Annotated in this window: 57 protein-coding genes, 1 pseudogene and 1 riboswitch (1 of these 59 running past the window's edge); of the genes and pseudogenes, 37 read left to right on the forward strand and 21 right to left on the reverse strand. The window is 55.9% G+C overall.

Annotated elements, in window-relative coordinates; genetic code table 11:
* Nucleotides 1–118 (forward strand): annotated as a pseudogene (locus CEE69_RS09610) (IS5/IS1182 family transposase); the annotation flags it as partial.
* On the opposite strand, the gene CEE69_RS09615 reads toward CEE69_RS09610, so the two are convergent.
* From CEE69_RS09615 to CEE69_RS09650, 8 genes are all read right to left on the reverse strand, one after another.
* Complete coding sequence (locus tag CEE69_RS09615; protein ID WP_099260492.1) at nucleotides 82–672, reverse strand: hypothetical protein; 591 nt, start codon at nucleotides 670–672, stop codon at nucleotides 82–84. The pseudogene CEE69_RS09610 and the gene CEE69_RS09615 overlap by 37 nt on opposite strands.
* Before the next feature lie 87 nt (nucleotides 673–759).
* Nucleotides 760–1296 (reverse strand): hypothetical protein, encoded by a 537-nt coding sequence (locus CEE69_RS09620; RefSeq protein ID WP_099260493.1) that lies wholly within the window; start codon nucleotides 1294–1296, stop codon nucleotides 760–762.
* A 451-nt stretch (nucleotides 1297–1747) separates the two neighbouring features.
* On the reverse strand, nucleotides 1748–1999 hold the full coding sequence (locus CEE69_RS09625; RefSeq protein WP_099260494.1) for a hypothetical protein: 252 nt from the start codon (nucleotides 1997–1999) through the stop codon (nucleotides 1748–1750).
* A 7-nt stretch (nucleotides 2000–2006) separates the two neighbouring features.
* The gene (locus tag CEE69_RS09630; RefSeq protein WP_099260495.1) at nucleotides 2007–3551 is read right to left on the reverse strand and encodes a HEAT repeat domain-containing protein; all 1545 of its coding nucleotides are present in this window, start codon (nucleotides 3549–3551) and stop codon (nucleotides 2007–2009) included.
* An 87-nt stretch (nucleotides 3552–3638) separates the two neighbouring features.
* Nucleotides 3639–3968 (reverse strand): hypothetical protein, encoded by a 330-nt coding sequence (locus tag CEE69_RS09635; protein WP_233215087.1) that lies wholly within the window; start codon nucleotides 3966–3968, stop codon nucleotides 3639–3641.
* Nucleotides 3969–4128: 160 nt separating this feature from the next.
* Nucleotides 4129–4935, reverse strand: a complete 807-nt coding sequence (locus CEE69_RS09640; RefSeq protein ID WP_099260496.1) for a hypothetical protein — start codon at nucleotides 4933–4935, stop codon at nucleotides 4129–4131.
* 90 nt (nucleotides 4936–5025) lie between these two features.
* Nucleotides 5026–6396 carry a DUF1501 domain-containing protein gene (locus tag CEE69_RS09645; protein WP_099260715.1) on the reverse strand — a complete coding sequence of 457 codons (1371 nt, stop codon included), beginning with the start codon at nucleotides 6394–6396 and terminating at the stop codon, nucleotides 5026–5028.
* A gap of 10 nt (nucleotides 6397–6406) precedes the next feature.
* Nucleotides 6407–9367 (reverse strand): DUF1553 domain-containing protein, encoded by a 2961-nt coding sequence (locus CEE69_RS09650; protein ID WP_099260497.1) that lies wholly within the window; start codon nucleotides 9365–9367, stop codon nucleotides 6407–6409.
* A 276-nt stretch (nucleotides 9368–9643) separates the two neighbouring features.
* A riboswitch (cyclic di-GMP riboswitch) is annotated at nucleotides 9644–9727 on the forward strand.
* Nucleotides 9728–9807: 80 nt separating this feature from the next.
* Between CEE69_RS09650 and CEE69_RS09655 the strand changes: the two genes are divergently transcribed.
* The 3 genes from CEE69_RS09655 (at nucleotide 9808) to CEE69_RS09665 (ending at nucleotide 12235) form a co-directional block, all read left to right on the forward strand.
* Nucleotides 9808–10458, forward strand: a complete 651-nt coding sequence (locus CEE69_RS09655) for a hypothetical protein (protein WP_099260498.1) — start codon at nucleotides 9808–9810, stop codon at nucleotides 10456–10458.
* Between the two features lie 108 nt (nucleotides 10459–10566).
* Nucleotides 10567–11721 (forward strand): Tad domain-containing protein, encoded by a 1155-nt coding sequence (locus CEE69_RS09660; RefSeq protein WP_099260499.1) that lies wholly within the window; start codon nucleotides 10567–10569, stop codon nucleotides 11719–11721.
* A 4-nt stretch (nucleotides 11722–11725) separates the two neighbouring features.
* Nucleotides 11726–12235 carry a TadE family protein gene (locus CEE69_RS09665; RefSeq protein ID WP_233215088.1) on the forward strand — a complete coding sequence of 170 codons (510 nt, stop codon included), beginning with the start codon at nucleotides 11726–11728 and terminating at the stop codon, nucleotides 12233–12235.
* A gap of 103 nt (nucleotides 12236–12338) precedes the next feature.
* On the opposite strand, the gene CEE69_RS09670 is transcribed toward CEE69_RS09665, so the two are convergent.
* Both CEE69_RS09670 and CEE69_RS09680 read right to left on the reverse strand, forming a co-directional pair.
* Nucleotides 12339–13034 (reverse strand): hypothetical protein, encoded by a 696-nt coding sequence (locus tag CEE69_RS09670; RefSeq protein WP_233215089.1) that lies wholly within the window; start codon nucleotides 13032–13034, stop codon nucleotides 12339–12341.
* Nucleotides 13035–13177: 143 nt separating this feature from the next.
* Nucleotides 13178–14593 (reverse strand): arylsulfatase, encoded by a 1416-nt coding sequence (locus CEE69_RS09680; RefSeq protein ID WP_233215090.1) that lies wholly within the window; start codon nucleotides 14591–14593, stop codon nucleotides 13178–13180.
* Between the two features lie 157 nt (nucleotides 14594–14750).
* Here CEE69_RS09680 and CEE69_RS09685 point away from each other — a divergent pair, with 157 nt between their 5' ends.
* The 3 genes from CEE69_RS09685 to CEE69_RS09695 all read left to right on the forward strand — a co-directional run bounded on the left by CEE69_RS09685 (nucleotide 14751) and on the right by CEE69_RS09695 (nucleotide 21400).
* Nucleotides 14751–16871 carry an arylsulfatase gene (locus CEE69_RS09685; protein ID WP_099260503.1) on the forward strand — a complete coding sequence of 707 codons (2121 nt, stop codon included), beginning with the start codon at nucleotides 14751–14753 and terminating at the stop codon, nucleotides 16869–16871.
* Between the two features lie 178 nt (nucleotides 16872–17049).
* Complete coding sequence (locus tag CEE69_RS09690; protein WP_233215091.1) at nucleotides 17050–19338, forward strand: FAD-dependent oxidoreductase; 2289 nt, start codon at nucleotides 17050–17052, stop codon at nucleotides 19336–19338.
* 367 nt (nucleotides 19339–19705) lie between these two features.
* Entirely contained in the window at nucleotides 19706–21400 is a 1695-nt protein-coding gene (locus tag CEE69_RS09695; protein WP_199169840.1) for an FMN-binding protein, read from the forward strand.
* Here the strand turns inward: CEE69_RS09695 and CEE69_RS09700 are convergent.
* Nucleotides 21390–23360 carry an adenylate/guanylate cyclase domain-containing protein gene (locus tag CEE69_RS09700; protein ID WP_099260505.1) on the reverse strand — a complete coding sequence of 657 codons (1971 nt, stop codon included), beginning with the start codon at nucleotides 23358–23360 and terminating at the stop codon, nucleotides 21390–21392. The genes CEE69_RS09695 and CEE69_RS09700 overlap by 11 nt on opposite strands.
* Nucleotides 23361–23409: 49 nt before the next feature.
* The gene (locus tag CEE69_RS09705) at nucleotides 23410–24561 is read right to left on the reverse strand and encodes a DUF2891 domain-containing protein (protein WP_099260506.1); all 1152 of its coding nucleotides are present in this window, start codon (nucleotides 24559–24561) and stop codon (nucleotides 23410–23412) included.
* Nucleotides 24562–24755: 194 nt separating this feature from the next.
* Between CEE69_RS09705 and CEE69_RS09710 the strand changes: the two genes are divergently transcribed.
* From CEE69_RS09710 to CEE69_RS09720, 3 genes are all read left to right on the forward strand, one after another.
* A complete protein-coding gene (locus CEE69_RS09710; protein WP_099260507.1) occupies nucleotides 24756–26318 on the forward strand; it encodes a TIGR04222 domain-containing membrane protein in 1563 nt (520 codons plus the stop codon).
* A 110-nt stretch (nucleotides 26319–26428) separates the two neighbouring features.
* Nucleotides 26429–27016 carry an RNA polymerase sigma factor gene (locus CEE69_RS09715; protein ID WP_099260508.1) on the forward strand — a complete coding sequence of 196 codons (588 nt, stop codon included), beginning with the start codon at nucleotides 26429–26431 and terminating at the stop codon, nucleotides 27014–27016.
* 70 nt (nucleotides 27017–27086) lie between these two features.
* The gene (locus CEE69_RS09720; protein WP_099260718.1) at nucleotides 27087–29858 is read left to right on the forward strand and encodes a serine/threonine protein kinase; all 2772 of its coding nucleotides are present in this window, start codon (nucleotides 27087–27089) and stop codon (nucleotides 29856–29858) included.
* Between the two features lie 379 nt (nucleotides 29859–30237).
* On the opposite strand, the gene CEE69_RS09725 is transcribed toward CEE69_RS09720, so the two are convergent.
* The 3 genes from CEE69_RS09725 to hemE form a co-directional block, all read right to left on the reverse strand.
* The gene (locus tag CEE69_RS09725) at nucleotides 30238–30630 is read right to left on the reverse strand and encodes a GxxExxY protein (RefSeq protein WP_099260509.1); all 393 of its coding nucleotides are present in this window, start codon (nucleotides 30628–30630) and stop codon (nucleotides 30238–30240) included.
* Between the two features lie 113 nt (nucleotides 30631–30743).
* Complete coding sequence (locus CEE69_RS09730) at nucleotides 30744–31793, reverse strand: hypothetical protein (protein WP_099260510.1); 1050 nt, start codon at nucleotides 31791–31793, stop codon at nucleotides 30744–30746.
* Complete coding sequence (gene hemE / locus CEE69_RS09735) at nucleotides 31790–33802, reverse strand: uroporphyrinogen decarboxylase (protein WP_099260511.1); 2013 nt, start codon at nucleotides 33800–33802, stop codon at nucleotides 31790–31792. The genes CEE69_RS09730 and hemE overlap by 4 nt, the downstream gene beginning before the upstream one ends.
* A gap of 133 nt (nucleotides 33803–33935) precedes the next feature.
* On the opposite strand from hemE, the gene trmB reads away from it, so the two are divergent.
* Complete coding sequence (gene trmB / locus CEE69_RS09740) at nucleotides 33936–34598, forward strand: tRNA (guanosine(46)-N7)-methyltransferase TrmB (protein ID WP_007334207.1); 663 nt, start codon at nucleotides 33936–33938, stop codon at nucleotides 34596–34598.
* Nucleotides 34599–34898: 300 nt separating this feature from the next.
* On the opposite strand, the gene CEE69_RS09750 is transcribed toward trmB, so the two are convergent.
* Both CEE69_RS09750 and CEE69_RS09755 read right to left on the reverse strand, forming a co-directional pair.
* Nucleotides 34899–35687: an enoyl-CoA hydratase/isomerase family protein gene (locus CEE69_RS09750; protein WP_099260513.1), complete on the reverse strand. Its 789-nt coding sequence runs from the start codon at nucleotides 35685–35687 to the stop codon at nucleotides 34899–34901.
* Nucleotides 35688–35738: 51 nt separating this feature from the next.
* Nucleotides 35739–36641, reverse strand: a complete 903-nt coding sequence (locus CEE69_RS09755) for a DUF72 domain-containing protein (RefSeq protein ID WP_233215092.1) — start codon at nucleotides 36639–36641, stop codon at nucleotides 35739–35741.
* A 362-nt stretch (nucleotides 36642–37003) separates the two neighbouring features.
* On the opposite strand from CEE69_RS09755, the gene rpsL reads away from it, so the two are divergent.
* The 3 genes from rpsL to fusA all read left to right on the forward strand — a co-directional run bounded on the left by rpsL (nucleotide 37004) and on the right by fusA (nucleotide 40154).
* Nucleotides 37004–37369 (forward strand): 30S ribosomal protein S12, encoded by a 366-nt coding sequence (gene rpsL / locus CEE69_RS09765; protein ID WP_007326865.1) that lies wholly within the window; start codon nucleotides 37004–37006, stop codon nucleotides 37367–37369.
* A gap of 74 nt (nucleotides 37370–37443) precedes the next feature.
* Entirely contained in the window at nucleotides 37444–37917 is a 474-nt protein-coding gene (gene rpsG, locus CEE69_RS09770; protein WP_007326864.1) for a 30S ribosomal protein S7, read from the forward strand.
* A gap of 62 nt (nucleotides 37918–37979) precedes the next feature.
* Nucleotides 37980–40154 (forward strand): elongation factor G, encoded by a 2175-nt coding sequence (gene fusA / locus CEE69_RS09775; protein WP_099260515.1) that lies wholly within the window; start codon nucleotides 37980–37982, stop codon nucleotides 40152–40154.
* Nucleotides 40155–40186: 32 nt separating this feature from the next.
* On the opposite strand, the gene CEE69_RS09780 is transcribed toward fusA, so the two are convergent.
* The 3 genes from CEE69_RS09780 to CEE69_RS33125 all read right to left on the reverse strand — a co-directional run bounded on the left by CEE69_RS09780 (nucleotide 40187) and on the right by CEE69_RS33125 (nucleotide 42795).
* Complete coding sequence (locus CEE69_RS09780) at nucleotides 40187–40735, reverse strand: DUF2760 domain-containing protein (protein WP_099260516.1); 549 nt, start codon at nucleotides 40733–40735, stop codon at nucleotides 40187–40189.
* Nucleotides 40736–40826: 91 nt separating this feature from the next.
* Nucleotides 40827–42131 carry an aminotransferase class I/II-fold pyridoxal phosphate-dependent enzyme gene (locus tag CEE69_RS09785; protein ID WP_099260719.1) on the reverse strand — a complete coding sequence of 435 codons (1305 nt, stop codon included), beginning with the start codon at nucleotides 42129–42131 and terminating at the stop codon, nucleotides 40827–40829.
* Nucleotides 42132–42261: 130 nt separating this feature from the next.
* Nucleotides 42262–42795, reverse strand: coding sequence for a DUF2752 domain-containing protein (locus tag CEE69_RS33125; protein WP_233215094.1), 534 nt, complete (start codon nucleotides 42793–42795; stop codon nucleotides 42262–42264).
* A gap of 360 nt (nucleotides 42796–43155) precedes the next feature.
* Between CEE69_RS33125 and rpsJ the strand changes: the two genes are divergently transcribed.
* The 22 genes from rpsJ to CEE69_RS09915 all read left to right on the forward strand — a co-directional run bounded on the left by rpsJ (nucleotide 43156) and on the right by CEE69_RS09915 (nucleotide 55939).
* Nucleotides 43156–43482 carry a 30S ribosomal protein S10 gene (rpsJ, locus tag CEE69_RS09800; RefSeq protein ID WP_007326795.1) on the forward strand — a complete coding sequence of 109 codons (327 nt, stop codon included), beginning with the start codon at nucleotides 43156–43158 and terminating at the stop codon, nucleotides 43480–43482.
* A 335-nt stretch (nucleotides 43483–43817) separates the two neighbouring features.
* Complete coding sequence (rplC, locus tag CEE69_RS09805; protein ID WP_099260518.1) at nucleotides 43818–44504, forward strand: 50S ribosomal protein L3; 687 nt, start codon at nucleotides 43818–43820, stop codon at nucleotides 44502–44504.
* 11 nt (nucleotides 44505–44515) lie between these two features.
* The gene (gene rplD / locus CEE69_RS09810; RefSeq protein WP_099260519.1) at nucleotides 44516–45184 is read left to right on the forward strand and encodes a 50S ribosomal protein L4; all 669 of its coding nucleotides are present in this window, start codon (nucleotides 44516–44518) and stop codon (nucleotides 45182–45184) included.
* Nucleotide 45185: 1 nt separating this feature from the next.
* The gene (gene rplW, locus CEE69_RS09815; RefSeq protein ID WP_008661866.1) at nucleotides 45186–45509 is read left to right on the forward strand and encodes a 50S ribosomal protein L23; all 324 of its coding nucleotides are present in this window, start codon (nucleotides 45186–45188) and stop codon (nucleotides 45507–45509) included.
* A gap of 97 nt (nucleotides 45510–45606) precedes the next feature.
* The gene (gene rplB / locus CEE69_RS09820; RefSeq protein WP_099260520.1) at nucleotides 45607–46467 is read left to right on the forward strand and encodes a 50S ribosomal protein L2; all 861 of its coding nucleotides are present in this window, start codon (nucleotides 45607–45609) and stop codon (nucleotides 46465–46467) included.
* A gap of 34 nt (nucleotides 46468–46501) precedes the next feature.
* Entirely contained in the window at nucleotides 46502–46771 is a 270-nt protein-coding gene (gene rpsS, locus CEE69_RS09825; RefSeq protein ID WP_007326800.1) for a 30S ribosomal protein S19, read from the forward strand.
* Nucleotides 46772–46831: 60 nt separating this feature from the next.
* The gene (gene rplV, locus CEE69_RS09830) at nucleotides 46832–47191 is read left to right on the forward strand and encodes a 50S ribosomal protein L22 (RefSeq protein WP_011121604.1); all 360 of its coding nucleotides are present in this window, start codon (nucleotides 46832–46834) and stop codon (nucleotides 47189–47191) included.
* A gap of 95 nt (nucleotides 47192–47286) precedes the next feature.
* Nucleotides 47287–47997, forward strand: coding sequence for a 30S ribosomal protein S3 (gene rpsC / locus CEE69_RS09835; RefSeq protein WP_007326802.1), 711 nt, complete (start codon nucleotides 47287–47289; stop codon nucleotides 47995–47997).
* Nucleotides 47945–48352, forward strand: a complete 408-nt coding sequence (gene rplP / locus CEE69_RS09840) for a 50S ribosomal protein L16 (protein WP_261340135.1) — start codon at nucleotides 47945–47947, stop codon at nucleotides 48350–48352. The genes rpsC and rplP overlap by 53 nt, the downstream gene beginning before the upstream one ends.
* Before the next feature lie 189 nt (nucleotides 48353–48541).
* Entirely contained in the window at nucleotides 48542–48748 is a 207-nt protein-coding gene (gene rpmC / locus CEE69_RS09850) for a 50S ribosomal protein L29 (RefSeq protein ID WP_007326804.1), read from the forward strand.
* Between the two features lie 49 nt (nucleotides 48749–48797).
* Nucleotides 48798–49151, forward strand: coding sequence for a 30S ribosomal protein S17 (gene rpsQ / locus CEE69_RS09855; protein WP_099260522.1), 354 nt, complete (start codon nucleotides 48798–48800; stop codon nucleotides 49149–49151).
* Between the two features lie 54 nt (nucleotides 49152–49205).
* Entirely contained in the window at nucleotides 49206–49574 is a 369-nt protein-coding gene (gene rplN, locus CEE69_RS09860) for a 50S ribosomal protein L14 (RefSeq protein ID WP_007326806.1), read from the forward strand.
* Between the two features lie 77 nt (nucleotides 49575–49651).
* Entirely contained in the window at nucleotides 49652–49999 is a 348-nt protein-coding gene (gene rplX / locus CEE69_RS09865; RefSeq protein ID WP_099260523.1) for a 50S ribosomal protein L24, read from the forward strand.
* A 67-nt stretch (nucleotides 50000–50066) separates the two neighbouring features.
* Complete coding sequence (gene rplE / locus CEE69_RS09870) at nucleotides 50067–50648, forward strand: 50S ribosomal protein L5 (RefSeq protein ID WP_099260524.1); 582 nt, start codon at nucleotides 50067–50069, stop codon at nucleotides 50646–50648.
* Between the two features lie 98 nt (nucleotides 50649–50746).
* Nucleotides 50747–50932, forward strand: a complete 186-nt coding sequence (locus CEE69_RS09875) for a type Z 30S ribosomal protein S14 (protein WP_007326809.1) — start codon at nucleotides 50747–50749, stop codon at nucleotides 50930–50932.
* Nucleotides 50933–50961: 29 nt separating this feature from the next.
* A complete protein-coding gene (rpsH, locus tag CEE69_RS09880) occupies nucleotides 50962–51363 on the forward strand; it encodes a 30S ribosomal protein S8 (RefSeq protein WP_007326810.1) in 402 nt (133 codons plus the stop codon).
* A gap of 65 nt (nucleotides 51364–51428) precedes the next feature.
* Nucleotides 51429–51974, forward strand: a complete 546-nt coding sequence (rplF, locus tag CEE69_RS09885) for a 50S ribosomal protein L6 (RefSeq protein ID WP_099260525.1) — start codon at nucleotides 51429–51431, stop codon at nucleotides 51972–51974.
* An 83-nt stretch (nucleotides 51975–52057) separates the two neighbouring features.
* Nucleotides 52058–52426, forward strand: coding sequence for a 50S ribosomal protein L18 (rplR, locus tag CEE69_RS09890; RefSeq protein WP_099260721.1), 369 nt, complete (start codon nucleotides 52058–52060; stop codon nucleotides 52424–52426).
* Between the two features lie 47 nt (nucleotides 52427–52473).
* Nucleotides 52474–53007 (forward strand): 30S ribosomal protein S5, encoded by a 534-nt coding sequence (gene rpsE, locus CEE69_RS09895; protein ID WP_099260526.1) that lies wholly within the window; start codon nucleotides 52474–52476, stop codon nucleotides 53005–53007.
* A gap of 163 nt (nucleotides 53008–53170) precedes the next feature.
* Nucleotides 53171–53665 carry a 50S ribosomal protein L15 gene (rplO, locus tag CEE69_RS09900; RefSeq protein ID WP_099260527.1) on the forward strand — a complete coding sequence of 165 codons (495 nt, stop codon included), beginning with the start codon at nucleotides 53171–53173 and terminating at the stop codon, nucleotides 53663–53665.
* 278 nt (nucleotides 53666–53943) lie between these two features.
* Nucleotides 53944–55338: a preprotein translocase subunit SecY gene (gene secY, locus CEE69_RS09910; protein WP_099260528.1), complete on the forward strand. Its 1395-nt coding sequence runs from the start codon at nucleotides 53944–53946 to the stop codon at nucleotides 55336–55338.
* A 13-nt stretch (nucleotides 55339–55351) separates the two neighbouring features.
* Nucleotides 55352–55939, forward strand: a complete 588-nt coding sequence (locus tag CEE69_RS09915; RefSeq protein WP_099260722.1) for an adenylate kinase family protein — start codon at nucleotides 55352–55354, stop codon at nucleotides 55937–55939.
* Between the two features lie 43 nt (nucleotides 55940–55982).
* On the opposite strand, the gene CEE69_RS09920 is transcribed toward CEE69_RS09915, so the two are convergent.
* Nucleotides 55983–56723, reverse strand: a complete 741-nt coding sequence (locus CEE69_RS09920; RefSeq protein WP_099260723.1) for a thioredoxin family protein — start codon at nucleotides 56721–56723, stop codon at nucleotides 55983–55985.
* A 280-nt stretch (nucleotides 56724–57003) separates the two neighbouring features.
* On the opposite strand from CEE69_RS09920, the gene CEE69_RS09925 reads away from it, so the two are divergent.
* A protein-coding gene (locus tag CEE69_RS09925) for a hypothetical protein (protein WP_099260529.1) crosses the window boundary here: on the forward strand, nucleotides 57004–57671 show its 5' portion. It continues 775 nt past the right edge of the window; 668 of the gene's 1443 nt are visible here — the first part of the coding sequence; the start codon lies at nucleotides 57004–57006; its stop codon lies off the right edge, out of view.

The following is a 57671-nucleotide window of genomic DNA, read 5'->3' on the forward strand; positions in this document are numbered from 1 at the left end:
GCTCAATCGCTTCCGAGCGATCCTAATACGATGGGATAAGAAAACTCAAAACCATCTTGCTGGGCTACACATCGCTCTGGCCTATTTTGTCCACAGTAGAATCGGGGTTCTCGGATAGGTTCTTAGTGAGGTTCGGTGCTCCATCTCGTTGCCACAATGCGGGCAGTCCGTTGGAATGTTCTGAATCAAATTGCGGATCCAATATATCAGCCATGAAACCGACTGTTCAAAGTCACCGATTGGCCCATCGGAAAAGGAAGCCCTTCGCTCCGGCCTGGCAATGTCGTTTAGCGCGTGCAACTCGCGGGTCCAGCTTAGTATTTGCGGATCACAAAACGTTGCAGCAGTGAGATCGTGTGCAAAACGATTACGAATCTTGCGTACGAAGTGCAGACTTGATTTCGTACCTGATGGAACCAGACCCATCCGGAAGGCGAGTTCGATTTTGGAGCTAAAAGTTCCAAGCGGAGCGTTGCCTCCAGAGAACAGGGGGTCATCCTTCTTTGAGGCCGGTTTAAGCGTCACCGCAAGCAATTGATAGAGCAGTTCGTCGAGGTAACACGCAGATAGAATGACACGTGCCCGCACGCTTTCAGTTTTTATTGAAGCGTCAAAATGATCAGACCATTGCCCCGCAATGTCATCATCCGTTTGGGCGAGTTCGTCAGTCACGGTGCAGGCATAGGATCGTAGGGTATTTGAGTCGGATAACGTTAACGATCACGTGGTCGCCGCGAACGATGCACCACTTCAATAAACTCAGCTCGGCGACTCACGTGCATCGTCTGGTTCGCCGCCTTCACTTCGATTGACGGCGAGGTTCGGTTTCCAGTTGTTGAGGAATTCAGACCGATCAATTGAGAAAGGTCCGTATTCATCAGCCTCCAGTGGGACGATCGATCGTCCGCCAAAGCTGTCCTCATCGCACGTTTCATCGTAGATTAGTAGCTCACCATTGTCGAATCGTTGGATCTGCCGAGCAACCCATCCGTCGGGATGGACCTCGAATAGGAAGTGCGATCCACCCCAACCCGAACAAAGTCCGCCGGAGTCCTCATTCCAATAGCGTCGGTAGTACTGGCATGGCGAAAAGCCAACGATGCAGTCCAATCGTGGTGGCGTAGATCGCTGGATCGCAACAGGATCGCCAGGGCCAATTCGGAAAACGTCGCGAGCGACAGTGTTGGGAACAGACGCGTCGCATTCGACACCGCAGTTCAATGCAACGCGAAATACGTTGTTGTTTTTGTGCTCAATCACATTGCCGTATAGGCCTTCACGTTGTGTTTGAGGCATGATGCAACGAGGGGCTTCGCATTCTCAGGTCGGCGAACTTGTTTCTCACCTGCTGGACAGGTGGGAATTGGTGTGGAGAGTTATTCTACACGGTTGATGTTTGGGAATCAGGCTCGGACTTCGGACTTGTTCTCATCGGTTGGCGCGGACCTCGCCAATGCTTCGCAACGCTGGTTGTAATTGGGTATCAACATCTGTTGGATCAAGCGTGCCTGAGCACTGCGATTCATTGACGACTGGGATTCGCATGCATGTCCGAAATCCGGACGAGGCCAATGGGCTCAGCCGACAGGATCGACTGGTGCAAATGCGGGAATTGGCCGAGGTCGATGCGAGGAGGGCGGAGTGGTGATGGAGAGAATCCCCAGGCGGCAAGCCTAGCCACTATTGAAGCATTGGCTCTCGCGTCAGGTGAGACCTGACCTACATTTAGCACTGCACCCATGCAGAGTCAGACGGACGTTTCCTCGGGATCCTTCAGCACTCGATCGGCTTGATGGATGGCATCGACCAAGGTCTGAAGCGCCGATGAAACTCGATTGAGAGTCGGTGCCAGATCGGCCAAGCACTGTTCTTCGAACTGACGGGCCGGTTCGTCACGCCACACCGATTTGGTCCGCTGCCACTGCTCCGCGAATTCGCTGAACTCGTGCCGCAGTTGATTCTGGGTCTCTTGGATCTGGCCGGTACCAAACGGTTTCATCGTTGATTCACTCCGAGATTCCGTTGGGATTGAAAGTCCGCAGCATCTTACGGCCCTTGTACAAGTGGAACAGATCTTCGGGCTGCGGCGGACGCAACCGTCCACCGGTGGGCAAATCGATCGTTTCCAAACCGTCGGTCACAACCACACATTCTTTCTCGTTTCGAACCGCGGTGAACACACCCGCCGTTTCGTCCAAGAAGAAGCCGAGCCGATCAATCTTCACTTCCTCGTACCCGACGCGTTCCAAGTACGTCTGCAACGGCTCAACGATTCGTCGCTGAGCTTCGTTGAATTCTTTGGAGGGCACCGTGAAAATGTCTTGGTGATCGGCATGCCATCCCGCATAAATCGCGTAGATGTCTTCCGGCGGAAAGTCCGCGACGTCGCATGAGATCGCAAAGATGGTTGGTCCGGTCAAACCAATGTTGCTGTATTGTCGTTCGCCAAAGTTGTATTCAAAGCGGACCAAGAACACGTCGACCGGATCTTCAAAGCTGGGCCACAGCATGCGGCGAGAGTCCACCACTTCGACTCCTGTCGGTGGCACTCCCATCTGCTGAGGCTGAGTCAACCACAATGCCATTTCGGCTTCCGCGATTGCTCGTGGTTCACGATGTTCTTCATCGATCAACTCCTCCAGTCCCAACTCGTCCGCGTAGGCGATCGCTCGCAGTCGAGCGGCTGGTTCGCCCGCCAGTTCGGCCAGGCGTTCTTTACCAGTTTCTTCTCCCAACTTCGCCAGCGCGCCCGCTGCTTCGCATTGAACTCGGCGATGTTTCAAATCCAATGTCTTGTTCAGCTCGCCAATCGAACTTTCTTCGCCGATCAAACCAATCGCATCACAGAGCGACACGGCCAATGCCACCGCTTCACCCAAGACCGCTTGGACCTGTTCCACCTCGGTACCAAAGCTGCGCGGGTCCTCTTCGAACTTCGCCAAACGTCCCGCAACATGACCGAGCAGGGCATTGAGCGAGCCAATGCGACCTTTGGCGGGATGTTCGTTCACCAATCCGGTTCGAGTCACGTGGCCGGCCAAATCCAAGATGGGCGCCGCTAGGGATGGTTCCGAAATCGAATCCAACAAGGACGGGAACACCGCGTCGATGGACCAATCGTTGTGCTGCATCAAAGGGCTGAGAATTTGAGCCGCCGCCATCCAACCCTTGGGTGGTGACTGAGCCAATTGAGTGACCAAGACCCGCAAAGAATCCGGTGTCCGCTGCATCGCCAACAATTGAAGCATCAAGTGCCGATTGGAGACTTCTGGTGAGAGCGATCCGATGATCTTCCCGAGGGTCGCGGGCTCGATCTTCGACAGAGGATCCCCTTCGCCTTTCAGGGTTTTCAGATGAATCAGGCGAAGCAATCCACCGGTGATCGCAGGATCCGCGTCCATCAATCGAGCGGCATCTTCCGCGAGAGCAGCAACCAGCATGGGACCGTCCAAGTTGGGATCGTCCGCCAATTGCTTCAATGCCACGCCAGCTTGAACCGGGTCGGCACCGGCGGCAAGAATTGGGTCAAAGGAGATTTCCGACAAGGTCACGGTTCCAAAGTTTGAAGAGTAAGAATGGGGCAGGGGAGGGCAGGGCAGAGCAGGGTGGTAACGAGCAATGATGATTGCAACACCAGCTCAAGAGTCGTCCGACTCGGGTTCATACGTCAGATCGGGATTCACGGCGTCCGACCAACCCAAGCGATCGATATCTTCCAACGTCGCCCAACGGTTGTTGCCTTGGTAGAGCGGCGACTGATCGATGGGGCACTTCGGTGTTTCAGCATCCGCGTAAATATGCACGCCGTTCAAGTTCGGCTGCAACCAAATGGCTTCGCATTCATCGCAAACCACCAAGCCGTACTTAGGCTTGTTGTCGACCAAACCACAGGCACGGATCGAACACAAACCTTGCTCGCAAATCGGGCAAGAACCGACGCTGTATCGGACACCAGAATTTGAATTCAAGTTGGAACTCGAATTATCGGGAGGGACATCGGAGCTGGAATCAGGGTGAGTCACAGAATTGACTTCCAAACAGAAACGGGATGATTCGGGAGGAGCATCGCTGAAGGTTCAACTTCAAAGCGATGCTTTCGCATATCGAGCAATCAATGCGGAACAGGAACTACAGCGGGAACGCGGTGATCAACCGATTGCCTTCCAATACCAAACGCACTCGGCGAGCCATCGGGTTGCGACTGCGTTGACCATCGCGGCCGCCGACAAAGCCAACTCGTTTTCCCATGTCGACGGTGTAGATGGTTCGTTTCCCGTCGACTTCTTTGGTCGTTCGTTGGTTCGCCTGAGCTTTTTCGTACGCCTTGTCGATCGTCGCGAGGGCTCCCTCCATCTCGCCATCAAAAACCCCGTGTTTGCCTGAACGATTGGGTTGGTCTTTGGTATGACGGCGCAGGTGTTCGAGGCGATGACCTTCGGCACTGCCGGGCGTGTATAGCACGCCCGCCGGTGACATGAACCGGTCGGTGCCAATCTCTCTCAGCAACCCGTACTTCAGATCCGAAGTGTCCTGCGTGGCTTGAGCGGACGCTGAATCAGCACGCGAATCCGGATCTCCGCGGGTCATCTTCGACGCGAGCGGGCCGGGTGATTTGGCGGTCTCGTTCCGCTGCGGCTGCGTTTTGGCCTCACCCCGCGAAGGCGACGATTTCGACGACTCAGCCGGTTTGGGCACCGAACGCGGGTTGGCGGTTTGGTCCGAGACGGGCGAGGGCGAGTTCTCTGCCACCGAGTCTTTGGCGACTTGCTTGCCGGGCAAAGCCGGCAAATTCCAGCCCGTTGCTTCGTTGATCGATGGCCGAAGCAGCGTGTAGCCGCCGATGACGACCGCGATGACGATCCCCGCCACCGTTGTCTGTTTGCCTTTTTTGCCGCCCGGCCGACGGGGCCCGGAGCGAGATTCAGCAGCGTTCATTTCGGTTCAATCAAGCCAGCAAGTTCGAATTCGGTCGTCAATGACCGCCAACTTACCAGCCGATCCCAAAACTGGCCAACCAATGAAGGCTCAGGTCTCCAGGATTTCGCTCACCACTCGCCCGTGGACGTCCGTCAGACGAAAATCGCGACCAGCGTAGGGATACGTCAAACGCTCGTGGTCGATTCCAAGTTGATGCAGCATGGTCGCGTGCAAATCGTGCATGTGAACGCGATCGCGAACCGCGTAGTAGCCATAGTCATCGGTCTCACCGTACGTGATTCCGCCGCGAATCCCGCCACCGCCCAGCACCATTGAGAATCCCTGCGGGTTGTGGTCGCGACCGTTGCTTCCCTGAACAACGGGCGTCCGTCCAAATTCGCCGCCCCATACGACCAATGTGTCTTCCCAGAGCCCGCGTTGCTTCAGATCCGCGAACAATCCTGCGATCGGCAAGTCCGTCTTGGCGGCATTTTTCTGGTGCCCGTTCTTCAAGTTGCCGTGCTGGTCCCACACTTGGCCGCTGCTGACGGTGATGAATCGAACACCGGATTCTGCCAACCGACGCGCCATCAAACAACTGCGTCCAAACGAGTCGGTCGTCTTCTCACCGATCCCGTACAGTTTCTTGGTCGCTTCGGTTTCCTTCGACAAATCCATCACCTCCGGCGCGGTGCCTCGCATCCGATTGGCCAAGTCCACCGCCTCGATCGCACCATCGGTCGCTCGGTCTCGTCCGGCAGATTGAACATGGCCGCGGTTGAGCTGGTTGACCAAGTCAAACTGGTGTCCTTGAGCCGCATCGAGATAGGCAATTTTCCCTTCGCCGATTTGACCGTTCTTGCCGACCACGGTCGCTTGATGCTTGGCCGGCAAGAACGCGGCCCCGTAGTTGCGAGGTCCACCATGGGCCGTCGCGGGTGCGATCGCAACGTGAGCCGGCAAATCCGGATGCCCGGCCCCCAATGCATAACTGATCCATGCACCAACACTGGGGCGAACAAAGTTGTCGCTGCCCGTGTTCACCATCCCGACCGCTTGGCCGTGCGATTGGCCGCGAGTGTGCATGGACCGAACAACGCACAGTGAATCCAGATGCTTGTTCATCTCCGGCAATAAATCGGTTGCCCATAACCCAGCCTCACCGTGTTGCGACCATTTCCAAGGGCTCGCAAGCAATGTCGGTTTGGCACTGATTTGAGGCGGCAACTCGAACGGCAAATCCTTTCCGTTGTCGGCGATCAACCGCGGCTTGTAATCAAACGTGTCGACATGCGACGGTCCGCCATGCATGAACAAGAAGATCACGCGTTTGGCCTTCGCCGGATGATGCTGCACGGGAGTCTGCTCACCCGCACTGTTCGACCAAGCGTTGGAAGCAGGAACCGCAGAAGCAGTTACGGCCAACGCACCAGTCGTCCAAGTCGATTGGACCAAGCAATCTCGACGGTTCAGTTTCATCAGTTTCGCCTCAATCCAAGAATCGAAATTCGGTGCTCGCAAACATCGCCGCGATCCATTCGCGATAACGTTCTTCGTCGCTCGACATGGCCTTCGCCACATCGCTTTCCAACCAAGCGTGCAAGATTTGTACGTCGACCGGTCGAGGGTCACGAGAGAACAACACGGCGCAGGCCCACCGGACACGCTGTGTGTCGTCGGTTGTCTCTTTCATCATTCGCTTCGTCGTTTGCATCGCCCATCGACGTACCTCGGGGCTGCCGATCAACGTCAACGCTTGCGCCGGCACGTTCGTTGTCGGTCGTTTCCCAACCAACAAATCCGGATCCGCGGCGTCCAGGTTCGCCAGCAACGGTGGCACTTCGGATCGAATCAATGGCAAGTAGATTGTTCGCTTCGGATCATCCAGCCCAAACTTGGTGGTCGCTTTGGAGTTGGCGTTGTTTTGACTGACCAAGGTCGCGTAGCTGTCCATCAAGTTTTCACGACCGCTGGGGTCGAGCGTGCCGGCAGCAACCAACATCGCATCGCGAATCGCTTCCGCGGGAATGCGTCTGCGAACGGCCCGACCTCGCCATCTATTTTCAGGATCAAGTGAGACTCGCGGATCGTCATCCGAAACCATCGATCGTGAATACGCGTCGCTGCAAACGATGTTTCGAATCAAACGTTTCTGACGCCAACCGTTGCGTACAAAGTCGATCGTCAACGCATCCAGCAACTCGGGATGAGTCGGTTTCTCGCCCCGAACGCCGAAGTTGTCGACGGTCCGCACCAGTCCTTCGCCCATCAGGTGCATCCAGATTCGGTTGACACTGACCCGCGCGGTCAGCGGGTGATCAGGATCGGTCAACCACTGTGCCAACTCCAACCGACCGCTTCCTTCCAAGGGTTCAAACGCGGTGGTGGATTCGCTGAAGACCTGCGGAATGCCTCTCGGGACGATGTCGCCCAGATTGCTGACCTCACCCCGAATATGAATCGGGCAATCCTCCTGCTCATCGCTCGGTAAATCGGCCAGCGCCATCGCGGTCGGAACGGGGGGCGGAGCATTGGCGACCAAATCGGCTCGTTGTGACTTCAGTTGCTTGAGTGTCTGAGTCAACGTGGTTCGCATCGCGATGGTTTGTTCAATCGCCGCGTCTGATTCACCCGGGTCCTTTTCGCCATCGACCTGAACCCACTGCACGGCATCGGCGATCACATAACCATCCGTCCCACGGTTCGAAAGGGTGACCTGCGACTGAGTTTCCGCCTCGCACTCAAAATCCTTCAGCACGCTGTACGTGCCCGTCGTCGGAGGAACCGTCTGATTCAAAACCAGATCGTGAGTCTCGTCGTTCAACTGCACCGTGACAGGCAGATTCGACGCCCGATTGCCGCTGGAGTTGTAGTGAACCCGAAGCTCATACCGTCCGGCATTGGGCAAGACTGCGGCAAACCGGATCGACGCCTCGCCTTTGTTTCGATTTTCGTCGTGCACATAACCTTTGCCAACAAACCCAGATTTGTACGTCGATTCAACCCAGTGACCTTCACGAACGGCATCGACATCATCGATCGTGATTCCTTCGAGTTCCGTCTTCTCTGCCAGAACCTTCAGTTCCGACTCGACTGCTTTGATCTCTTGATCGAGGTCTTGCAGCGATTTTTCGTGAGCACGAATGGACTCCTTGTGCTTCATTGAAATCGGAAGCGGAGTTTTCTTCCAAGTGCTGACGTATTGCTGCGACTCACCATGCAGTGTTCGCGTGCTGCGAAAGATCCCCGCCATCGCGTAGTAGTCTCGCGTGGTGATGGGATCAAACTTGTGATCGTGACAGCGAGCACAACCAAACGTCATGCCAAGAAAAGCACGTCCGACCGTGTCGAGTTGCTCGTCGACCACATCCATCCGCAACTTGGTTTTGTTGCGTTCACTCAGCATCTTGGTGCCGATCATCAAGAACGTGGTGGCGACCAACTTGTCACGTCGATCTTCATCGGAAGAGGCCGGCATCATATCACCCGCGATCTGTTCGCGAATCATCCGGTCGATCGGCATGTCGTTGGCAAACGCCCGCACCAAGTAATCGCGATACCGCCAAGCGTCGTGATGGGTCGCATTGAAATCGCTGCCGTTGCTGTCGGCATAGCGAGCCACGTCCATCCAGTGCCTCGCCCAATGTTCCGCGAACTGCGTGCTGGCCAGATAGCGATCCACCAATCTCCGCCAATGTGCGTCGCTGGGATCCGCTTGAAATTGCCGAAGCGTTTCAGGATCAGGTGGCAATCCTGTCAGATCAAACGCCAAACGTCGCAGCCGCACACTTGGGCTTGCGATCGGAGTCGCGGTCAAACCTTCCGCGTCCAAGCGTCGTTGCAGGTAGGCATCAATCGCGGAATCAGAATCAAACGCAACCGGCGACTCGCTCGCACGTGGAGGCTGAAACGCCCAAAACTGCCGAGCCTGCTCCCAGTCGAATGACTTTGGCTGAGAACTTGTGAGCTGTTCCTCTTCATCCATCAATCTTGGATCAGCCGCACCATCGCGAATCCATTTTTCAAAATCTCGCACCACGTGGTCGGGCAGCTTTCCCGAGGGTGGCATCTCGGAGGACTCGTACCGAATCGCCGCCATCAGTTCGCTTGCTGCGGGATCGCCAAGTCGGATGGCCGGCCCACTGTCACCGCCAACTTCCCATCCTTCCTTCACATCCAAACGCAACGAACCGCCCAGGTCTTCCGAATCCTCCGCATGGCATTCATAGCAATATTCGATCAGAACCGGACGAATGCGAGCTTCGAAGAAGTCAAAGGATTCTTCGTTCGATTCATCCGCGGAAACCATCGCCGCACAACCGATGGTTAGCCAAACAAAAGCCAGCATCCATCGAGCGGTCGGCCAACGATTGGCGATCGAACAACATCGATCGCGGTTTGATTGAGCGATGTCGTAGTCAAACGAGGGCGGGGCGAACGGACTCTTCATTACAGAACCGTCGATCAAAAGGTGGGGGAGAGGCGGGCCCTATAGGGTACACCATTCCCAACAACCGTGTGCCGCGCGAGTCATCGCACCATCAATCAGTTGGAACCAGAGGTCAAAAGTCGACCATTCCGCTGCAAAATCGTTTCAACCGGCACGAGCGGGCGAACCACTGTCGCAGTCGCACAATTTGCAACCGGGGATGGCTCACAAAAGCCCACCTGCTCATTCGTGACCTAGTGTTTGTGTTAGCGACGTTGTGGGCTTCCGATTCGACATTCAAGAAAACGGCAAACCACGTGTAAACGTGGGACGCAAAGTCATGGATCCATGTTGAAAAACTTGGACTGCCAGACCGCCCTGGATGCTTATCGACATCGCGAGAAGATGTGGTTGTCACATCGAGCGGGGGGGATTTCCTGCTCACACCGAAGGCGCACACCATGCGGAACGAACTTGCCCTTTCAAAGCTACTCCTCGCGAGCCTGCTGGCCTTATGGGGTTCACTCACTCCAAGCGACGTCTCTGCAGACGATCGTAAATCGATCTACTTCATCGAAGAAAACTGGGAACTGACGCTGGGCGATCCTGAGCCTGACATCAATTCGCCACAAGTATCGTTTTTCGTCTTTCCGAACCGAGACGACGAATCTCGCTACTTCGAGTTGCAACTGAACTATGCCGCGGATGCAACCTATTCAAGCGGAGGGTTCCGCGTCACGGCGGCGGTCAACGACAAGGCGGTCGACCACGAACGCGGCGGGAACTTCCAAAACTGGTCCGCAAGCAACGATTGCATCCGATGGACAACCGTCATGGCCGTCAAGAACTCTCGCTATCTCTTTGCGATCAAAAATGGTGAGTCGGCTGATTGGGGAGCCTTTGGAGGCCCCGACTACTTGGTTGAGATGCCGCATGAAAGCGGTGATGGTCTGATGAAATATCACCCCGATACAAGCCTCGCGAATGTCGACATCGGATTCGGAGCCAATCGTGTTCGTTCAATTCGATTGAAAAGTATCCGGGTCGTTTTTGAGGATGGCAGTGATCAAGTCATCACAATCAATCTGACACCGACGTCGATCAATTCGTGATCGAACGATCGGATCAACGTATCGTGCCCATGCACAGTGGACGAATCTTCAGAAGATTATCCGTTCGTCTCCAACCATCGCGTTCTGCCATCATCCAGTTGAAATCAAATGTCATCCAAATCGATCATCCAACTCCGCTATTGCATTCAAGAGCCTGAATCCCGACGCGGCGCCGCGGGAATCTTTGGCCTTATTCTCTGTGTCGCATTGTTCACCGTTCTGGCGGTCGTTTCAGAATTTGCCTACATCAACACCGCAAGAACAGAACTCTCCAGGTCCGCCGATTCTGCTGCACTCGCGGGAGCCTGGGCGTTGTATGACGCTCGCGTCAACGGGGACCACGATGGCGTCAGCCAGGTAAAGTCTTCGGCAGACCTAATCAGCTCAGCCAATCACATCGGACAAGTCCAGGCTCATGTTGGCTCAGTCGATCACGCAGTCGAGATTGGGTCTTACGATCATGCGACTCTAGTCTTTGAGCCAATGAATGATTGGGCGTCGGCCAACGCGGTCCGCGTGAATCTCCATCTGACAAACTCGGCTCATGGCGAACTTCCGTTGCAGCTGGCTGGATTGACTGGACGAAAATCGCAATCTCTTCGTCAAAGCGTGACTGCAGCATTCCAACACAATATCAGCGGGTTCAAGCGTCCACCGAACAATGGAACCAAGATTGACATCTTGCCCATTGCTCTGGATGAGGAAACTTGGCAACTGGTCAGTGACAAACAAACTTCTGACGACTTGATGTACTTCAACGGATCGGTCGTGGAAGGAAGCGACGGCTTCCACGAATGCTCACTCTATCCAACGGGAACCGGTGCTCCTGGTAATCGTGGCACGGTCGACATTGGTTCATCCAACAACAGCACCAGCGATCTTCGCCGCCAGATTCTCTATGGAATCTCGCAAGATGATTTTGATGCTTTGGGACGTGAATTGGTCTTTGATGAACACGGCGAACTGTCCTTGAACGGCGACACGGGAATCAGTGCGGGAATCAAAGCCGAACTCAGCTCCATCATCGGTGAGAAAAGGATCATTCCGATCTTCCGCAAGGTGCATGGCAACGGCAACAACGCCAATTACACGATCGTGCGGTGGGAAGGGGTGAGAATACTCAGCGTGAAGCTAACCGGCCCGATGAAGAAGAAGCACCTAACGATCCAGCCCACCCCGATGATTGCGAGAGGATGCGAATTCGACTTCGCAGGCAATGTCCACAGCGAGTTTTTGTACTCTCCTGCAATGTTGGTGGACTGATCTCATGAAACGTTCATTGAAAGGAAGACCTGCCAGCCGGCGACCCGCCGAGTCTAGATTCTCTTGGGAACGAAGGTCTCGCAAGAAGACGGAATGCAATGCCAGCACATCTCGACGATCGTCTTTGTTGCGTCATGGGGCTGCGGCCGTCGAATTCGCATTCATCGCCCCGTTGATGATCTTCTTGACCTTCGGGCTGATCGAACTTGGAAGACTCAGCATGCTTCGTGACAGTGCGATTCATGCCACCCGCGAGGGCGCTCGAGTTGCAATCAAGCCATCGGCAACGACGAGCGAAATTTCCTCTCGAGTGGAGGAAGAACTTGGTTTGATGGGGATCAGTGGCGGCAGCTCAACCGTCGATTTCACGAGCGACGGTTCCACCGGAGTGGAATTGGTCACAGTCAACGTTTACATCCCAATTGGCGAAAACAGCTGGCTACCAAACACTCTCGCGATGGGACACACCAACATTGAAGGATCCACGACCATGCGGCGTGAGAGCAGCAACTGATATTGAGTTGAATTCCCAGGAGCTCGCTCACACGACTACCGCTTGAATATGAATGTTCGGCGTTGCGTCAACCAACGCCGAACATTCCTTCAAAATCCAAACTTCAATCTTCTGATTTTGCAGCTTCCTCATCCGATGCGTCCGACGGTTCCTCTTCGTCCTTCGCACTCGCTGCAGCTTTCTGTTCTTGCTGGCGACGCTCTTCTTCACGTTGCTTGCGTTCTTCTTCCAAAGCCGCGTTGGCTTTGTCCAAGCTGGCCTTCGCGCTGGTGAGCTGCTGTTGCAATTCACCGGTTTGAGCTTCCATGTCCTTCTTCAACGTTGCGACTTCTTGCTGAAGCTTTTTGCGTTGTTGCTGAGCGATAAGCTGGGCTTGCTCGGCTAGCTCCCGAGCGGCGTCAGACTGTTTCTCAGCCTTCTTGGCTCGCTCAGTTTGGGCTGCGACATCGGCTTTCAAGGCAGCGAGCTGCTCTTCCAATGAAGCGACCTTCTCGTTTGCTTCCGCGATCGCAGCGTCTTTCTCTTCCAACGATTGATTGGCCGCCGCGACTTCATCTCGCAATGCAACCAACTCGGTCGTCAGTGCGACGTTCAACTCGCTGGGATTGTCCATTCCACCCATGTCGTGAGCGGTCATGCCACCGGCGACCGAGGAACATTTCGTCACCTCGGTGGGACACGCGGGAGCGGTCACGCACTTGGGGGCACAGGTGGTTTTGCGAAAAAAATCGCCCGCGAAACTGGGTGCGGCGAATGAAAGGGCCAGCGTGAATGCGGCCGTCGAAGTCTTCTTCATCATGGTGTCGATCTTCTAGGGTGGGTCAAAACAGGTGGGATCGGAGAAGGTCGCTGCTATTCGCGACGTCTCCGATTTCATCCTAGTTACGACCGCCGATCGCACAGCAAAAAATCCGCCGATCTCGGCTCAACGAGGGCATCCCCTCAAAACAGCCCGTCTTCGCGAGCCATTTCGACCATTCGTTTCAGCTCCTCGGGATGGTCTTTCGAAACATCGTTTTTCTCCCCCGGATCAGACGACAAATCAAACAGTTTCCAACCACCCTCGTTGACAACTGGCTTGCCATTTCCGCTACGTCGTTTCTTGGTTCCGCCGGGATAGTTCACCGCTTTCCATTTTTCTGAACGAAGCCCAACCGAGGTCGGGCCTTCGCTGCTGGCCCAGTACAAATAGCGATGCTTGGTTTGCTTCTCAGGTTGATTCAGCAAAGCGGGCAGGTAGGAAATCCCATCGATGTCTGCTGGAGGTTCCGCACCAGCTAACTCGCACGCGGTCGGCAAGAAGTCCCAAAACGCGGAAGGATGATCGCTGATCGAATTCGGTTCGATCGTCCCCTGCCATTTCGCAATGAAAGGCACGCGAATGCCTCCTTCGTGCATCGAACGCTTGCTGCCTTGAAGCGGACCGCTGCTGTTGAAGAACAAATCGCTGTGGCCTCCCTCATGATGCGGCCCATTGTCGGACGTGAAGATTACCAGCGTCTTTTCGGTCAGATTGAGCTCCGCCAACAAAGCCATCATGCGGCCCATGTCTCGATCCATCCGAGTGATCATCGCCGCGAAACCTTTCTCTGGGTTGGGCCATCCTTCATTGGCGTAGATGCCATAGTCAGGCACCTCCATTCCGTCGCCGTTCAATCGACCGCCTTCGTTGTTGGCATGCGGGATTGTCCAGTGAACGTGTAACAGAAACGGATCGGACTGATGCTCGCGAATGAAATCAAACGCTGCATCCGTCATCACATCGTGCGAGTACGTTTCTCGTTTGACCGCAACGCGACCGCGAGCGATTGGATCGGTGCTGATGACGTTGCCGGGATAAAAACGCTGCTCGTAGTTTTGCCACAAGAACGGTGGGTAGTAGTTGTGGGCATTCGATTGATGCATGTAGCCCGTCCAAGCATCGAATCCATTGGCGAGCGGATGGCCCGGGTTCTCGATCTCTTCGGGAACATCCACGTTGCCGAGAGCCCATTTGCCGACTCCTCCAGTCGCGTACCCAGCTTCCGACAGCAACGAGGCCACGGTCGGTTGCTCTCCCGTCAAATTGCGAGCCGCGTTGCCAATCAATCCGGTGCTGCCAACATGCTTGCCCGTCCACAGCGTCAAGCGAGAAGGGCGACACACGGTGTGGCCGGCGTAGTGATCGGTGAATCGAATTCCATCTGCCGCCATTTGGTCCAGATGCGGCGTCTGAATCCGAGTTTGGCCGTAACACCCCAGGTCGCCGTATCCAAGGTCATCGGCCATCACATAAATGATGTTGGGCCGGAGTGCCTCGCCGCTGACGGACGAATCGGCTGTGTTCGACTCGTCCCCTGAGACGATTTGGCAACTCACGACGATCCAGCAAAACGCCCCAGCCCAACGCGGGAAAGACAGGAGGAATCGAGACGATGTTTGCATTTGGACCAGCCTCGCGAGGTTCATATTTCGGTTCTAATCTTTGGGCATCAAGTGAGTTCGGCAGGGGTGCCACGATCCTTCTCAGATTAACATGCCGACGAAGACAATGAACGACGACCTAGGAAAACACGCAATGAACGCTCGGCGAATCTCCTGCACCACACTCCTGATGCTCTGTTTCAGCGTTGCGAATTTCGCCCACGGTGCAGACGAGGACACTCCACCACAGCGTCCCAACGTGCTGTTGATCATGGTCGATGACCTTGGGTATTCCGATCTGGGGTGCTACGGCAGCGAGATCGAAACACCCAACTTGGATGCATTGGCAGCCAGCGGACTGCGTTTCTCGCAGTTCTACAACACCGCCAAGTGCCACTCCTCACGCGTGTCGTTGCTGACCGGACAATACTGCATCGCGGCGGGAGACACCTCGCTGGCCCATGCCGTCACCAGCGCCGAAGTGTTGCAAGCCGATGGCTACTTCACCGCCATGTCCGGCAAATGGCACCTCGACAAACAGCCCACCGACTTCGGTTTCCAACGCTACTTCGGTCACCTCAGCGGCGCCTGCAATTACTTCCGAGGCGACAACACGTTCCGTTTAAATGGCGAACCCTGGTCGGTTCCCGAGAAGGACTTTTACACAACAGTCGCCGATGTCGATTACGCGATGCAGTTTCTCAACGAAGCGGAGGAGAACGTCGATCCGTGGTTCCTTTATCTCGCCTTCAACGCGCCGCACGCACCCCTGCAAGCCTTGCCGGAAGACTACGCCAAATATAAAGGTCGCTACGACGAGGGATGGGACAAAATCCGTGAACAACGTGTCCAGCGTCAACACGAACTGGGCCTGTTGCCAAAGACATCACAACCTAGCGAGCGACCCGCGCACATCCCGGCTTGGGAGACGTTGACAGAGAAACGCAAGGGGTTTGAAAACAAACGCATGACGGCGTTGGCGGGCATGATCGATCGCGTGGATCAAGAAGTCGGCCGGTTGATCGAACATCTCGATGAGACCGGCGAACTTGACAACACATTGATCTGGTTTGTTTCCGACAACGGTGCTTGTCCGTACGATCGAGTCAGCCAAAAGATCGAAGCGGAACCAACCAGTGGCGATGTCTCTTGGAGCGATTCCACCGGATGGGCCTGGGCACGCAACTCACCGTTCCGCTTGTACAAACAAAATCAAACCGAAGGTGGCATCAGCACGCCCGCAATCGTCCACTGGCCCAAAGGTTTGAAAACAGAAGCCGGCAGCATCGAGCGCAACCCGGCTCACTTGATCGACATCTTACCAACGATCGCCGAGGCGGCAGGAAGCACGATTCCAACCACGCATCCCAACCGTGAGTTGCGACCGGTTTCCGGCCAATCGTTGCTGCCGATTTTTCGAGGTCAAAGCATCGATCGAGAAGAACCGATTCACTTGTTGTTTTCATCGGATCGGGGCCTTCGCGATGGCGACTGGAAGATCGTGAGTTTCCGCCAAGAACCGTGGGAGCTCTACAACATCTCGACCGACCGGATGGAGCAAAACAATCTTGCCCACCAACATCCTGAGCGTCTGTCTCGCATGGAGAGCAAGTGGAATCAAATGGCGGAGGATGTCCTGCACACGCAAACCTTCGAACCTAAATCTAACGCTGAAGCGAAAGCTCCGAGTTCGATGACGGCCACTCACCCCGAGTGGACAGATTTCTCCGTCGATCCGAAGAACAACGTTCGCGGAAGTGCCGGTCGCAAGAAAAACGCTCGGTCGGCGTCCAAAGACAAACCGTCCGCAAGCGGTTCCATCCGAGCCCGCAAGAACACGCGGCTTGAACGACGCGAATCCGAATTGCATCTTACGTTCACTGGTGACGATCCAGGAATCGCGATCGATCACTTGCCGGCGAACCTTCCGCCGGGGCCCTATCAATTGGCGTTTGAACTGCTCAGCGAAGCCGAAGGAAACGGCGAAGTGTTCTACACAACGAGCGCAGACCGATCGCTTCCCAAGGGTTCGAACATCCCATTCAATGTCAAAACCGATGGCCAGTGGCATTCTCACACCATCCCGCTCGGCGACGCTTCCAAAATCTATCGATTGCGACTGGACGTCAGTGAAGGCAAAGGCTTGGCCCAGCTTCGGAATTTGCGGCTTCTGTCATCGCAAAACGATTCGGTGATTCGTTGGCCAAACACGAAAACCAAGGTTCTCAAGTGACGCCGAATGGTGCGTGAAATTTCTTTGTTGGCGGCATTGAAATGGACGAACCAGAAGAGTCCTTGGGCTATGCTATTGCGTTCCCCAATCCCACCTTGCGAATCCCACCCCACACCGAGAAACGATCCCTGGAATGTTGCACCGCCAGAGCTTCCCGACATTGCTTTTAAACCGCCAAATGACCTCCGTTTGGCTTCGCATCGCGTTGATCACGATGACGACCGCGATGATGCTAGCCAGTCCATCGCAAGCGGCCGATGTGTTTGTCGAGGCGGAAAGCTTTGACACCCACGGTGGATGGCAATTGGACACCCAGTTCATCCAGCAAATGGGATCGCCGTACTTGATCGCTCATGGACTGGGGCAACCGGTCGATGATGCGACCACCAACGTTGCGATCCCCGAGTCCGACAAGTACCGGGTCTGGGTTCGCACGATTGACTGGGTTCGTCGCTGGGACGCGTCGCCTTCCCCGGGAAAATTCGAACTCCACGTCGACGGCAAAAAACTGGACACCACCTTTGGCACCCAGCATGCCAACTGGGATTGGCAAGACGGTGGCGTGGTCTCGTTGGACAAGGGTGACCACACGCTATCGCTGAAAGATCAAACCGGTTTTGATGGTCGCTGCGATTGCATCTATCTGACCACCGAACTAGACGAAACACCGCCTGCCGTGGACGACGTGTTGTCGCCGTGGCGTCGAAAGCAACTGGGCCTGCCAGAGCAACCTGTCACCAAGGGTCCCTACGACTTGGTCGTCGTGGGCGGCGGCTACGCGGGAATGGCTTCGGCGATTTCAGCGGCTCGAATGGGATGCCGCGTGGCATTGATTCAAGACCGCGGCGTGTTGGGCGGCAACGGTTCCAGCGAAGTGCGAGTGTGGGCGATGGGCAACATCCGTCGCGGCAAGTTCCCTCGCATCGGCGAGATCGTCGAAGAGTTCTCTGACGAAGCCACCAAATCGCCCGGCACCTACGAGGAGTTCGGTGACGAGCAAAAGGAAGAGATCGTCACAGCCGAACCGAACATCGATTTGTTCCTGAATCATCACGCTTACGCGGTGAAGATGAAGGAAGGCAGCGAAACCAAACAGATCGAACATGTGCTGGCCTTGAACACCAAAACCGGCGAAGACCTGCGGGTTTCCGGCGACCGTTTCGTCGACTGCACCGGACATGGATGGATCGGCGAATGGGCCAACGCGGATTTGGACATCACCGACAAAGGCCGCATGGGCATGAGCAACATGTGGCGTTGGGACGAAGTCCAGCAGGCTCCTGAATTCCCCGCCACGCCTTGGGCGTTGCCACTGAACATGGACGACTTCCCGTACCCACGTGATCATCATGGTCAATGGTTCTGGGAAAGTGGTTTTGACATCGATCCACTCGGCGACGCCGAAGCGATCCGCGACTGGAACCTGCGAGCCGTCTACGGCGCGTTCAACGCGATGAAGAATGGTGACGGTGCCGCCGAACACCCCAACGCTCAATTGACCTGGGTGGCTTACATCGGTGGCCCTCGAGAAAGTCGCCGACTGCTTGGCGACGTGGTCTTGAACCAAGAAGACGTCGTCAGCAAGCGAGACTTCCCGGATGGCTGCGTCCCCAGCACTTGGTCGATCGACTTGCACTACCCCAAAAAGGAATACGCCACCAAGTTCCCCGAAAACCCGTTCATCAGCATCGCAGTGCACGACCGCCGCGTGGATCGTTCTTACGGATACCCCGTTCCGTATCGCTGCTTTTACAGCCGCAACGTCGACAACTTGTTCATGGCCGGTCGCTGCATCAGCGTCACCCACGAAGCCCTCGGCACCGTCCGCGTGATGAAGACGTGCGGCATGATGGGCGAGGTCGTTGGCAAAGCCGCCTCTCTTTGCACGCTGAACGATTGCACTCCTCGCGACATCTACGAAGAACACTTGGACGACCTGCTGGAACTGCTCGAACTGCCTGGCAAGGCTCGCCGAAGCACGCCTTCCGCGACGATCGTGATCCCGGATGACGCGATGGAAAAAGCCGGCCCGTACGGCCCCATGTCAGGCTTGGATCCCGATAAATTGCCCGGCATCGTGATCGATGATCGACAAGCCAAGACGACAGGCAAATGGGCCAAGGGACAAGGTCTCAAGGGCTACGTCGGCTGGGAATACCGCTACGCATCGGCCAACTCCGAAGCGACCGCCACCTTCCAAACCAAGTTGAAGGAAGCCGGTCAGTACGAGTTGCAGATCTACAGTGCCCCTCATGAAAATCGTGCCACGAAGCTAGCCATCACCGTGACCGCGCCCGGACAAGAACCGAAAACCGTTCGGATCAACCAACGCGACACGCAAGGCGGTGCGATTCCGGCCGGCAAGTACTTCTTGCCCGCGGGAGCCGAAGTGACCGTTGACTTTTCCGCCAAAGACTCGGGCGGCACCGTGCACCTCGACGCGATCGGATGGGTCAAACAACCTTGAGCCGAACCGAGGCTGATCAAACTCGATACCGACGCAGCGTTACGCTTTTACTGCGTTTCCGATTCCTCGCCTGTCACCTCTCCCCCGACGAAGTTGGGGGAGAGGTCGGACCGAGCGTCCAGCGAGATCCGGGTGAGGGGGCCCGCTGCGTTCAAGACACATGTTTTGTCGTATAGTCCCTCACGCGAACGGCACTTCCCAAAACCAACTTGAGAAAACGTGACTTGTTGATTCAAGCCAGAAATTAGCGGACATCAAAATCGCTGCCCCCTCAACACTCGAACACTCCGGGCGAAGCCTGCCCATCGCAGACGGCTCTCACGAACGAACCACGCCCGGGCAGCGGACCGCTTGGCGAGGACGCGCGGTGCATGCGATCCGGATTGGAATGCTGATCGGGTTGCTGGCCTGCCTACCGTCGCCGCATCAACGGATCGAAGTGGCGTCTCAACCATCGCTGGATCAAATCCAACGTCTGGAACCCGCCACTCGCACCATCGCCGACACGACGGACCAGCGCGGTCGCTGGGCAATCTTGGATGCCGATCGAATCCCGCTTGGTTCGGTCGCCAGGACCTTGCCCGAAGCCAACGCATCGGTCGGCTACCGAGGACCAACAGAAGCGTTGTTGCTCTTCGACCAGCAAAACTTTGTTCGCTCGATTGCCGTCCTGCAAAGCCATGACACCGATGAGCATGTCGACGCCGTCAAAAACTCTCCCGAGTTCTTGAAGCAATTCCAAGGCCTGACCTGGGGCGGCAAACTCGCAGACGGAAGCGTACCCGAGATCGATGGCGTCTCCGGTGCAACGCTGACCAGTTTGGCGATGGCAGGTGGCATCCTCAGCCGACTGGGCGTCGCGACTGGTTCGCTCGTCTTCCCAGAACCTCTGACACTGGCCGAGGCCCAAACCTTCTTTCCCACTGCCTCCCAAATCCAGGGCGATCGCATGGCCGTGGTGAAGGACGAAAGCGGAACGAAGCTTGGATACCTGATTCGAACCGGCGCGTTGGTCGATGACGAAATCGGTTACCAAGGTCCGACCAGCGTGTTGATCGGTTTGGACATGGAACATCGACTCTTGCGGCCCAAGATCCGGCACTCCTTCGACAACGAACCCTACGTCGATTACGTCCGCCAAGAACGTTCGTTTTGGAAACGATTCGAAGGCCTGACGCTGGAAGAACTCGCCGCTTTCGATCCTCCCGCCGAAGAGGTCGAAGGCGTCTCCGGAGCCACCATGACCAGCATGGCCGTCGCCTACACCTTGCCAAGATTCGCGACCGAATTGCTGGCGGATGAGGAATGGAAAACGCTCGGGCAAACGCCTTTTCAAAAGCAACTGCATGCCCTCCAAGAATCCATCCAAACGACTCGTCTGTCCGACGCTGACATCGCCACGCTCGTCGCGTTGGTCCTGTTGCCGCTGCTCATTCGCTTCGGAGCGATGCGGCAAACATGGCTACGTCGCTTGTGGCTTTTCGCCGTCTGGATGGTCCTCGGTCTGTACGCTGGCAATCTTTTGTCGCTCGCCCTGCTGGCCGGCTGGGCAACCTCGGGAGTCACCTGGCAACTCGCCTTGGGTTTGGTCGTTCTCGCGATCGTCGCCGTGGCGATCCCGCCAACGCGGCGGGGCAATCCGTACTGCAACCACCTTTGTCCTCACGGTGCGGCCCAACAATTGGTCCGCCCCAAAAGCAACTCACGTCGCAAGTGGAACCTCCCGTCGTGGCTGTCCAAGCCGTTGGGATTCTTGCCTGCGGTAACTCTGCTGTTGGTCTATCTCACTTTGCTCACTCGTCCCGCCACCGATGTCTCCTTTGTCGAGCCATTTCACGGCTACCTTTGGCACTTGGCATCGTGGTCAGCGATCGCCTGGACGATCAGCACGCTGGCAATCGCCTGCTTTGTTCCGATGGCCTACTGCCGACTAGGATGCCCAACCGGTCGTCTCCTCGACTGGTTGCGACTCAAGGGAACCAGCCACCAAATTTCGCGAATGGACCTCGCGGTCGCAGGGCTGCTGCTGTTTGCGTGCAGCTATCGAATTCTCATTCGTTAGCCACGCTTTCGAAGCCAACCAATCGTGAGGTTGCCAATGACTCGGCGATTCCTTTGACTTGCATTGGCTCATTCGCTTCCAGCACAAACGAATCACTGAGTTGTTGCGAGACTTCGCCGGAAACCACGATTTCGCCCGCCAAGGCTCGATCGCACAACCGCGAAGCGACGTTCACTGTGTTCCCAATCGCGGTGTACTCCATTCGCTGAGGCGTTCCCACGTTGCCGACGACGGCTTTGCCGGTATGGATTCCGATGCCGATCGACAATCCGCTCTCGTGCGATCGTAGTGCCTCCTGGATTCGCCAGGCAACGCGACACGCTCGTTCCGCGTGATCGGTCTGGTCCAGTGGTGCGTTGAACAACACCAAAATTGCGTCGCCGATGAACTTGTCGACCGTGCCTTCTTCTTCGAACGTGCACCGAACCATGACTTCCAGTAGGCCATTGAGTTCTTCCAACACATCCTCCGGTTGCAGTCGCTCCGAGAACTGGGTGAAGCCGCGAATGTCGGCGAACATCACGGTCACCTCACGAGTCACACCACCCACAACGATTGCTTGCAACTCGGATTGTTGCACCAATTGGTTGACAACCGCCCGCGGCACATAACGACCAAACAAATCAGTGATTCGTTGCCGCCATCGGATCTCTTCGAAGTATCGAATGCCAACACCCAGCACTCCCGCCACCAAAATCGAAACTGGCGTGAAGGCCATGTCGAGAAACCATCCGCCGCGAAAGGCGAACGTGCAGATTGCAAGGTACGCGAGCAGCAGCACCCCAACGCCGAGCAGCGCCCAACGAGCCCGAAAACTGGCCGCGATCACGCAAGCGAAAATACTAAACCCGAACAACAAAGCGGGTGACACGTACCAAGCCGCCAAACGCATCGTGACTCCGTTCAACAACGTCTCGATCGCGACACCGGTGACCTCGAGTGCGTCGGCTTGCCGGTCGCGAATCGGGATGTCGTATCGGTCCGACGCGGGTACAAAAGACAACTCCATGTCGATCAGAACCGCCTTGCCACGAACCAACTCGGGATCGAAATCACCATCGGCCAAATCGCCGTATTCCAACCGGGTCAGTTCGCCTGGATTGAACCCGTAGTCCACCCAAACGCCCGCCGGTGACACCGTTGGAAATTCACTTCCAAAACCAATCCAGCTGACTTCCTGATCTCCAACTTGGTAGTCCGATTGGATTGGATTGGGAGTGATTGCTTCCTCTCCGCTGGAGAGCTGCAACAAGTTTTCCATCTCGGGAAAAAAGTCCATCCACTGCTGAATCAAGCCTGCTCGATCGAGCCGTTGGTAGAACCCTACTTCGCCGCCGTTCGGTTGGTCCGTCAGCCGTTGCACTACCCAAAACGGAAACGTTTCGCGAAGTGCGAAGTAATCATGCATGGCAATCGGAAAGATTCTCGAATGTCGATTCACCATCGTCGGGGAACGAAAACTCATTCCGTGGTGCACGATACAGTCGCGATAGCTGCCAACAACTTCGTAATCGACATCCAAGGTCAGAAACACATCTCTGGCCAAGTTGCCGTTGGGGGCGACTTCTTGAATCAAGTCCAACGTCGGCCGAACGTTCGCTTCGAAGTCCGCCGGATCGGTGCAAACGAGATTGCGTAAATCGGCAACCACTTTTGCATCGGCATCGATCAGTTGTTGGTAAAGCTTCCGATCCGTTTCGATATCGGGTTTCTTCCCCATCCGTTCCGCGCTGGCTTCTCCGAAAGACACCAAGACAACCTTGCCTGAAAGCTCTCGTGCCCCCAACCGTGGTCCGCCTTCTCGCAGCATCGCCGCGTCACTAACCATCCGAGAAAACTCAAACGCAGTTTGCCCACCCCAAATCATCGCCGTCAAAAAGAACAGCGAGCACAGCAGACCACAGCCGATTGAAACCAACGGTCGCCACCATCGACGATTGGATTTGGAGATCGTTTTCATCGGTTCGCACTTGAGTGATAGCAGTGAAAAGGGAGGCGTTCACAGTGACTCACATTCCGACGCCGCTGATCGCATACAGTCCAAACGTGGCCAGCCAATGGTCACCTTCGTAGTGACCGCTGTTGATGTAAGCCAATCCCGCGACCAAATGTTCTCTCGCGTTGGTTCGAATGGCGGCTACCAAAGGATGCTGCTCCGGCAAATGATTCGCGACTGATTGCAGACACCAGGCTCGATTGAGGTTCAGTCCGGCGAGGTGAACCAGTTTGCCGTCGGTGACATCGCTGACGCTGACCGGTGAGATCGTCCCATCGGTGAGTTGCTGCTTCAGCTTCGGAACAAATTTGTCCAGCCACGCTGAAAACTCCTCCGGCGTTAGCACTCGCCGCATCAAGTCCGCCTCGTTCCACGCCGACGAGAAGAAGTCGTGACCGGACGGTTCGTACTGAACCGGGTAATCGATGTCGGTCAAATAGAACTCGCGAGCCCGCGAGATCACCAACTGTTCCAACTCACCCAGGTCACGAGACCTCGCGTAGTCCAACACTTGCCCCAACGCAAACCCGGTGTCGGGATGCTGGCCTGTTCGAATCGGGAACGTCAACAGCGGCAGGTAAGCCGTGATCCGCTCAACCAACAACTGTTCGAGTGGCTCAAGAGCTCCGCGCCACTGAACGGCATCGTCATCGTCGAACGAATCCAACTCCATCGCCAAACGCAGAAACCAAGCCCAGCCATACATGCGTTCGAAAGACTTGTTCTCATCGCGAGCAAAGAATTCCGCTTCGCGTTTCAAGTTCTCAGCCGTCAAATGCCGAGACAACGTTTCGCGAATTTTGGTGGCCGCGGGCATCTCAGGAGATTGCTTCAGCAAACGCACCAACACCCAGTGACCGTGCACACTGCTGTGCCAATCAAAGCATCCATAGAACGCCGGGAAGTGTTCTTGGGGCGTGCCGATTTGATCAGGATTGGAATAGACCAGCGACAGTTTGTTTGGAAACTCCGTGTCGACACCATGCAGTACCAAATTCGCCCACTGATCCGCCATATCAGGGGTCAACGCAACCGTGGCGGTTGAGTCCATTTCAACTGGCGGATTCCCGCTTGGCGACTGCGTCCACGCTGACGTTGTCATGAGCGAACAAAGCAACCAAGCGACGAACAATCGGCGAAAGAATGGATCTTTCCAGGCAAACATGAGACTTCCTCGATTCGGCGGGGCAACTTGCGACCGGCACCAAAAACACCTGTCAATCGCAATCCTTTTGCGGACATCTTAGCCGGTGTTTCCCATATCGGTGAGCGTTCACCGTGCATTCCCAATCTGCAAAAATCGGTTCGGCAGCGCCTCGTTTGGTTTGGGTACGTGCCCTTCTGTGTTGGAGGAACTCAATGATGAAAACAATGCATGAAAACGTCACGAATGACGCGTTGTGGCAGAAAATTCTTCATTTTCCGATTGGAGGCGAATCAGCGGATTGGACCGCAGATCCGCCCACTCGCGGTCTCTCGTTTTCGCAACGATTGGCCCGGGAAAACGATTGGAGCATCCAACACGCCCGTCACTGCATCGACGAGTACCGAAGGTTTCTGTATCTGGCAGCCACCGCGGGTCACAGTGTGACTCCATCGGACGCGGTCGATCAAGTTTGGCATCAACACTTGGTCTACACCGAGAACTATTGGGTGGACTTGTGCCAAAAAATCCTGCCATCACCGCTTCACCACGGACCGACCAAAGGTGGCTCCCAAGAACGAGTTCGATACCAAGACCAATACGAACAAACTCTCGCATCTTATGAGCGGGCATTTGGCAAAGCCCCGGTGGAAATTTGGCCGCCGACGGAAGAACGATTCGCTCAATCGATCGCGTCGCTTCGCATTGATCGACGCAAGTTCTGGCTGATTCCAAAGCCGAACTTGACCGGCAAGTCATTGCAAGGGTCGCACCTCGCGATCGCGGGATTGGCAGCGACACCTTTCGCGGCGTTGTTCCCATTCAACCTGGATGGTCCCACCTTCCTTGCGTTGTACGGAGCGGCAATCGTCGTCGGCTTTGCCTACCTGTTGGTTTGGTTTCACATCAGCAACGGTTGGTCATCCAATCCTTCCGCTCTTCCCAAAGTTGGCTGGGGACAACTGTCGATCCTGGCAGGAGGCAAGAAACGATTGCTGCAAACAACCTTGGTAGCGTTGCAAAAGCGAGGCATCGTCCAGTGCGATCAACACGGATTCACGATCCTTGATCGTGGTGCATTGCAGGCCCAGCATGACGATGATCCGGTTGCTGCCGGTGCAATGAAGGTGACCACTGACTACCTGGCGTCCAGCAACGCTCCACAATCCTTCCAACGATTGCTGGTGGCAATCCACTCGACCGCGACCAACGCTGAATCACAGATGCGTGAATCGGGGTTGCTGAGATCATCCGAACAACGCAAGCGTTTTCACGTGGGTGCGTTGGGGCTGGCGGGCATCTTGCTGGTCGTTGGTGGACTCAGGTGCATGCAGGGAATCCAAAACGATCGCCCGATTGGGTTTCTCGTTTTGGAAATGGTCATCGCGACCGTCGGGTTCGTGGTCGCGTTTCACATGGCGGGTCGCGAGCGGCTGACTTCCTTGGGCAAATCGGTCCAAGAACGATCGCAGCGAAGCTATCCTGAAACGGGGTTGAGGTCCGCTCACCAAACCGACGGCGGCGACTTAGATGAGTTGCCCTGTCTGGCGTGTTGGGGTCCCGCAGTGGCCGCCTACGTGCTCACCGATGCCTCGGAACTTTTCGCCAACGACATGTTGTACGGGGAAGAAATCCAGGCTGCCCAAAAAGCATCGAACTCGAACGGATGGATTGATTGGAGCAGCGGAGACGGCAGCAGCAGTTTCGACTTCAGCGGTGGCGGGGGCGATGCGGGCTGTGGAGGCGGGTGCGGAGGCTGTGGTGGTTGCGGAGGGTGAGAAGGCTTCCACCACTTGCAGAGTGACCAGGCTGCTATCTTGGGAGGAACGCTTGCGGGATGCCGATTCGGCTCTCGCAAACTCGTTCGCCCCATGCATCAGGCCACCTCATGAACCCCGGCGCCGTCGAGGAACCATCGACTCATCCATCCTTGCTCGAACGGGCCCGGTACGGCGACGATGAGGGCTGGCAGATGTTGGTCCAGGTCTACGGACCGATCGTCTACCGATGGATCCGCCGATGCGGGGCCCAGTCGGCCGACGCTGCGGACGTGATGCAAGAAACGTTTCTCGCGGTCGCCAAGGCTCTCCCGCGGTTCAACCTGGACCAAACGGGCGCCACTTTTCGCGGATGGCTGTGGACGATCGCTCGCAACAAACTTCGCGATCGCCAACGTGCCGACCAACGGTCTCCGCTCGTCCTCGACGGCGAAGCGTTGCAATGGGCCGAGCGAGAAAGCTCTGATCCGCCCAGCGAACTCGCCGATGATGTGCAGTCGATTCAGAACCGCATGCTGCAAGTCCTGAGGCAATCGACCGATCCCAAAACCTGGCAGATGTTTTGGCGGACCGCCGTCGAAGGCTGCGATCCCGCAACGGTGGCAGACGACCTGAACGTCAGTCGCTGGACGGTCTACAAGGCTCGCGCCCGGGTGCTGCAACGATTGCGAAAAGAATTGGAGGATTTTCATCGCTGAGGTGTCCAATCGCCGCCCAATCCAAGCGTTGTGTGGTCAACCAATCGATCCCTCGCACCGAAAGCCCGTCATGATTGCCACCAGCACCGATTGCCTGAGTGTCGAAGAATTGAACCGCTTGCTCGACGGACAACTCTCCAGTAACGAGTTCGATTCAGCATCCAAGCATGTTGATCAGTGCGAGCAATGCCAGTCACGCATCCCGGAAAAGTGGGACGCGTTGTCTCCAATTGCCAATGCGGACTCAGAGGAAGATTCCGTGCTGGCTGAGTCCGCCTGCCAATTCGCGGTCGCTCAATTGATGACCGCAGGCGCCAAGGTTGCCCACACCTCCGCTGATCTCCCGATCGACCAAATCGGTCCGTACGAGATCCTCGGGCAACTCGGGCAGGGCGGAATGGGGATGGTGTGCTTGGCTCGTCACAACCGACTGAAACGGCAATGCGCGATCAAGTTGCTGCCCCCTCACCGAGTGATGGAACCCGGTTGGCTGGATCGTTTCGATCGAGAAATGACAACCATCGCGGCGTTGGAACATCCTGGAATCGTCCGTGCCACCGATGCGGGAACACACTCCGACTGGCACTACTTGGTGATGGAATACTTGGACGGAATGGACGTCGGCAAGATCGCTCATCGACTGGGATCATTGCCGGTCGCGGACGCCTGCGAGATCGCTCGCCAGTCCGCCGTGGCACTGATGCACGTGCATGAGACGGGTTTGATCCACCGCGATGTGAAGCCATCCAATTTGATGCTCACGCGAGACGGAACCGTCAAACTTTTGGACCTGGGTTTGGTACTGGCGGGCGACGATCCGCTTGCCACCGACGACCGACTGACCACAGTGGGACACCTGATGGGCACCTTGCCCGCGATGTCGCCCGAACAATTGCTCGACAGTCGAAAAGTCCAACCAGTGTCTGACATCTATTCGCTTGGTGCGACCCTGTACCGTCTGATCTCAGGCCGTTGGCCGCAAGCAAACGAAGGCGGCCTGGCAGCACGAGTGTTGGCGATCACGAGCGAGTCCAATCGATCGACTCCGCTTCCACTGAGCCGTTTGGAATCGTCGGTCAAATCGGAACTCGAATCGTTCGTCGGTCAGATGATGCACCGGCAACCCGACCAGCGTCCCAGCGGATCAATCGTTGCCGAGCGACTTGCGACCTGGTCCGGCGAAGCCAACTTAAAAGCGTTGCTCAAGCGAGCGGAATCGACACCTGCATCCGATGCACCGATCACACCATCGCTCCCGCTGGCAACGAATCCCGCTTCGCCGCCACCGGGCAACGGCAAACACACCTGGACCGCATGGCTGGGGCCGTTGGGATGGTTCGCGGCAGCTATCTTGCTGGCAACGGTCGTGATTCAAATCAAAACCGACAAGGGTCTGGTGACGGTGACCACAGACGGGAAAGACACGCAGGTTGCGGTTGAAAAGAACGTCCAAGATTCAACGGAAGAAACCGTATCACCTTCCACCGAGAAATCGCTGACCGCAGATATCGAATCACCTGACAGCGAGAAGATTTATCTAGGCGAAAATCTCGATTATTGGCTGGGAGTCTTCCGTCGCGAACAACAGATCGAACGCATCGGCCAAGCCATGCGAGCGGTTGAGTTGCTGTCTCGCAACACGCCCAAACGCGAAGAAGCCGCTCGAATCACGTTGGAATTGGCGAATGAGTACGGGACTCAAATCATCGATGACACTCCCGACCAAAATGGAGGCGGCTTTGGGGGACAAAGCTCTCCGAACCAACGGTTCATGGGCTATCTGACGCAAACCTTTGACAACTACCTTCCAACCCCTGGACTTCGACCACTCGGGGAAACGCTGGCGGATGGCAATGAGAGGGCCCAGATCACGGCTATTTTGCTGCTGAATCACTTCGTTACGGGGGTCCATGTGAATGCCGTCTACGAAGGAAGATTGGAGACAGCAAAGGCCTCGTTTGCAACTGAAGCACTGACACCTGAAGGGAGAGTAACCATCGAAACCCTTCTCAAACAGATTGGAATCGCATCCGGTGAACTCAAGCCACTCGCCGCTGACGCCACCGCGAAGGATCGATATGCTATGACTCCTGCAAGAGAAGCAGTTTCGTCTCGTGAAACCGCTTGGGTAACTGCCGTTCGAATCATCGAGATGTCTGGCCCAAAGATCTCTCCTCCGAGCTGGATCGCCGATTACGTCCAAGAGCAGGTTGATGAGGCGGTAGCTGACTACGAACATCGTGAGATCGATCCCGAGACAGAGCAGACCAAGTGGGATTACAGCGATCCCAATGCACCCTACGGTTTTTCTTCGGGTGGATTTGGTGGTGGACCTCAAATGATTACCACCCCCACCGACCCTGACTGGCTTTTGTCACGAGAGCTCTTCCTTTCGGCAATCGAAATGCGAAGGGAAGGTCGACTCGATTTGCCTATCCAGTTCGCAGCGGAGACGCTGGCCCATCCGCGCTTCAACTGGTACTCGATGGACGGTTCGTCCCTCAACGACTTGGTCCAAGCCTTGGCGACGATCGATCCGGAGGCTCCTTCCCTGATCGCCTTTCATCTCGACCGAAGCTTCCAAGAAATGGATCGCCAATACCAAGCCAGCCAGAACGCCGAATGGCTTCATCCGTTGACCTATTTTGGCCAGCGTCTCAAAGAGGGTCTGGCATCCGTCTACACCACTCACGTCGAACAGCCCGAACAGGCCCACGATCGACTCGAGCGTCTGGTCAAGTCATTGCCCAATCTGTCGATGTACCAACAATCAACCGAAGGCAACAAAGACATCTGGAACGCCATGCTAAACGACCTCAAACAGCGATTCGAAAGCGAGTGACGGCGTCAGTCTGGATCTCCCCGACGAAGACTGTTTCAGGAACACTAATCGGCGCTAATCGTACACTAATCTTCGAGGCAATCACTCTCCAGCTCACAACGATTAGTGTGCGATTAGTGTGCGATCAGAGAAGATTAGTGTTCCCCCGCCTCCACCATCTCTGCAACACGGAATCCAACACAAAGAGTTGTCGCGAAGTACAAAACGCAAACTGCCTCGCCTAGCGACCTACGATCTCGCTGCAGATTGCCTGCCGGACGAATTTGAAGAACACTAATCGACGCTAATCGCACACTAATCTCCGGGGCAATCCGCCCCAATTCACAACCATTAGTGTGCGATGAGAGAAGATTAGTGTTCCCCCCCGGCGTCCATCACCTCAATGACTTCGTTGGGAATGCAAATCATCGACCACGAATCGCTTCCATTCCAAATCACCCTTCTTTCCAAAGTTAATGAGGTAACCAACTCGCTTGCGGGCGATTCGCATGTAATTGAACAACTGAGCTTCATGATCCGAGCAAAGTTCTTTCAAAGCCTTCAGTTCGACTACGATTTCACCGAAAACTAGCAAGTCTGGTCGATACTTCGGAGTCAAAAGATGCTCCTTGAAGTAGACACTCAATTCAGATTGGGCGACAAATGCGATCCCTCTCAACCCGAGCTCGACTTCCAAAGCTGACTGATAAATTTCCTCAGCCATTCCATAGCCAAGTTGGTTGTAGACCTCGAACGCGGCCCCCATCAGGTCGTAGCCTTCTTGTCTGAACATGAACCCCACCTGGAACTGCGGATTGTAAGAATCCCCTGGCCCTCGAACCTCAAGCGTTCGCTTGCAGGCCTTCGGTTCGAAGCCTCCACGTCAATCTATCAAATCACCCGACTTTACTCTGTGAGCACCATTTTGAGTTGCTCGATGGCGGTGGGCGACTCGACTGGCAATGCGTCCGGGACGTGGAGTGGCAGGGTCACGGATCCGTCGCCTCGGATGACCATGGAGTTTGTCCAGGGACTCGCGGGCAAGAACGCTTTGACAAGTTCCACCCCAGGGTCATGCCCGCCAATTTGAAGATCGACCGAACGATCGCCGGACGTTCGATGGCCAATCCCCACCAACCGAATCACAGGAGTGGAATCGACCTCTGAATCAGACATCATCGGCGAAAGCGATTCATTGGTCCGCCATGCATGAACGCTTCGCAGCGTCGCGGCGGGGTCCAAGGTCACGCAAACACACCGAGCCGACTCGTTGCGGCGGCGAGTGATTCGCGCCACCATCGCGGCGGTCATCTCCGCTTCGTCCGTATCAAACGCTCCGGGGCCGATCACGATCGCCGCGTACTGGCTATCACGAAAATGGTTGGCCCGCGTTTGAAACTCGGAACCTTCTTCGTTCGCCTCCGGGTGCTCGATCGCGTGATGCATCCGGCCAGCGAAATCGGCGGTCCATCGTTCCCAACGCTTCACCTGTCGCTTGCCAACCGATGCACTGGAACCCGCGGACTCCAGACGCAGCTTCTCTTCCAAACGAGGCCAAGCCGGATCGACTTCGCCGATCAACCAAACCAAATCGGCATGCGTGACGACTTCGGACAGCGTCGCCGCAACAATTCCATCTCGACGTGTGACCGTTCCGATGGCCTGGACCGAAGGATCCGTTTCGATTTCGACTTCGATCGCACCGTCGGATTGCCACTGGACCAATTGTCGGGCTGCGACCAGATCCACACCCGAAGTGATCACGCGTATGGGTTGTTCGCCCGCAGCGATTTGGGCCAACGTCGCCTTGTCCGCGCGAGCCACTCGGTTCATCAACGAACCGGTGGACTCAACGATCTCGCACCCGTTTGCTTGAACCGATCCGTCCATGTTCACCACGACATCGTCGCAATGCAGCGGGCACAACGGGCAAACAACACGAGACGGTTCGCTCACGAATCCGTTCCACCATCCTCGGCAGAGAAATCATCTCGCACCGAAAGTTCTTTCACGGCTTTGACCAACTCAATGGCATTTTCGACCGGAGTTTCTTGCAGCACGCCATGACCGAGATTGAAGATGTGTCCGGGTCGCCCGCCAGCCTTGTCCAAAACATCTTGCACAGCCGCGCGGATGGTCTTGGCATCGGTCAGCAACACCGACGGGTCCAAGTTGCCTTGAACGGAGATGTCGTGCCCGACGCGTTTCCAAGCCACGTCCAGTTCGATCCGCCAATCCACGCCCACCACTGTGCGGCGATCGCCACGCAGCAAAGGAAGCAACTCCGGATTGCCGGTTGCAAAATTGATCAACGGCACGCCGGGAGTCACGCCTTCCAAGATGCGTTTCATCCATGGCAACACGAATTCGCGGTAGTCGCCTGGCGACAAACAACCAGCCCAACTATCAAACAATTGCACACACTGGGCTCCCGCGGAGATCTGCTCATTCAGATAGACGATGATCGCGTCAGTCAAACGATCCATCAGCGCGGCCCAGCCACCATCGGCAGCACGCATCAACGCTTTCGTGCTGCTGTATTGCCGGCTGCCACCGCCTTCGATCGCGTAGCTGGCCAGCGTGAACGGAGCCCCGGCGAATCCGATCAACGGGATGCCTTCGGGCAGGTCCGCTCGCGTTTGCTTGACCGTCTCATAGACGAAGCCAAGGTCCTGCGGGTTGTCGAGGCCTTTGACTCGATCCACGTCCGCCGCCGAACGAACCGGGTTGTGGATGACTGGGCCGTCACCTTTGACGAACTCCAAATCGAATCCCATTGGGACCAAAATCGGCAACAAGTCCGAAAAGATGATCGCCGCGTCGACATCCAGCTTTTCGACCGCGGTGCACATCACTTCGCTGCACAACTTGGGATTGGCGCAGAGTTCCAAAAACGTTTGCTGCGAACGAACTTCGCGGTACTCCTGCATGTAGCGACCGGCCTGCCGCATCATCCAAACCGGTGTGCGGGGCGTGGGCTCACCGCGACAAGCACGCATGAACAAACTAGATTGAGAGGGGTGATCGTCGATGGCGGGCATGGGTGTCTTGCTAGCAGAAATGAGATTGGAATCATCCGCCCGCACCGTGACAGAGGCAGACGATCCAGAAGTGGGCGATTTGGAACGGACTTCGTCGACCAAACGTTTGGCATCACGAGCTGACTCGCTGACGAGGTGCCCCATTTTGGGATGCGATGGCTCCATCGCGATGGCCAGATCATGTTCTCGCAACATGTCGCTGGTCGTTGGTCCGATCGACACGATCGCGGTCTTGGACAATCCATCGCGAAGAGAATCGCTGACACCAAGCTCCTCGGCCATGCGGAGCATGTTGACTACTTGATGAGCACTGGTGACCAGCAAGATGTCTCGTTCGCCTTCGGCCAGCGCCAGCGTGTTCGCCTTCAGCGGCTGAGTGTCTTCGGGGAATTCCCAGCCGTAGACTTTGACTGATTCGGCGATTGCACCGCGAGCTTCCAAACCGGCGATGAGTTGTTTGTTGCTGACGCCGTACTCCTGAATGCCGATCGTTTGGTTCGCAACGGGAATCCCTGCGTCGATCGTTTGCAACAACTCACGCCATGTGTTTGGTTCGGGCACACGGTGAGTCGGCTTCAGCCCAAACTCACGCATCACCGCCACCGGTTTCGGACCGCGACAGATCGTCGTGATATCGCTGAGAGCATCGAGCAGTCGTTGCTGTTCGACATGCTTCTCGGTGGCTTTCAGCAGATACCGAAACCCAACGCCGGTCATCAGGATCACGATGCCGATGTCACCGGTGATGATGCGATAGGCGAAGTCAATTGCCGCCCGGTTGGGCTCAATCGGAACTTCGCGCATCGAAGGGCTGACGAAAGCTTCGCCACCGAATTTGCAGATCAGCCGCGTCATGTCGTCGGCCCGTCGGCTCTCGAGAGCGGCCACGCGAAGGCCGTCAAAATTGTTAGTTGTCGCAGCCATGCGGGCTTGGAATCCGAAAGGGGGTGGGGCAAATCGAGTCGGCAGAAAGCGGGAAGGGAAGATTGTAGAGATTTTGCGTCGCGTTACGATGACGGCACACCGTCTTTCGCCTTTCCCTCAACAGCTTCTTTGCATGCCTCGCGCCGCCCTCCGAAAACCCAACCCCGCATTGGACCTGGATTCTTGGCTGAAAACGCCCGAGGATTTACCGGCGACAATCAACAGCCAAACGCTGTTCGGCAACGACCAGCCGCTAGAAATTGAGGTCGGCAGCGGCAAGGGTTTGTTCATTCAAACCGAATCCGATCGTCGCCCCGAACACAATTACTTCGGGATCGAAATCGCTCGCAAATACGCCGCTCACGCTGCCGCGAGACTGGCCAAACGCGAACGAGCCAACGCGAAAATGCTGGCGGGCGACGCAACGCCGCTGTTCGCGGTCACCGACGAAGGCAAACGAATCGAAGATGGATCACTCGATGGAGTGCACGTCTATTTCCCGGATCCCTGGTGGAAAAAACGACATCGCAAACGCCGCGTTCTCAGCCATGACAACATTCTCAACTTCAGCCGCTGCCTTCGCGTCGGCGGGCGATTGCACTTCTGGACCGATGTGCTGGATTACTTTGAACTGACCGTGGAATTGATCGCGGAAATCGCACCGGAACTGGGTGTGCCATTGCCGGAAACGCAGCGAGAATCCACGCATGACTTGGACTTCCACACCCACTTTGAACGCCGCAGCCGCAAGATGGGCATCCCGGTCTACCGAGTCTGCTACCGCAAACGTTCGTAGCTTGCACGCTGAATTTGTACGTTGGGCTTCCAAGCCTTTTTGTACCCCACATCTTTTGAGAGCCGCTTGCGTTGGGAATACAAGCGGTTTAAGACCAAACATCCCTTGCCGAGGAATCATTAGTGTTTGATTAGCGGCGATTAGTGTTCCCTTGACCGCTCTGGTGGAACACTAATCCACTCTGATCGGACACTAATCTTTGGTGTTTCGAGATGTGGGGTATAAAAAGGCTTCCAAGCCCGACGGAAGAGACGATTTCGCCGGGCTTGGAAGCCCAGCGTACGCTTCGAAAGACATCAGCTACGGCCAGCTCGGCTTGCGTTTTTCAAGGAACGCGGAAACACCCTCGGCGGCCGATTCGGTCGTGCAAGCCGAGGCACTGTCGGCCGCCGCTGCTGAAATCTGAGTCAGCAACGCTTCGCCGACGCTTTCGTTCAGCAATCGTTTGGACGCTTGCACCGCTTCGGCGGGACCTTCACTGCACCGAGCCGCCCATTCGCTTGCCACCACCCAAACTTGGTCGGAAGTCACCGGCGATTGGCACAGCAGGTTCAAACGCTGGGCCTCATCCGCGTCGATGGTCTCTCCCGCCAAAGTCAGCCTGGCAGCCGAGGCCGCACCAATCCGAAATGAAAGCAACGCGGTCGTCACGCCTCCGACCAAACCACGACGCGCCGCATCGGCGGCAAAGGTCGCTCGTTTGCTGGCCACGCACAAATCCGACGCCAGCATCAAAGCGAAACCGGCTCCGATCGCCGATCCATCGACGGCGGCGATGATCGGCTTGGGGAATCGCAGCATCTTCTCGCAGGTTTCCGAAACCGCTCGCCAATATTCGAACCATTGCTGCATCCGTTCCGATTCAGGCAAATCTGCGATCTGCTGAAAAACTTGCAGGTCGACTCCCGAGCAAAAATGATCGCCTCGCGATGACAGAACGACCGCCCGTGCTCGTTTTTCTTGGTGCACATCGCCGAGAGCTTCGTTGAGATCAAACAACAATCCGGGACTGAGAGCACCATGCTTTTCCGGCCGGTCAATCAAGATAGTTGCCACATTGTCGTGAATTCGAACATCCAAATGTTGCATGGGAAAAGCCTGCGGGGAGAAGCCAGTTGGGGAGACGTCGTACGGATCGATTCAATCCAGCAACGACAATTGTTCGGGAGATTGTGGAGGGCGAGGCAGGGTGAAGTCCACACCCGGCATGGCACCGGCCAATTTCGCTAGCAACAATTCGGCAAACTGCGGTGCCAAGCGATCATCAGGCGTGTGCGTGAACACGATCGGTCGCAAACCCGTCTCCAGCCAACCAATCAAGATCGGCAACCACTGATCCAAGAATGTATCGGCAAGCTCGACCCGATTGCGTCCCACGATTCGCAATATTGGCCGCTGGGCCGTGACCGTTTGTCGGACTGGCGTTCGCGGCTTCCTCGCCTGCGACTTTTCTTCAATCGCATCTTCAGGCGGTGATTGAAACAGAGGGCGGCTATCAAACGTGACCTTGTCGATCTGAAGGTCTCGCAGCAGATCGTTCACGCGAGCTTCGTTGTCCGCGGAGTCGAACCAATCGTGATGCCGCAACTCAACTGCCCAAGGCAACTCACGTGGCAAACGGCGAAGAAACCGGGCCAGCACGGGCAATCGATCGGGACCAAAGTTCGGCCCGAGCTGCAAAAACGTCGGGCCCAAACGGTCGGCTTTCGCAATCACTCGCAACCGAGCCAGAAACTCTCGCACCTCGTCGTCGCAGTGCTGGAGCATGCTGTCGTGCGAAACCTGCTTCGGAAATTTGAAGCAAAACTCGAACCCGTCGGCGGCTTGCTCAGCCCATCCGCGGAACGTGGACTCACCGGGAACCGCATAAAACGTGCTGTTTCCCTCGACGGTGTTGAAAGTCCGTGTGTACCACGCAAGCCAGTCCTTTCGCGGCGTTTTGGACGGATAGACCACGCCAGCCCAACCATCGCAGGACCAAACTGGAGTACCGATCGAAACCGGCCACGAAGGAGACGAATGAGTTTCGTGAGATTGTTTCACGCGGCGAATATTCCGGCGACGCGGTGCAAGATGAGTGAGAAAAAAGAGGGAACCACAGTAGAGCAATCGTCCGGCAACCTTGCTGCTTTCCATGTGAAATCGGATTGCCACGACGAAGAAAACTGGGGAACATTTCGCAGCCAGACGAAAAGAGATCTTTCAGAAGCGACGCATTTCGCGAAACTTTGTCGTCGGCCTCGGGACTGGGGAGTGGTTGCAAACGCCCCGGAATGCCAACCGAATGCATTTCACCCGCAATTCGGCCTTGACAGGAATGGCTTAGCCGCCATACTTCGCCGCTTGCAAAAATCTCGGCCCAAGTTGCGTGCCGCGACACATCACCGTCCAATTGCATTGTTTTCATGCCAACGATCAATCAACTCGTCCGTAAAAACCGGAAGCAGAAAAAGAGCCAGAGCAAGTCGCCGGTTCTCGAGAAATGCCCTCAAAAACAGGGTGTTTGCCTGCAAGTCCGGACCATGACCCCCAAGAAGCCAAACTCGGCTTTGCGGAAGATCACCCGGGTTCGATTGAGCAACGGCAAAGAAGTCACCGTTTACATCCCCGGCGAAGGCCACAACCTGCAAGAGCACTCGATCGTACTCGTTCGCGGTGGTCGTGTTCGCGATTTGCCCGGTGTTCGATACCAAGTTGTCCGCGGTTCACGCGACGCATTGGGTGTTGACGGCCGCAAGCAATCCCGCAGCCGTTACGGAGCCAAGAAGTAAGGCCCAGCCCTTCACTTCTCGGCATCTGTCGTTTCCAAATCATTCACTTCCCTTCGTAGCTCGATCAGACATTCATGGGACGCATCACTTCCAGCCGCTCGCAACTCATCGGCGACCCGCGGCACCACTCGTTGCTGGCTAGCAAATTCATCAACTGCTTGATGCTGGACGGAAAGAAGACCACCGCACAGCGAGTCTTCTACGATGCCCTGGAAGAGATCGGCAAACGCCACGAAGGTGAAGAGACTCCTATCGAAGTCTTCGAAGCGGCCTTGGAAAACATCAAGCCATACATCGAAGTTCGCAGCAAGCGAGTCGGTGGTGCTAGCTACCAAGTCCCAATGCAGGTCAACAAAGCTCGCCAACAAAGTCTCGCGATCCGCTGGATCCTGGCTGCCGTTCGCGACAAAAAGGGCCGCCCAATGGCCTTGAAACTGGCCGACGAATTGCTGGCTGGCTTCAAGAAGGAAGGCGCCGCCTACACCAAACGCGAAAACACGCACCGCATGGCTGACGCCAACAAGGCATTCGCTCACTTCGCATGGTGATCCGCCGCGAACGACTGAATTGATTTTCAGCCGCTACGCGCGATGCCCTCTAACGTTCACAATTGGTCGCGATTCGGTTCTGCCGGATCGCGATTTTTCTTTGCGCACCCGCCCCAAAACGCTTCCCAACGCACCGACCCGCCATGGCCGCCGACATATCCAAGATTCGCAACATCGGGATCATCGCCCACATCGACGCTGGCAAAACCACCGTCACCGAGCGAATGCTCTACCTCAGCGGCGCAAAACACCGAGTTGGACGAGTCGACCACGGCACCACCGACACCGACGATGACCCCGAAGAACAAGAACGCGGCATCACGATCTTCAGCGCCTGTGTGAAGTACGGCTGGGGCGACTACAACATCAACCTGCTGGACACCCCCGGCCACGTTGACTTCACCGCCGAAGTCGAACGCTGCCTCCGAGTCCTCGACGGAGCGGTCGTGGTGTTCTCCGCACGCGAAGGCGTCGAGGCCCAAAGCGAAACCGTGTGGCGACAAGCTGATCGCTATGAGGTCCCTCGTATCGTGTTCATCAACAAGATGGATCGCGAAGGCGCAAGCTTCGAGACCGTCTTCAACGACATCGGACCTCGACTGGGCGGCCGACCAGTCGCGGTCGAACTTCCGGTCGGTGAAGGCCCCGCGCACGTCGACAACCCGTTCCGCGGCGTGATTGACCTGGTCAACATGAAACTCTTGCAATTCGACCCAGAAACGGAAGGCAAGCAAGTCACCGAGACCGATCTACCGGAGGAACTGGCCGACGACGCCGCGATCTGGCGAGAGCAGATGCTGGAAGCGGTCTACGAGATCAGCGAAGACGCAATGACACTGGCGATGGAAGACAAGGAAATCCCTCGCGATGTGATCCTGGCAGCTCTGCGAAAAGGCTGCCTCGACCGCACCATCCAACCCGTCTTCTGCGGCTCCGCTCTCCACGGAATCGGCGTGCAGCCACTGATGACCGGCGTCGGAAACTTTCTCCCCAGCCCGCTGGATCGCCCAGCGGTCGAAGGCCACGACCCAAAGAAACCCGACAAAACACTCTCCCGAAACCCAGACCCGAAAGAGCCATTCTGCGGCCTCGTTTTCAAGATTTTGCCCGCGAAAACGGGCGACAATTATTGGATCCGGATCTACAGCGGCGAGCTAAAACAAAACTCTCGCGTGCAGTGCCCCAACCGAGACAAAAAGGAGAATGTCGCCCAAATTTGGCAAATCCACGCCTCGAAAAAGGAACGCGACGGGCAAGTCGATTCCGTCGGCGCCGGCGATATCTGCTGCGTGATCGGACCGCGATTCGCCATCACCGGCGACACGGTTTGCGACACTAAAGAAGCGATCGAACTGCCCAGCATCAAATTCGCCGAAACAGTGCTCTCGATGGCGATCGAACCAGAAAGCACGGCAGACCGAAAGAAGCTGGAAGAAACCCTCGACATGCTCCGCCGCCAAGACCCGACGTTCCGGGCGGTCGACAACGAAGAGATCGGCCAGACGATCATCAGCGGCATGGGCGAACTGCACCTCGAAGTCATCCAGCACCGCCTGACTCGCGACTTTGGACTGAACGTCAAGTTCTACAAGCCTCGCGTGAACTACCGCGAAACCATCGGCGGCAACGCCGAACTGGTCGGCCAATGCAACCGCGTGGTTGGCTCGACGCAGATGTTTGCTCGGCTGAAAGTGAAGATCAGCCCAACCGAAAACCCGTCTGACCCCGTCGTTGTGTTCGACCGACTTTCGCCTGATGCCGGCCTCCCCAATGCGATCCGAAGTGCGGCCATCGACGAACTTCGCGACCGAGCGGAAGGCGGCGGCATGATCGCCGGATTCCCGCTATCCGGCGTCCGAATCGATGTCCTGGACGCGGAAATGGCTGAAGAAGGCAGCGATGAAGTCGCATTCCGAATTGCCGCTGGCGATGCATTCGAAAGCGGCCTGCAAGCCGCCGGCCCCGTGCTCCTCGAACCCGTCATGCGAGTCGAGGTCACCACACCGGAAGACTACATGGGCGAGATCGTGGGCGACCTTCAACAACGCCGCGCGATCATTGCGTCGACCGAAAGCCGCGGGGCCATGACCGTGATCACAGCTCACGCTCCACTGAAAGAAATGTTCGGCTACTCAGGAGCGGTTCGCAGCCTTAGCCAAGGCCGAGCCGGAAGCAGCATGGAACCCTACGGCTACCAAGCGGCACCCAAAGAAGACGCCGATAGCTTCCAGTACTAGGAACGCCTCCCGCACGAAGAACACCTAGTCAATCACGAAGCCTGGACCTGCGTCGGGGCGATGACCATCGCGTCACCTTCACTCCCTGACCAAGCTGGCAATTGGACCTGCGAAGCCTGCCAACCGGCGTGCACAACCTTGCCCTCCGTTGCCCCAGCAGACTCGCCCACCCAGCGCACCCGAGCCGAAGACGCGGCCGCGTCGACCGGAATCGATTGCCCCTCAGCCGCTTCAACCAATGGCTTGATCACCAACAATCGATCCAGCGTTTGACGACACTGCTTCAAACAGGGCCGGGCCGCGGCACCAACCTGGTCGTCGCCGTACTGATCCAAATCCTCGTGGATCAAATCCACCAAACGAGCGTCCCGCTGAAGCGCGGCCAGCAGCGTGACCGCGTCGCTCTGCAGCGACTTCGGCTTGACCGGCTCCGCCGGCTTCTGCTCCGCAATTACGGGCGAAAAAGTGACTGAATTCGGCGTGACCGGATCAGTTCCATCGAGCGCCAACGCCACTCGCTCGGCGACCCGAGGATCAAACATTGCCCGCCAAAACGCTCTCAGAGCCAAACCCAAACGCATCTCGATGTCACCTCAAGAACCAATCACAGCCACGGAAAAGCCAACCAAACAGGCTGACCTCCCACCAGAACAAACTCAAAGACACGAACGACTAAGTCGCTGAAGAAGCAACCGACCCCAGATCAGCTTCCTTGGATGCCAAACACTTGCCGATTTGACGAACCGCTTGCCGCAGCCGATGCTCGTTCTCAACCAACGACATCCGCAAATAACCCTCACCCGCAGCACCAAAACCGCTCCCCGGACTGACCGCGACATTGCCTTCTTCAAGCAACATCATGGCGAAATCCATCGTGCTCATCTGGCTCTTCCAAGGCTCTGGCACCTCCGCCCAAACAAACATCCCAGCCTTCGGCGGATTGACATTCCAACCCAATCGACGCAGACCGCTTACCAACACATCACGCCGGCCCTGGTAGACCTCCGACTGCTTCAAAACGGTCGCTTCCGTTTCGCGAAGCGCGACGATCGCGGCAATTTGAATTGCCTGGAACATGCCGTAGTCGTAGTAGCCCTTGATCGTGCCCAAACCGCGAACCATATCCGCGTTTCCGGCACAGAATCCAACACGCCAACCGGCCATGTTGTACCCCTTGCTCATCGTCGTGAACTCGACACCCACATCCTTGGCACCGGGAGCTGACAGGAAGCTCGGCGGAACATAGCCATCAAAGGCGACATCGGCGTAAGCAAAGTCGTGAATCACCATCAGGCCATACTTCTTGGCCAAACGAACCACCTCGACAAAGAAGTCCGCCTCGATCACAGCCGACGATGGATTGTGCGGGTAATTAACGATCAAAACCTTCGGACGAGGCGTCAAATTCTCGCAGGTGTAAGCCACATTGCTCAGGAACTTGTCCGGATCTGCGACATCCAGCGCGACCACGTTGCCAGACGCCAAAATCACTCCGTACATATGAACCGGGAAGTAGGGCGAAGGAATGATCGCCGTGTCGCCGGGCCCCATCAGAGCCAAACACATATGCGAGAACCCCTCTTTGCTTCCCAAGCAAGCGATGATCTCGCCCTCAGGATCCAAACGCACGCCATATTTGCGGTGATATTTGCTGGCGACTTCGCGACGCAGGTTCGTGATCCCGTTCGACTTGCTGTAACCGTGATTGCCAATGTCAGCAGCGGCGTCATTCAGCTTTTGAACAACCACTGGATCCGGCGGATCCGATGGATTCCCCATCCCCAGATCAATCACATCGTCCCCGGCACGCCGCTTCTGATACAGCAAATTGTTGATGCGGCCGAACATATAAGGCGGCAAACGGTCGACCCGCGAGGCCATCTTCACTTCGAATTCCGCTGGCTCAGGATCCGTCGTGGGCGAATCAATTGCAGGTGCGTCGATGTTGGGCGTGTCGGGATTAAAGGTGTCACTCATTTTGACGCCGAGGTGAAAATTGCCAGGAAACAAACGAAATCGGCCAGCCCCTTCGAGACCGGCCCGAGCCGCATTCTCACACGCACCCGCCACATTCGTGTAGGGGGAATCAAACTTTTGGCCCGAAATTTCAATCGAACTGCAATCGAACCAGCCATTCGGCCGCGCTGAGAACACCGATGAACACGACACCGAACCCCATCCACCAGTTCGCTTTGCCCGACGAACTCCGGCCGAACCACGCCACCCTCACGGCAACGACCACCAACGCCAAAACAAATAACCCCAGCAGCATCCCAGCAAAACTCGCCTGGGCAGAAGCAACCAAATCACCACGAGTCAACCAACTCCAAGAAGTCGTCATCCCACACGCTGGACACCGAATCCCAAACAACATCCGCATCGAACACGGCGGCAAACCCAACTGCTGATGCGTCCCCAATCCCGCTGAAGCCGGCGACAAAGAACGAGCCACACCCAGCAACCCTCCGCCGACCAACGCACCCGTGATCATCAGCAAACGAAACCACCAAGCACACCGATTCGCGGACAAACCAACCGGCGCGGGCACCGACTGCCTTCCCAAATCCCCCGCTTTGACTCCACTCGAGAGCGAAGCCGAACCCTCTTCCACAGAACCCACCAAACGAACACCTACACGCACAAAACAATCCAAGAACAAAAACCAAAACAGCCCGCTCAACCCAACCTGCCTCGACGAATCAAAACAAGCCAACCAACACCGACTCAAGGCCACGATCAATCGCGTCGATGACCATTGCCTTGGCGAATCCAATTCTCCAAAGACAGAGTGCTTCACGGAGACGTTCTCAGGCTTCCTAGCACGAATTGAACCTTCGCTCACCAATGCCAAGGTCAATCCCGGCAAAATCAACGGCTTTTTTTAATCAATTGTTCAAAAGCCGTTGACGCTCAAAGACGCCAACCGTACATTCTCGCCTCCCCACAGCAAAGTTGCCGTGAGGAATGGACTCGTTTCTCGTTCCCGACTTGGAAGTAAGCAGTGTCAACCGGCCCCAGCGAAGTCATCCGCATTCGAATGGAAGCGTACGACCATGCCGTGCTGGACCAGAGTGCCCGCGACATTGTCGACACAGTCAAAGCGACAGCCAGCATTGTGCATGGCCCCATCCCTTTGCCAACCCGAATCGAGCGATACACGGTCCTGTCGAGCCCCTTCGTCAACAAGAAGGCTCGTCAACAATATGAAATCCGAACGCACAAGCGTTTGGTGGACATCGTTCAGGCATCCGCCAAGACGATCGAAGCACTCAACAAGCTAAGCCTGCCGGCTGGTGTCGATATCAAGATCAAGGCGTCCGCCCGCTGATCGGTCGACAATCGCACTCCGCAACCCCGGCATTCAACTGACAAAGAGCCCTCACTGATTGAGCTGACGCGAATCACTTCGCCGGCAACATCAGTCTTCAAACGGCCTCCCAGTCAGAACAAGATCGGACCCCACGGCGACAAGCCACCTCAGAGGGGACCGACTCAAGTTAACCCCATCACACACACGAATTGGTCACGGTTTTCCGCATGGACGGAAGTCGCGACGAAATCACTTGGGCTCGGCGTCCGCCGACCACCTGAGCCGATCGTCACGAAAGTCTCGGAACTCCTATCGAATCGCACATCGCTCGCTGACCGCGAGCAGGAACTGTTATGTCACCATCTATCCTTGGCCGTAAAATCGGGATGACTCAGATCTTCCTGGAAGACGGAACCGCTGTTCCCGTCACGGTCGTGCAAGCTGGCCCTTGCCACGTGCTGCAAGTACGCAGCAAAGATCGCGACGGCTACGAAGCTGTTCAAATGGGTTTCGAAGACAAGCCACGCCGCTTGGCAAAACGCAGTGAGCGTGGCCAGGTTGCCACCATCGAGAGCAAACGCTCCAAGAAGCGTTCTGCCGCTGGTATCGAAGCCCCGACCAAAGCAGATTGTGAACCACAGCGATTCGTTCGCGAATTCCGCGGACCATCCGAAGCAAACGTCGGCGACACCCTTACCGTTGAACAGTTCAACGATGTCAAAAAGGTTGATGTCACCGGAAACAGCAAAGGCCGCGGATTCGCGGGTGTCATGAAACGACACAACTTCGCTGGACAACGTGCCACCCACGGTGTCAAGAAGTGTCACCGTCACGCCGGTGGTACCGGGATGAGTGCATCGCCGAGCCGCACGTTCAAAGGCAAGCGAATGGCTGGCCAGTACGGCAACGCCAAAGTCACCACCCGCAACCTTGAAGTCGTTCGCGTCGACGCAGAAAACAACCTGCTGATGATTCGCGGTGCGGTTCCTGGACCTAACGGCGGCTTTGTCTCGATTCGTCAAACCAACAAAGTCGGCTGAGGAATACAATCATGGCAAACCTACCTATCCTCGACGCATCCGGCAAAGAAGTCGGCCAGTACGAGATCGACACCGAACAAATCGCCAACCGAGTCAGCAAACAATTGCTGCACGACGTGGTGGTCATGTACCAAGCCAATAAACGCCAAGGTTCGCACAACACACGAACCCGCGGCCAAGTCAGCGGTACGAACAAAAAAATGTATCGCCAAAAAGGCACGGGCAACGCTCGTGCCGGCTCCAAGCGAACCAATGTTCGCCGTGGTGGTGGCGTTGCACGAACGGTCAAACCTCGCGACTACAGCTACCGACTGCCAAAGAAGGCGATCAAGACCGCCACTCGCATGGCGATCCGATCACGCATCGACGATGGCGAAATCGTAGTCATCAACGAACTGAAGCTGGACGCACCAAAGACCAGCCAAATCGCCCAGATCCTGAAGAACCTCGGACTGGCCGACACAACCACGCTGATCGCGACCGCCGGTGACGACCAAATCATCTACAAGAGCGGTCGCAACATCAGCGGCGTGACGGTTGAACCCGTTCGCCAACTGAACGCACTGACTCTGCTGACTCCGAAACGAGTGCTCTTCACCCAAGAAGCACTGGACCGAGTCAAAGACGGCACATTCGCCGGTTCCACTCAGAACACCAACGAAGCGGAGGCAGCGGCCTGATATGTCTGCGATCCAACCACCCAAACCTGTTGAACGCAAGATCGAACTGGAACCCCACCAGGTCTTGCTGAAACCACTCGTGACCGAAAAAGGCGTGCACCGCGCGACACGGAACAACCAATACGCGTTCCAAATTCACCGCGACGCCACCAAACTGGACGTCAAAAAGGCTGTTGAACATTTGTTCGACGTCAAGGTCCTCAAAGTCCGCACCCAAACCCGCAAAGGGAAAGCTCGCCGGTTCAAGTACAAGATTGGACGAACCAGCGATTGGAAGAAGGCGATTGTCTCGCTGCACGAAGATCATCGGATCGACTTCTTCTAAGACACTGTGACGAGCCGCAGGTTCACCAACGCTCGAACATCAATCTCAACCAAATACTTTTCCGCACAGAAACAGCTCGCAAGATAAAGCGATACTCATGGGCATCCGAATCTACAAGCCGACCAGCGCCGGCCGACGCAACGCGTCGGTCAGCGACTTCAAGGAACTGACGCCTGGCTACACGCCAGAACGTTCCTTGCTGCGTCCAAAGACCAAAACCGGCGGACGGAACAACCAGGGCAAAATCACTTCGCGTCACCGTGGTGGCGGACACAAGCAAAAATATCGCGTCATTGACTTCCGTCGCGTCAAAGACGGTCTCGTTGCAACGGTCGACTCGGTTCAGTACGACCCGAACCGCACCGCACGCATCGCATTGCTGAAGTACCCCGACGGCGAAAAGCATTACGTCATTGCTCCTTCGGGAGTTGCCGCGGGCGACAAACTACAAAACGGACCAGAAGCACCTCCAGTTGTTGGCAACTGCCTTCCACTGAAAAACATTCCGTTGGGAACCTCGGTTTGCTGCATTGAAATGCGTGCTGGCCGCGGTGCTGTGATGTGCCGCTCAGCTGGCACACAAGCAACACTTCAAGCCCGCGAAGCAGACTGGGCTCAGTTGTTGCTTCCTTCCGGTGAAGTTCGTCGAGTGCCAAGTGCTTGCCGAGCAACCATTGGACAAGTCGGCAACAGCGATCACATGAACGTTGTTCTTGGCAAAGCGGGTCGCTCACGTTGGCTCGGTCGTCGACCTCACGTTCGCGGTACTGCCATGAACCCGATCGATCACCCGCACGGTGGTGGTGAAGGTCGAACCAAAGGTGGACGTCACCCAGTCAGCCCATCGGGCAAGAGTGCAAAGGGCGGCCGTACCCGTCAAAAACGTAAACCAAGCAACTCGTCGATCGTTCGCCGACGCAAGAGTCGTCGCTACGGTCAGTTGAAACTCCACAAGTAGGCCACCCTTTCAGCGGCAACTCCGGTAAAAAATCATGAGTCGAAGCAGTAAGAAGGGTCCCTTTGTTGACCCGAAAGTCTTTTTCAAAGTTCAGAAGGCAGCCGAAACAGGCTCGAAAGAACCGATCAAGACATGGGCACGATCTTGCACGATCGTTCCAGAATTCGTGAACGTCACGTTCATGGTTCACAACGGACGCCAGCACATCAAAGTGTTGGTGACCGAAGACATGGTGGGTCACAAACTCGGTGAGTTTGCTCCCACGCGGACCTTCAAGGGTCACGGCGGCAAGGGCAAACGCTAATCACTAGCGTCCCACCACACGGTTGGTGAATTTCACGAGTCAAACGATTTAGCGACAGACATGTCTCAATTCAACGCATATCATAAGAACGCCCGCATCAGCGCCCAAAAGGTGCGTCTGGTTGCCGATTTGGTTCGTGGCATGTTTGCCGACGAAGCATTGGACACCCTGAAGTATCAGCCCCAACGTGGTGCTCGTATGCTTGAGAAGGTGATCAAAAGTGCTGTCGGAAACGCACAGGACCCAGATCAGAACAGCGGACGCAGCCATCGCATCGAAGAACTGGTCATCACCGACGTTCGTGTCGACGGCGGCCCCATGTTCAAACGCATTCAGCCTCGTGCTCGTGGCATGGCGTTCATGATCAAAAAACGCTCCAGCCACATTCGTGTGGGCCTGACACATATCGAAAATGTTTAGTTGATGATCGCCTGAGGGAATCCTCAAGCATCCAAACGACACCAAACACAACACCGTTTATTTAACTCCCTGCCTTCAGCACTCAGCACTCTCCCATGGGTCAAAAAGTCAATCCGATTGCGTTTCGTACCGGCGTCACCCGTGGTTGGGGAAGTCGTTGGTATGCCTCGAAGCAGGATTTTGCGGACCTGCTGGTGGAAGATCGCAAGATTCGCGAATTCATCACCAAGCACCCCAAGAAGTCACAATACAAGAGCGCGGGAATCGATCGTATCGAGATCGAACGTACTCGCGATGAAGTTCGGGTGATGCTTTACGTTGCTCGCCCAGGTTTGATCATCGGCAAGAAGGGACAGGAAATTGAGATCCTGCAAGCCGAACTGCAGAACCTGGTTGGACGTCGCATCAACCTGAAAGTGGAAGAAGTTGGACGCCCTGAATTGCAAGCTCAATTGGTTGCTGAGGACATCTCGCAGCAATTGGCAAAGCGATCCAGCTTCCGCCGCACAATGAAACGAATGCTCGAACAGACGATGGACGCTGGTGCAAAGGGCATCAAAATCCAAATGGCCGGTCGACTGGGCGGTGCCGAAATGGCCCGTCGCGAAAAGCAAAGTGCTGGCTCGATTCCATTGAGCACGCTACAAGCCAAGATTGATTACGGATTCACCGAAGCGATGACGCCACAGGGGCACATCGGGATTCAAGTGTGGATTAACCAAGGTACTTACGGAGACGACAACGATGGCGCTGATGCCCAAACGGGTCAAGCATCGAAAAAGCCAAAGAGGTCGTATAAAAGGTAACGCGACTCGCGGCAATACGGTCGTCTTTGGTGACTACGGTATCCAATCACTGGATGCTGGCTGGATCAAAGCTACGACGATCGAAGCCGGACGGATCGCTGCCCAGCAATACGTTCGCGGCCAAGGCAAGCTCTATATCCGAATCTTTCCCGACAAGTCTGTGACTAGCACACCGCTGGAAACACGGATGGGTAAAGGTAAAGGGGAGCCTGACTTTTGGGCCGCGGTTGTTAAGCCGGGAACCATTTTATACGAACTCAGTGGCGTGACCGAACAACAAGCCAAGGTGTGCTTTGCACGTCTGGCGAGCAAGATGCCGGTCAAAGTCCGATTTGTTGAACGCCGCTCAGCGTGATCGCTTTGCGGTCCGACAGATTGGCGGGTCGATGAGAAGGGTTGTCCGAGAGACTTCACCATACATGAGCAACGTGAATGATCGAAACATCGATTGTTCCGTTGATCGGGGTTACGAAGTCAAACGGTTCGCAACCCAAAGCATTCTGGCCTTTGAACAATTCATCCCCTTTGACCTTTGTCTAATTCGATGACCAAACTGACCGAACTTCGCGAAATGAGCGACGAACAGCTCGACGCGACTGCGAAGGAAGCCGCCGAAACCCTGTTTCGCTTGCGTTTCCAATCTCAGTCCGAGCGTTTGAACACGCCCAGCGAAATCAAGAAAAACCGAAAAACGATCGCTCGTGTTAAGACGATCCAAACCGAACGTCAACTTGCTCAACCGCAAGCATAGTTGACGCCACTACCTCACCCATTCATTCACTGCACGTCCAACTAGCACCATGCCCAAACGCGTCGTAGCCGGAATTGTGACCAGCGACAAAATGAGCAAGACGCGTCGCGTCGAGATCGCTCGTTTGGTCAAGCATCCAAAATACAAGAAGTACATTCGCCGCCGCACGGTGTGTCACGTTCACGACGAGAACAATGATTCGGGTGTGGGCGACAAGGTCGAAATCATTGAGTCGGAACCATTGAGCAAACTGAAACGCTGGCGTTTGGTTCGCGTGCTTGAAAAAAGCACCGCGGTCGACGTTGTTGCGTTGCGTGCTGCTCGCAAGAACGCCGAAGCCGAAGGCTTGGCTGCAGCTCACGCTGGTGAACCCGAAGCAGAATCGACCGCCTCGGACGCTTAATCGCAACCTCCTCCACACAATCGTCCAACGTTTTTGTCGTTGAAGTAAACAGATATGATCCAACAAGAATCCCGCCTCGATGTCGCCGACAACACCGGTGCTCGAGAAGTCATGTGCATCAAGGTGCTCGGCGGCAGTCGGCGTCGTTTCGCCACCGTTGGCGACGTGATCGTATGCAGCGTCAAGAGTGTGATTCCAGGCAGCGAAGTGAAGAAGAAGGCCGTTGTGCGTGCCGTGATCGTTCGCGTGAAGCAGCCCACCCGTCGTCCAGACGGAAGCTACATCCGGTTCGATTCCAACGCAGTGGTTTTGGTCGACAAAGACCGTAACCCACGCGGAACTCGTATCTTTGGTGCCGTTGCACGAGAGCTGCGTGAAAACAACTTCATGAAAATTGTCAGCCTGGCCAACGAAGTGGTCTGATTCGTTCGCCCAGCCAAGTTGCTGAGCGTCCGTCACCAAAACCATTTGAAAACAAATTACCGATCAAAGTTACTACCATGAAATTTCGCGTTGACGATGAAGTCATAGTGATTGCCGGAGCTGACAAAGGTCACCGTGGCAAAATCCTGAAAGTCGATCGCGACAAAGACAAGGTTGTCGTTGAAGGCGCCGCTCGCGTGTGGAAGCACGTGCGTCAAAGCCAAAAGAACCCACAGGGCGGTCGCTTGAACAAAGAGATGCCCATGAGTGCGAGCAACGTGATGTTGGTCGATCCATCGACCGGCAAACCGACCCGCATCGGTGTTCGTTTCCTGGACGACGGAAGCAAAGAGCGTTTCGCGAAGGCCAGCGGCGACAGCCTTGGTCAAATCGCTCCAGCCAAGGCTTCCAAAGCATCCAGCTGATTGACGACCACCACCACACAAACCTTACCCTATTGGCCGTTTTTTCCTCGGCGGCTCAGTGCCTAACATGTCCAGCAACATTCCACGAATGCAACAGCGATACGACGAATCCGTTCGTGCCGCTTTGACAGAAACATACGGCTACAAAAACGTGCACCAAGTGCCGCGTCTGCTGAAGATCAGCATGAACATGGGCGTTGGTGCTGCGGTTGGCGACAAGAAGGTCCTTGACTTGGCCATCGATTCGATGACCCAGATCACTGGCCAAAAGCCTGTCACCACCATCGCTCGTAAATCGATCGCCGGCTTCCGCCTGCGTGAAGGAATGCCAATCGGCTGCATGGTGACCATGCGTCGCCAACGCATGTTCGAGTTCCTGGACCGTTTGGTCTCGGTCGTTCTTCCTCGTGTCCGTGACTTTCGCGGTATCAGCCGAAAAGCCTTCGATGGCAACGGCAACTACACACTAGGACTGAACGAGCAACTGGTTTTCCCAGAACTGAACCCAGACAAATTCGTTCGTCCTCAAGGGATGAACATCAGCTTTGTGACCTCGGCCAAGACCGACGACGAAGCACGTGAGTTGTTGCGATTGTTCGGCATGCCGTTCAAGCAACCCAAAGAAAAAGAGCAGGCCGGCGCGGCCTGATTCGGTTCCCCTCCCGGAACCAACCAATCGTTATATTTCAATTCGTCACATGTCTCTCGCTTGAGACGCTCCCCGATCCGTACACCGCAGGTCCTTTCGTGGCAAGCAAATCCAAGGTCGCCAAGGCGCTTCGCACGCCTAAATTTTCAACTCGAAAAGAAAACCGTTGCAAGTTTTGCGGTCGTCCTCGTTCGGTGTATCGCAAGTTCGGCTTGTGCCGGATTTGCTTCCGTGAGAATGCCAATGCGGGATTGATCCCTGGCGTTCGTAAGAGCAGCTGGTGAGCTTGGATAATTAAAGGGAAACCACAGCCATGATGACCGACCCCATTGCCGACATGCTCACCCGAATCCGCAACGCCGTACGCGTCGAGCGTCCGTTCGTTGACATCCCTGCCAGCCGCGTAAAACGTGGTTTGGCGGATGTTCTCAAACGAGAAGGATTCATTTGGGACTGGAAGGAAGAGAAGCTGGAAGAAGAACCAGTCGGCTACCTTCGTTTGGAACTGAAATACGGTCCCAACGGAGAACGAGTGATCCAGTCGATTCGCCGAATCAGCAAGCCAGGCCGTCGTTTGTACAGCCGCAGCAAAGAACTCAAGCCTGTGTTGGGCGGTTTGGGAATCCGAATCATCAGCACCAGCAAAGGTGTGATCAGCGATCGCGAAGCACGCCGCGACAAAATTGGCGGCGAAGTCCTCTGCGAAGTGTCGTGATCGACCGTCGCTGACGCCCCCATTTGCCAAACCATTTAAATTCCCCCGTACATTTGTAATCAGCCATGAGCCGCATTGGTAACAAGCCAGTCGCGATCCCCGCCGGTGTGAAAGTCAGCATTGCTGATCGCAACATCGATGTGGAAGGTCCCAAGGGCAAACTGTCGTTCAAGCATCGCCCTGAAGTGAAGGTCGCTGTCGATAGCGATACCAACCAAGTGATCATTTCACGTGATGGTGACGATCGTCCCTCCCGCGAATTTCATGGCCTGACTCGTGCGATCATCGCGAACATGATGGTTGGCGTGAAAGACGGTTACGAAAAGAAGTTGGAAATCGTCGGTGTCGGTTACCTCGCATCGATCAGTGGTGACACGCTTCAGCTTCGCGTTGGTTATGCCAACGAACTGCACCGCAAGATCCCAACCGATTTGACCGTCACTTGCCCCGACCAGACTCACGTTGTGATTCAAGGTTGCGACAAACAAAGCGTTGGCCAATTCGCTGCAGAAATTCGTTCGCTTCGTAAACCTGAGCCATACAAGGGCAAAGGCATTCGATACCAAGGCGAACAAGTCAAAATCAAACCAGGTAAGTCGGCCACCAAGTAGGTTTGCCGTCGCAATTGGCGGAGCGTTGCTTCGCCGTTTCCATTCATTTCATCCGTTCACAACGATCATCGTGGGTCGTCACTATGGACAAGAACAAAAAACTCCAAAGCAAACGCCTGCGACGCCGGCGCCATGTTCGCAACAAGTTGCGAGGCAGTGCCGACCAGCCGCGTTTGTGCATTCAGCGCACGCTGAAGCACTTTGCTTGCCAGGTCGTTGACGACCAAGCTGGCAAGACCATTTTCAGTGCGAGCACGCGTGACAAAACTGTCCGCGACCAAGTGAAAGCCGGCGGCAACTGTGACGCTGCTGCATTGGTTGGTAAGCTGGTCGCAGAAAAAGCTGCTGAGGCGGGTGTTAAAACCGTCAAGCTCGATCGTGGTCACAACAAGTACCACGGCCGAGTCAAAGCATTCGCAGACGCCGCTCGCGAAGCTGGCTTGCAGTTTTAATTTTCCCATCCCGCGACATTCATCGCAACGAATCAACATAGTCCGCCATGAGCAACGCACGAAACAAACGCAACAACAAGAACGAAGAGCAAGGTTTGGAAGCCGGTCTTCTGGACCGTGTCGTCAAGATCAAACGTTGTGCGGCTGTCGTCAAAGGCGGTCGCCGTTTTAGCTTCGCTGCGATGGTCGTTGTCGGTAACGGCAGCGGACAGGTTGGCTGGGGCTATGGCAAAGCGAACGAAGTTCCGCCAAGCGTGCAAAAGGCACAAAAGCAAGCTTCACGCAGCATGATTCACGTTCCATTGGTTGAAGGAAGCATTCCTCACCAAGTTTGGGGCCGCTACGGTGCTGCTCGTGTGGTCCTGATTCCAGCCGGTGCTGGTACGGGTATCATCGCTGGCCAAGCTGTTCGTTCAGTTTGCGAAGCATGTGGAATCCACGACATTCTGACCAAATCGTACGGGACCAATAACCCTGTCACCTTGGTCAAAGCGACCCTCGACGCGATGAGCAAGTTGCGAACTCGTGAGCAAATCGCTGCTCTGCGTGGTCTGAACCCAGACGATTTGATCGAAGCCTAATCTCCCCGGCGGTTTTCATCCGCCGGAATGACATTGCTTGGTTCCCAACGCTTCACCGCGACAAACCTTGGATTCCATTGGCAAAGACACTCAATCTAACACTCGGGCAGCATGACTGACGCTCAGCGCTCAGCATCCGGCCCCCAGCCTTTCCATCACTACTATGCAACTCAACGACGTTCATCGCGGTATCACGAAAAACCGCCCTCGAAAACGCATCGGTCGTGGTCCTGGTAGCGGCACCGGCAAAACGTCGGGTCGTGGGCACAAGGGACACAAGAGCCGCAGCGGCTACAGCCGCAAGCCCAACTTCCAGGGCGGTGCGATGCCAATGTTCCGTCGAGTTCCAAAACGTGGTTTCAACAACCGCTGGGCTTTGACAATTTTCGCTGTCAATGTTGGCAAGTTGAATGACGCTTTCAACGAAGGCGAAACAGTGACGCTTGAAGCACTCGCTGCCAAGAACCTCGCCAAAGGCAACTTTGACGAACTAAAGGTTTTGGGCGATGGCGAGTTGACCAAAAAACTCACCATTCAGGCTCACCGCTTCAGCAAGTCGGCCGAAGAGAAAATCTCGGCAGCTGGCGGAACGGCAGAGAAGTTGGCTCCTAAACGTACACCTGACGAGCGCGTTGAAGCACTCAAGAGCGAAAAGTAGACGGCTGAGCCGCTGACCGCCCGCGGTCATGACTTTTCACCCAACCGACAAAACAACGGGCCTTGGCGATTTCGTCGGGCCTGTTTTTTTTGAACTGGCAGCTGTTCATCATCCTTCGTCGCAATCGTTCTTCCGCGAATCGGCTTTGGTTGCTAGTTTGATTGCCTAGGCGATGGTACTTTGCCGACGCCTAGTCCAGAACATTTATTGCGTGCTCACCATTCTTGCTTGGTGAGACGACACGAATTCACCCTGCACGATCGACGACGGACGGATCGATGTTTGAAAAGCTGCGAATCATTTTCTCGATCCCTGAGCTTCGTAAGAAGGTCATGCTTACGATCGGATTGCTTGCCATTTACCGGATCGGGTTCCACATCCCGTTGCCGATGATCGCGACGAACCTGGACAGTGGCGCCGGTGGCGGTGCTGCTGACTTCTTCGAAAAGGTCAGTGTTTTCGCGGCCAGCGATCTGCGTCAAGCGACGATCTTCGGCCTCGGAATCATGCCGTACATCTCGGCATCGATCATTTTCCAGTTGCTCGGGAGCGTTTACAAGCCGCTGGAAGAACTGAAGAAGGAAGGCGAAGCGGGACGGAAGAAGCTCAACGAATACACACGTTACTTGACCGTAGTGATCTGCTTGGTGCAGAGCTACATGTACCTGAAGTTCATGCTGATGGCTGGCTCCAATGGCCAAAGCAGCATCAACCCGAACTTCATGAATGCAAACGAACAACTGTTCTTTGGCTGGCAGATCGTCGCCGTGTTGGTGATGACAACGGGAACCGTGTTCCTGATGTGGCTCGGGGAGCAGATCGATGAATACGGAATTGGCAACGGGATCAGTTTGCTGATCATGGCCGGCATTCTGGCTCAGATGCCAAAGGCATTATACGAGCTCGTCCTGGGCATGAAGACCGAGTTGACTGGTTTGGCCAAGGGCCAGGTCGGGATTGAAACACTGATCATCCTCGTCGTGCTGTTTGTTGTTGTCGTCTTCGGTGTGGTGTTCATCACACTGGGGCAACGCAAGATCCCAACTCAATCAGCCAAGTTCACCCGTGGCCGTCGTGTTTATGGTGGTACTCGTCAGCACTTGCCGCTTCGAATCAACCAAGCCGGCGTGATGCCCATCATTTTCGCAAGCTCACTGTTGATGATTCCTGGTGTCTTGTTCGGCTTCCTCGCCGGCCAGTTCGCAACCGACAGTTCGTTGTTCCGCGGATTTGACTTGATCGGCTCAACGATGAGCGATCAAACCTCGTACTTCTTCAACCTGCTGTACGTCGGTTTGATCTTCTTCTTCTGCTACTTCTGGACGGCCATCACGTTCAATCCGAAAGAAATGAGCGACAACCTGCGTGATTCGGGAACGTTCATTCCCGGTTACCGACCGGGTCGCCGTACAACGGACTACCTCGAAAAGGTGATGGTCCGAATCACTTATGTTGGTGCTGCTTTCTTGGGTCTGATCGCGATTGTCCCAACGATCGTCTACGGATCGCTGGGTGTTCCTTACTCGATCGCCGGTTTCTATGGTGGTACGGGTCTGTTGATTGCTGTCAGCGTCGCATTCGACTTGGTGCAAAAGATCGACAGCCACTTGGTCATGCGAAACTACCGAGGATTGCTGGAAGGTGCCGGCGGCGGCACTTCACCCGTCGTTTGAATTTGGCAGTTTTGTGCGAATTGTCTTCATCGGTCCGCCTGGTGCGGGCAAGGGCACTCAATGTGAACTGCTTAGCAAAGCTCTGAACGTGCCACACATTGGCACGGGCGGAATGCTGAGGGCTCTGGAGCCCGAGAGTGGCGAGCAGATCCATGTTCGAATTGACCGAGGGCACTTCGCTCCGGATGAATTCGTGCTGCAGATGGTTGCCGAGCGGTTGGCTCAATCAGACAGCCAAATGGGCTACCTACTCGATGGTTTCCCGCGGACTCAAGTTCAAGCCAGTGCATTCGACGATCAACTGATGGCCGCTTCTCTGAAGCTGGACCACGTGTTGCACTTGCAGGTTTCCGCAGACGTACTCATTGAACGTCTTCGCAAACGGGGCGAAGAAGGGAATCGCGCCGACGATGCGGAAGAGTTCATTCGAGAACGTTTCCGAATCTACGAGGCCCGCACCGCACCGTTGCTGGATCACTATCGAAGCCAGGAACTCGTTCGTGACATTGACGCCTCTGATTCAGAGTCGTTGGTCCACGCTTCGATCTGCGAATGCTTGAATTTCAATCCGATGCTGAGCAAACCAGTCGCCAACGACTGAATAGCTGGCCCGGACTTCAAAGTATCCGCTTCAGTTCACGAATCTAGCGCTGACGACGAGAGCGACGTTGACGCTCCATCCGGATCCGACAACCAACTGGAACCGTTTCAGAAAGTGTCACGGGTTCACCTGCAAGTACTTCGTCGATCGCATTGCGGAGGTGGGGCTGAGTCACTTTTTGGCCATCAGGACTGTCATCCATCGCGCCCATGTAGGCGATCTTTCGATCGGCATCGAGCAAAAAGAACTGAGGCGTGTACTTGGCCCCATAGTCGCGAGCGATCTGCTGGGACTCGTCATACAAGTACGCGAATGGGAACGACTTTTCCGCGGCCTTCACCTTCATGGCCGGCATCGCATCGTCTTCGATCGTGTTGACGTTGACCGCGATCACCGAGACCGATTTCTCAGCGTAGTCCTTGGTCAGTGAGATCAAGCGTTTTTCCGCATCGACCGCATACGGGCAACTGTTGCAGGTGAATGCCAGAACCACGAATTTCGAATCCGATAGATCTTTCAGGGAGGAAGTCTCACCCGCGGTCGTCGGCAACTCACTCCATTCAGGTGCCGGATCGCCAATGTCCAGCACGGTGTTGAATTCACCTGCCGCAACCTGGCCGGCAATACCAACCAGGCCCCAAGTCGCAGCCAAACTCACCAGGACAAAACAACAAAACTTCATTGAGACTCTCTCGGACAAGGCAAAGGTACCATCGCGAATCAGTTTAACGGATCCCAACGCCGCAAGCGTGATTTCCACCGACTCGCTATGGATCCATTTCATGAGGTTGCTGTTCGCGTTTTCGAACGCTTTCCCCTCCACAGAACAACGATGAAACCGTTCAGGTACAATGCGCTCGTTTGAATGTCGGTTCAGGGGCACAGACGCAACGTGCGCTCCCATAACCATCGTGCCCTATTGAATCCATTTCAAATCCCCCTCCAACTGCTGGCAATCGGTTGTGCGAACGAGGAACGACACTCAGCTCTCCAACTCGCATCCTTCCCCAGCCCCTCCCTCAGCCCCAAAGGATCGAAGCATGCTCCGTCCTGCGTCCCAGAGAATGACTCTCGCTTTGGTTCTTCTTGGTCTTCTCATTGGCAAAGTGTCCCCAGTACATGGCGAAGATTCCAACCCGGTCTTTCGGGCTGGAGCTGCCACCAGCAACATCACGCCGCCACTGGGTGAGCTGATTGTTGGCGGTTGGAAACCAATTCCGGCCACCAACGTGCACGATGAACTTCACGCTCGCTGCCTCGTGTTGGATGATGGCATGACCAAACTGGCCATCGTCCTCTGCGACAACGTTGGCATCCCCGTGGAAGTCTTCGATCTCGCCAAACAGCAAGCATCCGATGCGACCGGGTTGCCAGTCTTCAACATGCTGTTGGCATCCACGCACACCCATTCGGCAACCACCGCTCGCGGGGACCTGAAAACCGCCAACGAAACCAAACTGACGGATTACCAAACCTTCGTTGCCCATCGGATCTCGGACGGAATCCGTCGTGCGATGGCGAATCTGGAACCGGCCAAGATTGGTTGGGGAAGCGCGGATGAACCGTCGGAAGTCTTCAACCGTCGCTGGTTTGTCACCGACGCCAGCTTGTTGGGCCACCCATTCGGTGGCACCGATCAAGTCCGGATGAATCCACCTCGCGGCAGCTCCAAACTGGATCGCCCCGCGGGTCCGACCGATCCCGAAATCAGCTTCGTCTCAGTACAGAGCCC

This window comes from Rhodopirellula bahusiensis (genome assembly GCF_002727185.1).
In the GTDB taxonomy this organism is placed as follows: domain Bacteria; phylum Planctomycetota; class Planctomycetia; order Pirellulales; family Pirellulaceae; genus Rhodopirellula; species Rhodopirellula bahusiensis.

Bases quoted from the DNA above. Each gene is read 5' to 3' on its own strand.
- CEE69_RS09620 (WP_099260493.1), bottom strand. From the start codon at position 1,296: ATGCCTCAAACACAACGTGAAGGCCTATACGGCAATGTGATTGAGCAC.
- CEE69_RS09625 (WP_099260494.1), bottom strand. From the start codon at position 1,999: ATGAAACCGTTTGGTACCGGCCAGATCCAAGAGACCCAGAATCAACTG.
- CEE69_RS09640 (WP_099260496.1), bottom strand. From the start codon at position 4,935: ATGAACGCTGCTGAATCTCGCTCCGGGCCCCGTCGGCCGGGCGGCAAA.
- CEE69_RS09645 (WP_099260715.1), bottom strand. From the start codon at position 6,396: ATGAAACTGAACCGTCGAGATTGCTTGGTCCAATCGACTTGGACGACT.
- CEE69_RS09650 (WP_099260497.1), bottom strand. From the start codon at position 9,367: ATGAAGAGTCCGTTCGCCCCGCCCTCGTTTGACTACGACATCGCTCAA.
- CEE69_RS09655 (WP_099260498.1), top strand. From the start codon at position 9,808: ATGCGGAACGAACTTGCCCTTTCAAAGCTACTCCTCGCGAGCCTGCTG.
- CEE69_RS09660 (WP_099260499.1), top strand. From the start codon at position 10,567: ATGTCATCCAAATCGATCATCCAACTCCGCTATTGCATTCAAGAGCCT.
- CEE69_RS09665 (WP_233215088.1), top strand. From the start codon at position 11,726: ATGAAACGTTCATTGAAAGGAAGACCTGCCAGCCGGCGACCCGCCGAG.
- CEE69_RS09670 (WP_233215089.1), bottom strand. From the start codon at position 13,034: ATGATGAAGAAGACTTCGACGGCCGCATTCACGCTGGCCCTTTCATTC.
- CEE69_RS09685 (WP_099260503.1), top strand. From the start codon at position 14,751: ATGCCGACGAAGACAATGAACGACGACCTAGGAAAACACGCAATGAAC.
- CEE69_RS09690 (WP_233215091.1), top strand. From the start codon at position 17,050: ATGACCTCCGTTTGGCTTCGCATCGCGTTGATCACGATGACGACCGCG.
- CEE69_RS09700 (WP_099260505.1), bottom strand. From the start codon at position 23,360: ATGAAAACGATCTCCAAATCCAATCGTCGATGGTGGCGACCGTTGGTT.
- CEE69_RS09705 (WP_099260506.1), bottom strand. From the start codon at position 24,561: ATGTTTGCCTGGAAAGATCCATTCTTTCGCCGATTGTTCGTCGCTTGG.
- CEE69_RS09710 (WP_099260507.1), top strand. From the start codon at position 24,756: ATGATGAAAACAATGCATGAAAACGTCACGAATGACGCGTTGTGGCAG.
- CEE69_RS09715 (WP_099260508.1), top strand. From the start codon at position 26,429: ATGAACCCCGGCGCCGTCGAGGAACCATCGACTCATCCATCCTTGCTC.
- CEE69_RS09720 (WP_099260718.1), top strand. From the start codon at position 27,087: ATGATTGCCACCAGCACCGATTGCCTGAGTGTCGAAGAATTGAACCGC.
- CEE69_RS09725 (WP_099260509.1), bottom strand. From the start codon at position 30,630: ATGTTCAGACAAGAAGGCTACGACCTGATGGGGGCCGCGTTCGAGGTC.
- hemE (WP_099260511.1), bottom strand. From the start codon at position 33,802: ATGGCTGCGACAACTAACAATTTTGACGGCCTTCGCGTGGCCGCTCTC.
- trmB (WP_007334207.1), top strand. From the start codon at position 33,936: ATGCCTCGCGCCGCCCTCCGAAAACCCAACCCCGCATTGGACCTGGAT.
- CEE69_RS09750 (WP_099260513.1), bottom strand. From the start codon at position 35,687: ATGCAACATTTGGATGTTCGAATTCACGACAATGTGGCAACTATCTTG.
- rpsL (WP_007326865.1), top strand. From the start codon at position 37,004: ATGCCAACGATCAATCAACTCGTCCGTAAAAACCGGAAGCAGAAAAAG.
- rpsG (WP_007326864.1), top strand. From the start codon at position 37,444: ATGGGACGCATCACTTCCAGCCGCTCGCAACTCATCGGCGACCCGCGG.
- CEE69_RS09780 (WP_099260516.1), bottom strand. From the start codon at position 40,735: ATGCGTTTGGGTTTGGCTCTGAGAGCGTTTTGGCGGGCAATGTTTGAT.
- CEE69_RS09785 (WP_099260719.1), bottom strand. From the start codon at position 42,131: ATGAGTGACACCTTTAATCCCGACACGCCCAACATCGACGCACCTGCA.
- rplC (WP_099260518.1), top strand. From the start codon at position 43,818: ATGTCACCATCTATCCTTGGCCGTAAAATCGGGATGACTCAGATCTTC.
- rplD (WP_099260519.1), top strand. From the start codon at position 44,516: ATGGCAAACCTACCTATCCTCGACGCATCCGGCAAAGAAGTCGGCCAG.
- rplW (WP_008661866.1), top strand. From the start codon at position 45,186: ATGTCTGCGATCCAACCACCCAAACCTGTTGAACGCAAGATCGAACTG.
- rplB (WP_099260520.1), top strand. From the start codon at position 45,607: ATGGGCATCCGAATCTACAAGCCGACCAGCGCCGGCCGACGCAACGCG.
- rpsS (WP_007326800.1), top strand. From the start codon at position 46,502: ATGAGTCGAAGCAGTAAGAAGGGTCCCTTTGTTGACCCGAAAGTCTTT.
- rplV (WP_011121604.1), top strand. From the start codon at position 46,832: ATGTCTCAATTCAACGCATATCATAAGAACGCCCGCATCAGCGCCCAA.
- rpsC (WP_007326802.1), top strand. From the start codon at position 47,287: ATGGGTCAAAAAGTCAATCCGATTGCGTTTCGTACCGGCGTCACCCGT.
- rplP (WP_261340135.1), top strand. From the start codon at position 47,945: ATGCCCAAACGGGTCAAGCATCGAAAAAGCCAAAGAGGTCGTATAAAA.
- rpmC (WP_007326804.1), top strand. From the start codon at position 48,542: ATGACCAAACTGACCGAACTTCGCGAAATGAGCGACGAACAGCTCGAC.
- rpsQ (WP_099260522.1), top strand. From the start codon at position 48,798: ATGCCCAAACGCGTCGTAGCCGGAATTGTGACCAGCGACAAAATGAGC.
- rplN (WP_007326806.1), top strand. From the start codon at position 49,206: ATGATCCAACAAGAATCCCGCCTCGATGTCGCCGACAACACCGGTGCT.
- rplX (WP_099260523.1), top strand. From the start codon at position 49,652: ATGAAATTTCGCGTTGACGATGAAGTCATAGTGATTGCCGGAGCTGAC.
- rplE (WP_099260524.1), top strand. From the start codon at position 50,067: ATGTCCAGCAACATTCCACGAATGCAACAGCGATACGACGAATCCGTT.
- rpsH (WP_007326810.1), top strand. From the start codon at position 50,962: ATGATGACCGACCCCATTGCCGACATGCTCACCCGAATCCGCAACGCC.
- rplF (WP_099260525.1), top strand. From the start codon at position 51,429: ATGAGCCGCATTGGTAACAAGCCAGTCGCGATCCCCGCCGGTGTGAAA.
- rplR (WP_099260721.1), top strand. From the start codon at position 52,058: ATGGACAAGAACAAAAAACTCCAAAGCAAACGCCTGCGACGCCGGCGC.
- rpsE (WP_099260526.1), top strand. From the start codon at position 52,474: ATGAGCAACGCACGAAACAAACGCAACAACAAGAACGAAGAGCAAGGT.
- rplO (WP_099260527.1), top strand. From the start codon at position 53,171: ATGCAACTCAACGACGTTCATCGCGGTATCACGAAAAACCGCCCTCGA.
- secY (WP_099260528.1), top strand. From the start codon at position 53,944: ATGTTTGAAAAGCTGCGAATCATTTTCTCGATCCCTGAGCTTCGTAAG.
- CEE69_RS09920 (WP_099260723.1), bottom strand. From the start codon at position 56,723: ATGAAATGGATCCATAGCGAGTCGGTGGAAATCACGCTTGCGGCGTTG.